This window comes from Bacillus lumedeiriae, assembly GCF_044891285.1.
Taxonomy (GTDB): domain Bacteria; phylum Bacillota; class Bacilli; order Bacillales; family Domibacillaceae; genus Pseudobacillus; species Pseudobacillus lumedeiriae.
The window spans coordinates 1-57,671 of sequence record NZ_JAUIYO010000011.1 but is presented as its reverse complement, the minus strand read 5'-3'; the positions used below and the strand labels follow the sequence as shown (position 1 = coordinate 57,671).

The following is a 57,671-nucleotide window of genomic DNA, read 5'->3' as shown; positions in this document are numbered from 1 at the left end:
AAGTAAATACATCCACAAGTGGTTTGTTGATCATGGCGTGGAAGTGATCAACAATGCCAACATTACAAAAGTAGAACCGCACACGATCTATAACCATGATGATGCGTATCCAATGGATGCGGTTGTGTGGACAGCCGGTATTCAGCCAAGTCCAGTCGTCCGTAATATGCCGGTCGAAAAGGACCGTTCTGGACGCGTCAAGCTCTCTCAATATCACAACCTGCCAAATGATGAGCACGTCTATGTCGTCGGCGACTGCGCCAGCCTGCCGCATGCACCAAGTGCTCAACTAGCGGAAGAACAAGCGGAACAAATTGTTCAAGTCCTTCTCAAGCGCTGGAAAGACGAACCGCTGCCAGCAGAATTGCCGGAAATCAAATTAAAGGGGATTCTAGGCTCCCTCGGTAAAAAACAAGGCTTTGGCTTTGTAGCTGACCGCGCGATTACAGGCCGGGTAGCACGTTTCTTAAAATCTGGCGTTCTTTGGATGTATCGCTATCATAACGGATAACTTAGGTGAATCATTCTCAATTTCGCTAGATTTTAATCCTGCGCACAAAACGAAAAGAAAACAGAATCATCTTTCTTTAGGAGCTGTTCTATAAGCCATCCGCTTATAGAACAGCTCCTTTTTCAATGTCCATAGTAAAGAACTTGATAGTTTTCTCAATTTTCATCTCATTAGCTTGGCTGAACCATCTTTTCTCCCTCATAAAATAAACCTTTTCTTTACAAACAGTTATATTTTTCTATGATCATGTTATAACCCTTTCTCCTCTTGTCCATAATAAAAGCTGACAGTCAAGTGAAGCAATAATGAAAGGAGGAAGAATCTTCAATGTGGAAAAAGTTCAATAAAGGCCGTTTACCCTTTCAAGCAAATGAACTGTCCGAACTACTAGCAGCATGTAGCGAATCATCAGACTTTCTCACATTTAAGCTTCATAAAAATTCCCCCTTTTTTATTGCCTATTTTAAAACATTAGTTAATTCGGAAACTGTTCATCACGATGTTCTTTCTATTCTTACAGAAAAAGAATGTTCTACGTTAGAAGAAATAAAAGAAAAGCTGCCCATCGAGGGGGTTACCATTACAGAGGCGATCCCGGACGTCCGAGAGAAGCTATTGACAGGGTCTCTGCTCATTTATACAGGGGAAAAGAATGCTTCTTGCCTTCTCGTTCCTGTACCAGATGTCCAGAAGAGACAAGTGTCCGTTCCGGAAACGGAATCTTCTGTACTCGGACCAAAAGTCGCATTTGTTGAATCGTTAGATACGAATCTAAACCTCATTCGCAATCGGCTGCATGTCCTGGAATTACAAACGAAAGAACTATCTGTGGGCAAGTTATCAAAAACCCGGGTGGCGGTCGTTTATGTCAAAGGCATCGCTGACGAGGAGAACGTTAATACCGTTATTCAACGGATTGGGGCAATCGATTACGATGAAGTCATCGACAGCTCGTTTCTTACACAAATGATGGCCGATAATGGACAGTCCCCCTTTCCGCAATTTATCGAGACAGAACGGCCTGACCGGGTGACAGGTATACTTTCTGAAGGCAAAGTGGCTATTCTTGTTGAGGGATCACCGATTGCCCTGACGGCACCAGCGACATTTTTTGAATTTTTTTCAGCATCTGAAGATTATTTTGCACTTTGGAATGTAGCTTCTTTTTTACGGCTGCTTCGTTTGTTTGCAATGATGCTCTCTATTTGGGGGACACCTGCTTATGTAGCCATTTTAACGTATCATTATGAGATGATCCCCCAAGATTTGTTGGGCACGCTTATTTCATCACGAGCCGGCATTCCTTTTCCTCCTATTTTAGAAGCGATTATTCTTGAACTGACGATTGAACTTCTGCGGGAAGCAGGGGCCAGGCTGCCGACAAAAGTCGGGCAGACGATCGGGATCGTGGGCGGGATTGTCATCGGAACAGCTGCCGTTCAAGCCGGGCTGACAAGCAACGTGCTGATCATTATCGTCGCGTTAAGTGCACTTGCCTCTTTCACCGCACCTGTCTATGGAATCACAAATGGAATCCGCCTGATCCGCTTTCCTTTTCTGCTGTTCGCCCAGCTGCTCGGTCTATTAGGTATGGCTGTTTGTGCTGCTTTTCTTTTAGCCCATTTGTTAAAGCTGACTTCTTTAGGACGTCCTTTTCTGGAACCATTATACCCGCTGCGTCTGCCGGATTTGAAAGATTCATTCATCCGTCTTCCTTTCAATAAACAGGAGAAACGGCCGTTGCTATCAAGACCCAAGGATGATTTTAGATTTCAGCCAAAGGCATTAAAGAAAAACAATTGGGACATTGACGATTAATTTAAACATGGAGGTGGCGGCATGCTGCCCTTACCATCAGACGACAAAAAAGTTTCCTCTTTCTTAGTTTTTTATATTATCATCTCTACGCAAATTGGTATAGGCATTCTAAGCTTCCAACGATATTTGGCGAAAGAAGCAGGCCAGGATGCCTGGATTTCCATTATTATCAGCGCCGTCTCTATCCATATTATTTTATGGATGCTTTACCAGATTTTAAATAAAGGAAACAACGATATTTTCGCTATTCACAAAGACTTGTTTGGCAAATGGATCGGCGGACTGCTTAGTTTAGCATTAGTTGCGTACATGGTTTTGGCAACAGTAACTGTCATCCGCCGGTATATCGAAGTCGTTCAAGTGTGGATGTTTTACCAGATGAGTACATGGTATATTACTTTCATCCTCGCTGTTCTCATCTATGTGTATGTGATCGGAGGATTTCGGGTCATTGTCGGGCTTTGTTTTTTCAGTTTCTTCATCCTGATTCCTTTACTATCGTTAAACATATTCGCTTTAGAACAGCCCCAATTTTCTTATCTGTTTCCTATTATGGAGCATTCAGCAAGTGATTTATTAGCTGGTTCTAAAGTAATGTCTTTATATTTTTCAGGATTTGAAACGATTTTGTTCTTTTATCCTTTTATAAAAAATGCCCCCAGCTCACAAAAATGGGCACAGCTCGGCATTGCAGTGAGTACCTTTTTTTATTTGTTCTCAGCCCTTATTTGTTTCGTGTACTTTAGCTTTAACCAATTAGAACAGACAATTTGGCCTCAAGTCACTTTATGGAAAATTGTTGATTTTCCTTTTCTTGAAAGGTTTGAGTATGCAGGGATTACTGCGTGGCTGTTTATTATTCTCCCTAATCTATGTATATATATGTGGGCTGCGACACGAGGAGTGAAACAACTATTTTCTATGAAACAAAAATATAGCCTAGTTCTCTTTCTTTCGATCGTTATTGTGGCAACTCCTTTCTTTAAAGAGCGGGCTCAGCTCTATTCATTAATTGACTTCATAGGAGTGGTGGCTATGTACGTCATTTATGCTTACATTCCTTTTCTCTTCTTCTACCAGCTGATTCGAAATAAATTGAGGGGAACATCATGAAATCTTTCGTATTGTGGAGCCTCTTCATTCTTATATTAATATTTAATTATTCCATTAAGCCGCAGACACTTGAAGATATCGAGCATATCTCTGCTGTTAGTTATGATTATGTGGACGAACATCAGATAAAGGGAACTGCTTCAGCTCCTTTTTATCCACCGGGACAAAATGTACAGCCCGTCCCCTCCTTCTTTACAGCCGTAGGTCGTACGATATTAGACATCCAGCAAAAGCAGCAAATGGAGGCTCAGAGGCCTCTTAGAGTAGGACGTCTGAATAACTTCTTGATCAGCAAAGAGCTTGCGCAACATGGAATTAAAAACCTTGCGGATCCGATTGGACGCTCCATCGCGATCGGCCGGGATGTGCATATGGCGGTCGTTGACGGAAGCGCGGAAGAGTTATTAACTTTTCCCTATCCTAATGCACAAAATACTGCCCAGTATCTTTCTCACTTCACGGCAGAAACGTTGAAAGACTTTATTCCTGAGCCGACTGTTCATGCTTTCTTATCTCAGTATAAAGCGTTCGGCCAAGACCCTTTCCTGCCTCTATTAGAGAAGAAACATGACCATATTCATTATAAAGGACTGGCTCTTTTCAAGGACGATCGGTATGTAGGATCCCTTTCTATACGAGACAGTACCTTATTTAGACTTCTTTACCAAAAGACAAAAGGGGGCTTATATGAAATCACGTTAAAAGATAACACATACGTGAATATTGAGGATATTCGATCAAAAGTAAAATATAAAGTATCAGGACCTGAAGACAATCCACGGATTACCATTCAAGTTTCTATGCTGGGACAGGTGAGGGAAGCCTCCAGCCTATTGGGACTGAACAAAAAATCTTCTATTCACAAGTTAGAGCAGGAGTGGAAGAAAGAAATGACGAATAGGGCAGAAAAGATGGTGAAAAAACTGCAATCCTTAGGCACAGATCCGCTGCGAATCGGTGAAAAAGTGCGAAGCCATTACAGAAATTTTGACAAGACAGGCTGGGATGAACGTTATCGCTCTCTCCCTATCGATTTTCAAATGAAAGTTGAAATTAGAAGCACAGGCATCGTGGAATAAGCTGACGATTGTTTAAGCAGAAATGATGAATAAAGAGGCCGTTCCAAAACCAGCAGATCTACCGATTTTCGGAACAGCCTCTTTTTTCTATTAAATTAAAGCCCTAAAGAAATGTATTTAATCTCTAAATACTCATCGATGCCGAAATGGCTTCCTTCGCGGCCAAGTCCGCTTTCTTTATAGCCGCCGAATGGAGCCTGCGCAACAGATGGAAGTCCATCATTTAAGCCGATAATGCCGTATTCAAGGCCTTCAGAAAGCTCAATTGCTTCCTTGATGTTTTCACTGAATACGTAAGCTGCTAAGCCGTATGGCGAGTTATTCGCACGCTCAAGCACCTCTTCAGTTGTTTTGTACGTCGCAATTGGTGCTAGCGGTCCAAATGTTTCTTCGTTCATGCAGAGCATGTCATCTGTTATATTTGTGATGACTGTTGGTTCGATGAAGAAACCATTCACTCCTTCGGCTTCTTTACCGCCGGCAATCACTTTTCCGCCTTTTTGCTTCGCATCTTCAATTTGGCTGATGACTTTCGCCACGGCCTGCTCATCGATTAACGGACCGATATCAATGCCTTCTTCGATTCCGTTTCCTAGTTTCAACTTAGCTACCTCTTGCTTGAATGCTTCCGCAAATTCCGCTTCGATTGATTCGTGTACGTACACTCTATTCGCGCATACACACGTTTGTCCAGCGTTACGATATTTAGAAGCAATCAAGTTCTTCGCTGCTTTTTCAATATCTGCATTCGCTGTTACGATAAATGGTGCATGTCCGCCAAGCTCAAGAGAAATTTTCTTCACTGTATCAGCTGCACCGCGCATAAGCGTCTTGCCGACCTCTGTAGAACCAGTGAAAGAAACCTTCCGTACGCGGCCATCTTTCATCCACGCTTCACTGATTTGGCGGGCGCTTCCTGTTACAATGTTAATAACCCCTTTTGGAATGCCTGCTTCTTCCGCTAATTCTACAAGACGAATCGCTGTTAAAGGTGTTTGTGTCGCTGGCTTAATCATTGCTGTACATCCAGCTGCCAAAGCAGGGCCGACTTTTCTCGTAATCATCGCTGCTGGGAAGTTCCATGGAGTAATGGCTGCGATGACACCTACTGGCTCTTTTTGAACGAATAAACGCTTATTTGGATGAGACGCAGGAATTGTTTCACCATAAATGCGTTTTCCTTCTTCTGCGTACCAAGAAATAAAGCTGTTCGCATAGCCCACTTCACCGATTGCCTCTTGTAGCGGCTTTCCTTGTTCTTGCGTCATGATCTTACCGATTTCTTCTTTATTTTCATCGATTAAGCGGTACCAATTCATTAAATGGTTCGCCCGATCATTTGCTGTCAGCTTCGACCATTGTTTTAACGCCCCATATGCCGCATCCGCTGCTTTTTCCGCTTCTTCTGTGCCGCCATCTGGAATAGTCGCGATCACTTCTTTTGTGGCTGGATTAATGACCTCAATTGTTCTTTCTGTTTCGATCCACTCACCGTTAATATAGATTTTCCAATTCTTCATCTCTTTCCCCTCTTTTCTCCCTATTTGTTCGTTACTCTTCTTCAATGTATTTCCTTACTTTTCTCGCAGCTGATGACTGGCTGATTCCGAGTGCTTTGGCAATTTTATACGTTGATTTATCTTTGTTGTATGCCTGAATGATCATTTTGCGTTCCACTTCTTCGATCATTTCTGGAAGAGTGGCTCCTGCCTCTGTTACTTCCTGTTCAAACATATCAGGCGGCAAGTCATTTAAAGTGACTACTTCATCTCCTGTAACGACGAGACGCTCCACCATATTTTCAAGCTCACGTATGTTCCCTTTCCATTCAAAACTGAGGAAGGCTTGTATCACTTTTGGGGAAAAACGGACAGTGCTTTGATAGAGTTGATTAAAATAGTCTAAAAAGTGATAGATTAATGGAACGATATCTTCTTTTCGTTCACGCAGCGGTGGAATTTGGATCGGTACCACGTTGAGCCGATAATATAAATCTCTGCGAAAACTGCCTCTGTCTACCATACTTTTTAAATCCTTGTTTGTAGCAGCAACGATTCGCAAATCTAAAGAAATGGGCTGCCGGCCGCCGACTGGGCGAATTTGTTTCTCCTGGAGGACGTGGAGCAATTTCCCCTGGGCAGCAAGCGGCAGTTCTCCCACTTCATCTAAAAATAACGTGCCGTGATTGGACAGTTCAATAAGTCCTTTCTTCCCTTCTCGGAAAGCGCCGGTAAAGGTACCGCCTTCATAGCCAAATAATTCTGATTCAATCAGCTGTTCAGGCAGCGCAGCGCAGTTAATGTCGTTAAGCGGCTGATCACGTCTATCACTTAACTGATGAATGAGACGGACAATTTTGCTTTTTCCTACACCTGTTTCTCCTAATAGAAGAACCGTTGAATTCACCTTAGCGATTTTACGGACGAGGAGTATGATTTTGTTCATTTGTTCACTTTTTGAGATAAGTCCGTCGAATTCAAGCGGTTCTTTTAATTCTTGCTTGTAGGTAGCCAGCTCATCTTCCATCTCTTCAATCTTGTTGCGCAGCTGCATGAGCTCTGTCAAATCACGTGAATAGCTGATGACGCTTTTTAATGAACCATCCGGATGAAAGATCGGTCTTGTACGCACATGAAAATAGCGGCCAGTATGAGACCTTTGAAATAATTCAATCGGATGCATACTTTCAATGACCTTCAATGTAGCCGATGGGTAAAAGATCCCCATCTTCTCCAAATCCTTCACATGCTTCCCGACTAGACTGCCGGCCTTTCGTTCGTAATGCTCCCGGCAAGTTGCATTAGCGAGAATCACGACACCCTTTGCATCCGTTACTAAAATTTCATCAAAAGATGATTCGAAAATATCAAATAATTCATCACGTGCAGGATCATGGAATGAATTCATGACACGCTTCCTCTCGAGTAGTATTGCTTTCATTATAGCAAAAATCATCCCGAGAGATAAGCATGTCTTTCCTCTTTCCTTGTTGAATGAAAAAGTTACGCTTGAACAGTCAATTGAGCGACAGCTGCTTCTAATGCTTCTGCCAAAATGTCTAATCCTTCTTCTGCCTGCTCATCTGTAATTACAAGCGGCATTAACAGACGAAGAACGTTGCCATAAGCACCAGCGCTTAACACAAGCAAGCCGCGGTTGTTTGCTTCTGTAATAATTAAGTTTGTTAGTTCTTTATTCGGTTCTTTCGTTTGGCGATCTTTCACAAGCTCCATTGCGCACATAGAACCAAGGCCGCGGACATCACCGATCACGTCATATTTTTCAGCAAGCTGACGGAAGCGGTCAAAAACAAGGTTTCCTAACTTTTCAGCACGCTCATTCAAGTTCTCTTCTTCGATAATATCAAGAACAGCTAGTCCGGCAGCACAAGCGAGCGGGCTTCCAGAATATGTTCCGCCAAGCTCTCCAGGTGTAGAAACACCCATGATTTCTTTACGGCCGATGACACCACTAAGCGGAAGTCCAGCAGCCATTGATTTAGAAACTGTAATAAGATCTGGAACAACATCAAAGTGCTCAATAGAGAAGTAACGGCCTGTACGCGCAAAGCCTGCTTGAATTTCATCAGCGATGAAGATAATGCCATGTTTTTGACACTCTTCATATACAGCTTGGACAAAGCGTTTAGATGGAACGATGAAACCGCCTTCTCCTTGTACTGGCTCCATAACAACTGCTGCAATGCTCTCTGGCGCTGCATCGTTAACAAAGAAGTCACGGAACTGCTCAATTACTAAATCTTCATACTGTTCTTCTGTTAAACCTTCCGGACGGCGGTACATGTACGGATAAGGCGCTTTGTACACTTCTGGAGCAAATGGCCCAAATTCATATTTATAAGGTTTTACTTTACTTGTCATTGTCATTGTTAATAATGTACGGCCATGGTAACCGCGTGAGAATGAAATAACGCCTTGACGTTTCGTATATTTACGGGCAATTTTCACAGCGTTCTCAACCGCTTCTGCTCCACTGTTGAAGAAGATAACTTCTTTCTCATGATTTCCAGGAGCAATAGCTGCTAATTTTTCAGCTAATTCAATATATGGCTCATACATCATAACGTTAAAGCCTGGATGAATATATTGATCCACTTGCTTATGAACAGCTTCTGTTACTTTCGGATGGCCATGACCAACGTTCATTACACCGATCGCACCAACGAAATCGATAAATGTATTACCGTCCACGTCGTGGATTAATGCGCCTTCAGCTTTTTCAGCAAAAGTCGGTACGCCATTTGAAACACCGCGTGGAACAGCTTTTCCTCTTCTCTCTAATAATGCTTTCGCCTTTTCACCTGGGAGGCTTCCGTTAACTTTTGCAAATTTTCTTGTCATGATGTTTTCTTACCCCTTTTCTTAAAAAGTTAGTTTCGCTTTATATATGCAACAATCGTGCCAACTTTAAAAAAGGCGCAAATACTTACATTGTTGGGAATAGGCAGACTTCTTTTAAGTCAATAATGACTCAAAAAAAGTCATTATTGACTTAAAAAGCACCAGATAATTCTTCACTCGCCGCCAGGGGTATAACCGTACTTCTCCATTTCGCGATAGATTGTCTTTAGCTTCGGATTTCCTTCGCCTACGATCGTGTCCTCCAACAGAACTACTGGATAAAACATATCCTCTTCAATGACTCTTGCTGCAAACGCTCTTTTCTTCTCTTCTTCCGGCGGTGCTTGAATATCTACATAACTGATCGTAAAAGGCTGGTTCGGATATTTTCTTGAAATAGCTGCTTCAAGCCACTCATACGTTTCTTTGGAAGACGGCAAATTTACACAGCTCGGACAAAGCTGCTCCGTACCGTAAACAGTAATTTCTACCTTTTTCTCCATGCTCATTTCCCCCTTTTGTATACTATCCTTATTTTAACGAAAGGCTACGTTAATGACTATTGTTGATTTTGTTACTTTATTGATTGGAGCAGGAGGAGCGATAGCGATGAGGCGGCTCCCGGATCGCCCGCGAAAATCAATAAAAAATTGAACCAACTCTAACAAAAAGATCCTAACATTGAAAATGTGAAATCGATCCATGGATTTTTTTTATAATAATTATTATAATAGATGAGAGTATAGGAAAGGAGTCGATGAAAATGGCAGAACAACAAATGGTAGCACAAGTACAAGAAGTTTTAGATAAATTACGCCCGTTTTTACTTCGTGATGGCGGTGACTGTGAACTAGTAGATATAGAGGATGGCATTGTAAAACTTCGCCTTCTTGGTGCATGCGGATCATGCCCAAGCTCTACAATCACACTTAAAGCAGGAATCGAGCGCGCTCTATTAGAAGAAGTACCAGGTGTCGTTGAAGTAGAACAAGTATTTTAATACAAAAAGACTGACCTTAAAAACGACTTTTTAAGGTCAGTCTTTTTCTTTAGATTTTTTTACAAAGATTTTCCACTGAGTTGATTGTAGTAAAAGGCGCGAAGACTCCTGCGGAGAAAGCGAAGCTCCTGAAACGGAAATCAACAGACAAGTGTAAAGAATTATAGAAGATGTCCCTAAAAGTTATACTTTTGGGACACCCTCTTCATTTATAATCAATAACTCCTTATTAATCTTCTGCTATACCTAAACTTCCAGTTGACCACTCCTGCTTTCTCCAATTCAAAAAGTCTTTGTTGACGAGTGTCTGCGGTGCACGGTCAGCAAAAATGGTATCAAGATTATCGCAGCATGTATCCATCATAGCCAGACGCGTTTCTTTCGTCGCGCTGCCGATATGAGGCAGAGCGACCACATTGGGCAGCGGAAGCAGCGGATGATCGGCTCCGATCGGCTCCAGCTCAAACACATCGAGGCCGGCAGCAGCTATTTCTCCGGATTGAAGAGCATCGTAAAGCGCTGCTTCATCAACGACCGGTCCCCGGCTGGCATTAATAAAGATCGCTTCTTTTTTCATTTTTCGAAATTGATCGGCTCCGAACATTCCTTTCGTTTCCTCTGTCAATGGTGCGAGACATACAACAAAGTCAGCTTCAGCGAGCAGTTCATCCATCTCACAGTAGCGGGCACCGAGCATTTCCTCAGCCACTTCATGGCGGCGGCGGTTATGATAAATAATTTCCATATCAAATCCAGCAGCTCGTTTGGCGACCACTGTACCGATTTTTCCCATGCCAACGATGCCAATCGTTTTATGATGAACATCCGTACCAGCTAGCAACAGCGGTGACCAGCTTTTCCACTCGCCATTTTTCACAAATTCTGCTGCTTCTATCATCCTGCGAGCCGTCGCTAAGAGCAAAGCGAACGTCAAATCCGCTGTCGTGTCTGTTAATACATCTGGTGTATTGCAAACAGCAACACCGCGTCTGCTCGCTGCATCAAGATCAATATTGTCGTAACCGACCGCCATATTGGCGACTACTTTCAAATGATTTGCTGCTGAAAACAACTCTTCATCTAATTGATCTGTGATAACCGTTAATAAAGCATCCGCCTTTTTCACTTTCTCTACTAACACTTCACGCGGCACTTGTACCTCTTCTTCCGGCCACATGTCAACCTCATAATTTTCTTTTAGCCTCGATATAATTTCTTCGGGCAGCTTTCTAGTTACATATACGAGCGGCTTCAATCCTCCACCTGCTTTCTTCATTTTATTTACTTTCTCATTTTAACATAATTCAAAAAAACCCTCTTTTTTCAGCAGACTTTGTTAAATCCATGAACCTATTCTTTTCATTAGGCTATATTCATGACGATTGAAGCGGACTCCTTCCTGTGGGAAAGCATGTCTAAGAGAGAGCTCACAGGAACGATAGCGTCAGACGTTCCTCATCCAAAATCAAGAGGTACATTTAACAAAGCCTTTCATGAAATAGTGGACCCCAGCCAAGGAATTTTAGGTAGATTGAACTGCCGAACCGGCACACCTGCCTGCTCATAAAAGAAAGCTAAAAACTTTTCATGTTCATGTGAATAAGTCATATATTTTTTTAATTTCTCCTCATTTTCTTTTTTCAAATGAAAAGAGGCAGCAGAAAAGTAACTTTCCGCACAATCAAAATAATGTGCTGGAAATAGCAGGCGCCCATAAATAAGCCGCCAGGCAAACGGGGAAAGCGGACGCATTTGTTCATATTGCCTAATAAACACAGCCAAATTAGAACGATACAATAAAGACCCCTGCCAATAACGTAAACGAATCCACTCTGCTACGTCGCGCGCTGCATGATCAAATATCCAATTGAACGGATGGTGAATAGCCGGTTCTTGCGTCCATGCTGTTTCTCTGAAGGGCATTTGACAAATGACTCCGACATCCCACTCTCCCGGCGATTCATCCATTTCTGTATCAGCGACGTATTGAATAGCGTTTTCAGCAAGCCCCATATAGTAAGGAAAAGATTCAATAATGAGGCGGGCAAATGAATCATTTCGTTCCTTTACTAGCTTTCCGACTGCTTTTTCCATGTTTTCCAGACGCTGCTCCCACTTGTCTTTCCAGCTTCCAAATTCACTGGCGTGTTGTACACGAAGCGGAAGCGATTGACCTCTTAAATGAAATTTCGCTAATTCTCCGCCCGTAAAAGTTGTTAAAGGAGACATGCGCCGACTCGCGAGAACAACGAATTCCTTTTTCTCTTCCGTCAATAAAAAGTGACCGCTTTGATCGGGCAGAAATGTTGCGACCCCCTTCTCTCCTTGTCCGATCATATGACGGGACATTTGATGAAGTTCATATAAATATTTTTGTTCCTTCTTTGTTACATCAATAATAAGATAAAGTATCCCGTTACTTTCATAACACATGGCTTCCGAGTCAAATGGTACCCGTTCAGCTTTGACTTGGAAGTGCTTCATTAGCAATTGTTTTCCATCCATTCGCTTTCCTCCTCTTCTTCCATGGCTCCATATTGAATAGTTCGTTTCGCTTAAGGGGATATAGGTAACAGAAAGCTTTTCTAAAAAAAAGGAGATTTACTACGTTGTCTGGAATTCTTATTATTAAGGAACTGTCCAGTACTAACATATTAGAGAAAAAGGTGATTGTATGACTATCGAAGACAAACCGGTAATGAGCATGTCCGAAAAAACAGCACGCCGCTGGCTGGCTGAGAGAGGCGTCACTGTGGATGATATTGCCGAACTAGTGATGTTTTTGCAAAAAAAGTATCATCCAAACCTTGAAATTGAAGAATGCAAAGAAAATATAAACAAAGTGTTAAAAAAACGGGAAGTGCAAAATGCAATTTTGACGGGGATCGAGCTTGACAGACTAGCTGAAAATGGCAAGCTGGAAGAACCGCTGCAATCCATTATCGCCAGCGATGAAAGCTTATATGGTGTGGATGAAATCTTGGCATTTGCGATCGTAAACGTATATGGATCCATCGGTTTTACCAACTATGGATACATCGACAAAGAGAAACCAGGCATCTTGAAACATTTGAACGATAAGTCAACAGGCAAAGTGCATACGTTCCTCGATGATATTGTCGGGGCCATTGCAGCCGCTGCTTCCAGCCGGCTTGCTCATAAAGCGGCGAATACGGAATAACAGAATGAAGCTGTCTCCTAAAGGTTCTAATCCTTTGATTGAGACAGCTCTACTTTTATGTTTATTTAAATTCTAAACCAATGTTACTTTCACACAATCTCCCATTCATCAAGATTGTTCCTCGTATAGACTGGCTGCTGTTCCACTTCCGCTAAGTGTTCCACTCGTGTGATTCCTGTATGAACGAGCAGCGTATCGATCCCTGCCCGGATACCTGCCAGGATATCGGTTTGATAATTATCACCAACCATCAGCGTATCTTCTTTTTTTGTGCCAAGTACTCTAAGAGCCTGTTCCATAATGATCGCTTCTGGCTTGCCGATAAAGATTGGCTTTCTTCCAGTTGAGACGGCAACAGCTGACGTTAAAGCACCGTTTCCTGGCATCAATCCCCTTTCTGTTGGGATCGCAATATCTCCATTTGTAGAAATAAACACCGCCCCATTTCTCACGGCCAGACAGGCAGCCGACAATTTTTCATAACTGATCTCACGGTCGATCCCCATGACGACAAAATCAGGATGATCGTGTTGAACGAGATGAAATCCTTTTTCTTTGAGTGCGGAATGAAGTCCTTCCTCACCAATGATATAAATAGAGGCCTGTTTGTCACGTTCAAAAATATAATTAGCTGCTGCCATTGATGCTGTAAATACCTGCTCAGGCGCTGCCGGAATATGAAACCTTGTTAATTTCTCTGCTACTTGGATGGGCGTACGTGATGAATTATTCGTCACAAATAAGTAAGGTATACCTTTCTCATGTAAACGCTGAATAAAATATCGTGCTTCTTTAATTTCTTCTTTCCCCCGATACATAGTGCCGTCTAAATCAATGAGATATCCTTTATACGACTTCATTTTTCACCTCTATGGTTATTCATAAGACTTTATTCTTTCCGCTGCCAGCGACTTCAATCAACAAAGCAGCAAACTCAACAATCATCATTAACATGGCCATTCATTAAAACCTGACAATAAAAAAACGCCTTCAACTACGAAAGCGTCGCCTATTACGGCTTAAATGCCGAAACCGGCCCTAATTCATTTGTTAAGTACTCTCTTACTTTTCCAGGAAACTGCTCGAGTGCATGCCTATTGTCTTTTAAAACCTGTTCGACTTCCTTATGATGAACACTCGTATATTGCTGAACAAGCACTTTTCTTAAAGTGATGACACGTTTTAAGAAAACAGCAGATTCTTTTTCAACGACTTGTTCATCTTCCAGAATATCGATAATGTCTTCGTAACTGCCGGGATCTCTCATAATAAATCCATCGATCATCGCATTGCCGACATCAAGCACCGACTCAATAACTGTATGAGCAATACGCTCCAATGCCGCTCGTTCGATCGCCGTCTCCCACTGTGGCTGTTCAGCAAATGAAGACAATTGAACTTCCATAAACTTCAACGTTTCTTCAATTTTTTCACGATCCACGAAATACATAGCGAACACCTCTTTCGTATACTTTCTGTTGTTCCTTTGTTATTCTACCATGAATTCGCAGACAACACACATTTTCACCTTTAGAGTCATTGAACGAGTAAAAAAGCGGATAATGGGCATGTTAAAACAAAAGCGCCTCCGTTGTAATCTTAACCGCAGAACAACAATAATACAGCCTTCGGATCTTCTAGAAGGCTGTACGTTAGGAAAGGAAGGCACTAAAGCTGAACAATAAAAACATTCCGGGGTGATGACATTGTTATTTGATGAGGAAAAAGAGGAGTATACAGATTTCTCAAACGTAGAAAAGAGCAGAAATTATATTATCCCTGAACAAACACCAGAAGGTCCCTATGGAGCGCCGCGTGGAAAATATGAACCCGTAGAAAACAAATCAACACCGTGGAGAAAAGGACAGCGCTCTTACAGTGCATTCACATACGAAAATAAATCGCTTCACCAAAACCTGCCACGTCAATATGATGGCGCGCATCCTACCCATGATGATCCAGAAAAAGACCAGGAAACAGAATACCAGGATATTCCGCCTAATATATAAGAAACGAGCTGTCTCAAAACAATCGTGTCAGCCCCTTCTATATCTATACCGTGCCCTTTGCATAAAAGAAGGGCTGCACACGTATAGATGAAGAGGTTAGGCCCCGATGAGACAGCTTTTTTCTATTTTTGAATTTTTCTCGCAACAAAATAAGCACAGCCAAAATTACAGTATTCGTATAAATACTCTTTTAACGTGCTGATTTTTGAATCGAATGTAGCTTTTTGATTCTTATCTTCATAAAAGCCTTTTAACCGCAGCTGACCGTACCCCCAATCTCCTACGATGTAATCATATTTCGTTAAAATATCGCTGTACCGTTCTCTAAATACTTCTTCATTAAAACCGCTGCTCCGCTCGTCAATGATTTCATAGCAATGATTTTGAATACAAATCATTTTTCATCATTCCTTTCCTTCTTCTTTTCATTATAGCTTATCCGCCATTAATTACTAAGAAAAAAGTAACTGAAAACGGGCAATCTATATAGCAAGGGGGAATGATTATGAAAAAGCCACTATTAATCGCAGGATTTTCTAGTTTTTTAATGCTCGCTGCCTGTAATGCCAATGATACGAACCAATTCGCGGACAATACTTACGATCGGAACGGTGCTACAACAAACGTCAGCGATCGAGGCGGAATGGACGGAAATACAGTAAACGTCAATGACCGCTATGGCCGAGACCGCTATGACATGTATAATGGAGACAACCGTTTAGGCAGCAATGAACTAATGACAAAGAAGAGACAGGATAACTTCGGTTATGTCCGTCAACAAAAAAGCCCAATCCAGGGAGAAACCGTATCCTATAGGGAGATTCATACGATGGACCGGGAAAGAATGGCAGACTCCATCAGCAAATTAAGCGTATCACTCCCAGCGGTTAATGATAGCTCCGTGCTCGTAACGGACGAAGAAGTATTAATCGCTTACGACACGGATACGCGCACGAATAAAGATCGTAAAGAAGTAGCAGACCAAGTAAAGAAAACTGCATTAAGTGTCGTGCCGCGCTGGTACAATGTATATGTGACAGACGATACCGGTTTGCGCCGCGATATTGAAAATATCGCTCAAACGAATGGCGGAATGACTGTAGCACAGGATGACATTAACCGGACCATTAAACTTATGAAACAAAACTCACCGCAAGGTTATACTGAGTCAAAAACAGACAATACACGGAACAATGAAATGCGTGGAACGAACAAAACACCTGGAACAACAGGGACACCTACTGGAACACCAGGAACGATTGGAACACCGGGGACGAACTGGACAACTGGACCAACCGATCAAGGCATGAATAGAATGCCTTAACAATCATTCGTTAGACTGAATACCTCATACAAGTTAACGTTCAGCCCTGCGCTTTTAAAATGATTTTACTGCTAAAAAACGCCCGGTTTCTTTTGTCCATCGTATTTTCGATAGATAAAAGAACCGAGCGTTTTTATTTTAACGAACTATATGTTTAAAATTTGAGCGGCCGACAAAACAACAGTGCGGCTGGCTTATATTCATTTTCCAGATTAACCTATTTTATCTTTCTTCATTTATGCTTCGAGAGATTCTTTTTCGCCGAGGTCCTGTTTCGCTTTAGCCGCTGCGTTTACTTGTTCATCGGCATGGTAAGATGAACGGACAAGCGGACCTGCTTCACAATGACTGAAGCCCTTAGTCATAGCGATGTCACGAAGTTCAGCAAATTCATCCGGATGATAATATTTTTGAACTTTTAAATGTTTTTTAGACGGCTGCAAATATTGACCAAGCGTAACGATATCCACATTATGTGCACGAAGATCATCCATTGCTTGGATCAGCTCTTCTTTCGTTTCCCCAAGGCCGACCATAATACTTGATTTTGTCGGAATATCAGGCTGCATCTCTTTGGCTCTTTTTAAAAATTCAAGTGAACGGTCATATTGAGCACGTGCACGGACTCTCGGTGTTAAACGGCGCACAGTTTCGATATTATGATTGAGAATATCAGGACGCGCATCCATCAGCGTTTTCAAATTTTCTTCTATGCCTCCCATATCAGATGGAAGCACTTCGATGGATGTAAACGGATTTTTCCGGCGAATTGCCCGTACTGTTTCTGCAAAAACAGCTGCCCCGCCGTCCTTTAAATCATCTCGTGCAACAGCTGTCACAACCACATGTTTTAAATTCATCAGCTGTACAGAATCAGCTACCCGTTCCGGTTCAGCCCAATCAAGTTCAGTTGGAAGACCTGTTTTTACTGCACAAAAACGGCAGGCACGCGTACAGACATCACCAAGAATCATAAATGTAGCTGTTCGTCTAACAGCCCAGCACTCATGAATATTCGGGCATTTCGCTTCTTCACAAACAGTATGAAGATTCTTCTCCCTCATCATTTTCTTTAAGCCTGTATAGTTTTCATTCGTGTTTAATTTTATTTTTAACCAATCTGGTTTACGCAAATGTTCTTCTTTCTTGCTCATTTCTTCATCTCCCATCATTCTGCTTCAGCAAAAACAAAGTCCTCTAATAAAAACATTATTCTGTAGCCAATGTATCACAGTCAATATTTTAACACAACTTTTGTTCTTTTCATGATTTTCAACTGTTTTTCTGCATGAAACCAGCGTAATTCCACACAATAAGCAAAGAATCAAAAAAGGGAGAGAAACCTATTGCAAAAGTTGATTTGGCTTCTATTTATCATTTTCTTTTTCATGGTTTCACCTGTTCAAGCGGCAGATCCGAAAAAAGACGAGCAAATGTATAAAGAACGGATGGAATTGTTCAAAAAAATGGAAACAGTCACATCTATTCCCTGGTACTACTTTGCCGGCATAGATCAATATGAAAGAAACCTGCGTTTCGTCCGGAAAGACTTGCCTGAACCTGAGAACATTTCCATTTATATTTCTGAAAATAAATGGGCCGGTCTATTAAACCCTAATCAGGAGGATACGAATCCAGTTACCATTGCAGCCTTTCATGGCGTCGGCACTGACGGCGATGGAGACGGTAAAGCGGATCGGCTGAGCAGTGAAGATGTTCTCGCTGCGATCGGTAATTACCTTCTTACTTACGGGACAGATCACGATAACATTAAAATCGGTCTTTGGCGTTACTACGGCCGCGACAAAGCGGTCAGCATCATCATTGGAAATGCAAAGATGTATAAAGCATTCGGAAAACTCGATCTTCAGAAAAAAGTATTTCCCCTTCCCCATAATTTTAATTATTCCTTTAACAACACATGGGGAGATGCACGCGGCTGGGGCGGACGCCGAATTCATGAAGGAACAGACATTTTCGCCAATTACAGTGTGCCTGTGCGCTCGACCTCTTACGGCATTGTAGAAATGAAAGGATGGAATCGATATGGCGGCTGGCGGGTTGGCATTCGCGACATCAACAACACATATCACTATTACGCACATTTAAACGGATTCGCAAAAGATTTAATACTTGGCCAGACTGTGGAACCAGGTACAGTCATCGGCGGAGTAGGAAGCACTGGATACGGTCCACCCGGCACATCCGGAAAATTCCCTCCCCACCTGCACTACGGTATGTACAAAGACAACGGACGCACTGAATGGTCATTTGACCCTTATCCGCATTTAAAGCAATGGGAAAGAAACGAAAGAATGGAAAGAAACAAGCGTTCACCTTAGTTGAAAGGACAATTCAAGGGAGCAGACCGCCATCTGGCTGCTCCCGACTGTAATTTGAAAAATTGTTGATCGTATGCTAATCAATCTCGACCGTAAATTAAGGTAGTGCAACTGCATTTTAGTTGATTCCGATCGTATATCCAACAATCATGACCGTAAGTACAGATTGGCAGCCGCAACAAAAAGAAGTGTCCTAAAAGCTAAGCTTTTAGGACACTTCTTTCTTTAACTTTGTTTTGCTTCTTTGGCTTTTTTCACCGCATGAGCGATACTTGCAGCTAGGCCGCCCCAAATAATTACTATTCCTGTAATCATCATTGTAATTGCGCTGCCGTCCATTATCGCACCTCCTTTTTAGTAGAAGGCCCATCAAGCATGCCTGCTTTCCATCGTTTCATATACATAAAAATGATGCCTATGACCATTGCGCCTACTGCGACTGTCCACCCGTACGTATTTACAAAGCTTTGTGGATAGCCACTGTAAGGTGCTGCAAGATTTTGACGAATATTATCAAACATCATGTAGCCGAGGACAAGCGGTGTGACAATACTTAAACAAATTTTCCACCATACACCGAGCCGAATATCAGATACGGAATCCGCGTAGCTTTTTAACGGGTCCAATTGCTTGAATACCCATGCAATGAGAATGACCTCTACGAGTCCAGCGAAAGCAACACCGAAGTTGTTAATGAAATAATCGACTGTATCAAGAAGGTTCAATCCGCCCCTTGTAGCGTAAATAATAGAAATCAACGCCGCAAGTCCGCCGCCGATTAAGACAGACTTTGTACGGGACACATTAAATTTCTCTTGTACACCCGCTACGAATGTCTCGACAATGGAAATAAGGGACGTGAATCCTGCTAGTACTAGAGAACCGAAGAACAGGATACCGAATAATTCCCTTGCAAACGGAAACTCATTAATAATCTGTGGAAAAACAGAAAAGGCTAATATGACTCCGCTGCTGACCACTTCATCTACGCTTACCCCTTGCTGCATAGCCATAAAGCCAAGAGCGGAGAAGACACCGAAACCAGCAAGCAATTCGAAAGCTGAGTTACTGAATCCTGTAATAAATGCATTGTTCGTAATATCGGATTTTTTTGGAAGATAACTAGAATACGTAACCATAATAGCAAAACCAATCGACAAGCTGAAGAAAATTTGACCGTAAGCCGCAATCCAAACCTTTCCATTCATTAACTGCGACCATTCCGGTTTAAAGAATGCATTTAATCCGTTCACAGCTCCTTCAAGCGTCAGAGCACGGATCACGATAATTAAGAATAAGAACACGAGCAATGGAATCATAACTTTTGTCGCTTTTTCGATCCCTCTTTTAACACCGGCAACTAATACACCGAGAGTCACAATCCACACGACGGCAAGTGAAACGAGTATTTGCGGAACGACTCCACCGAATACCCCCGCATCTGCCAGCTGCAAATAATCAGACAATAAGAACGTTTGCGGGTCTTTGCCCCAAGATAATTTAAAAGAAAAAACCGTATACGATAAGGCCCAGCCAATAATAACTGAATAATAAGTAGCGATCACGAATGAAATAGCAATTTGCCACCACCCGAGCCATTCCGCATTTTTGTTCATACGGGCAAAAGATAACGGGCTCGATCCGCGGTATTTGTGGCCAATCGTAAACTCTAAGATAAGCAATGGAATCCCAGCTGTAAGCAAGGCGAATAAGTATGGCAGGAAAAAGGCGCCTCCTCCATTTTCATAGGCAACTGCCGGAAAACGCCAAATGTTGCCCAAGCCAATAGCAGAGCCGACAGCTGCAAAAATAAAACCAGCTCTGGAACCAAACATAGGACGCTGCTGATCCACATAAATCCCTCCTGTTTCGCCTCTTAAAGAGACAGTATTTTCAAAAAATTCTTAATGCGTCTTACTCATTATAAATGGGAGAAGTTAATTAGTAAACTATTTTTTATTTTATGAAAATAACTTTTTATTCCAAAATTCCGACCGATTCTCTTTGTTTCTTCATCCTCTCCCACAATAAACTTTATATGCATATCATTTATATATTATTCATAGAAAGAGTTTTTCCCTTTTAAAAAAGAACGCCGGCAATAGCCGGCGTTTAACGTTTATGACTCCATTGTCGATTTTAGTGAATGATTCCGCTTCATGATTAAAGTGACAGCGGCTAACAATCCAAGCGTCACAGCAAGTGAGAGCCACGTATTGTGAAGAAAACCTAACATTAAAAAGCCGATCCCTGCAACCCCAGCTGATAGCAGAGCATACGGAATTTGCGTCACAACGTGATCGATATGATGGCTTCCTGCTCCCGTAGATGACAAAATGGTCGTATCCGAAATTGGTGAACAGTGATCACCAAATACGGCGCCGGCTAACACAGCCGCCATGGCCGGCAGGATAAGCGATACATCCGAAACAGCCGCAATTTCCCCGGCAATCGGAAGCAAAATTCCGAAAGATCCCCATGAAGTACCGGTAGAAAAAGCCATGATCCCCGCTACGATAAATAAAATAAATGGAAGCAAACCAACATTCATATTCGATTGTTGAACAAGACCAGCTAAATACGTGCCTGTTCCAAGGTCACCAATGAGAGTAACGATCGTCCAGGCAAAAAATAAAATATAGACAGCTGGAAGCATGGATTTGATCCCTTCCCATACACCGATGCCGAATACATTTTTATTGACGCCATGTAAAACGAAACTCTGCCTCAGGAACATAGCAATCGCAACAGCAAGACCGATTAAACCACCATACAACAATGACTTAGAGACGTCGGTATTTTCAAAGATTTTTAAAATCGTTACATGGCCTTCCGTCGCCTTTCCCCCCGTCCACATCATTGCAGATATAGTTCCGATAATCAATGCAATGATCGGCCAGACAAGATCACCAACTGTTCCCGTCGTGCTCACAGGCAAATCTTCCTTTAATTCTCCCGGTGCTTCACGATCAGGAGGCATCACTTCTCCCAATACAACCGCCCGCTCTTCATGTGTTTTCATCGGTCCGAAATCAAACTGCATCCAAGCAGTCAAAAACACGAGACCAAGCGCCGCCCACACGTAGAAATTCATTGGAATCATTTGAATAAATGCAGAAAAAGCGCTGTATTCAGTCACTTCATGAGCAGCAAGAACGGTACCGAGAATACCGATAATGTATGCTCCCCAACTCGAAACTGGCGACACGACACAAACAGGTGCTGATGTCGAATCGATAATATAGGCAAGCTTTGCACGAGAGACACGCTGACGGTCGGTAATCGGCCGAGAAATCTGCCCCACTGCTAAAGCATTAAAATAGTCATCAATAAATATAAGAATCCCAAGAAGGGCAGACATGATTTGAGCGCCAGCACGTGTTTTTACCCGCTGGACAGCCCATTCACCAAACGCACGGCTTCCACCGGAAATGTTAATAAAGGCTGTAATGACCCCTAAGAGCAGCAAGAAAATAATAATATATATATTCCACGTACTCCATTCTCCATCTGCGTAAATATTACCTGAAAACGCTCCCCACATAATACGGAACGTTTCGCCAACTTGGAAGTTTGCCAGCAGCAATGCTGAAGCAAAGACCCCAGCCCCTAACGAAAGAAGGACGCGCTTCGTTAAGATGACCATAACAATGGCTAAAACTGGCGGAATTAATGAAAAAATTGTGTTTTCCATGATGTTCTCCTCCCCCGATGCTGCATAAGAATGAGCTTTAAACAGATGCTGAAAATAAAAAAAGTAATGATAGAGAAAACTATCATTACTTTTTGTAACGCAAGTCAATTCTCCATCGCGATCTGTAGCTCCCTATTGCAAACGAGTTCTTTACAATAAGAGTGTTATCCTTATTCAAGATAACCCCAATCCCAAAAAGGATGACACCTTTTTGGCACTTCGGCAAAATCACCTTTCAACCGCGGTCTTTGTTGTCATCCTCACGCTGTTTACTCATCAATTTTGCAGCCTCTACCCCACCGGATTTTGATAAGGTTTATTTAATTTACTACTCAAATACTATCAATTATTCCTCCCTTTGCCAAGCCCTATTTCTTTGAAGGCCATTCGATAGAAGGCGACATTCCTCCGCCGCTGTTATAAAAATCCGGAACATCGCCATGAATCATTCCCATCGCTACTGGAATATCCTGCGTAACTGTCGTCATTTCAGTGGCGAACGGCACAATAATCTGCACATTCACTTTTACTTCAATAAATACTTCTACATACGCATTATTAATGCCATATGGCTTAATGTTTGATTTTATATTAGATGTGACCTCACCGATTGCATGAAAGCGAACCGGAATTTTTGGACCCAAGTTTCCAAGTAAAGCATTGTTCGTTACTTGCCCAAGCGGAACATAGTAGACAATGCCTTCCGCTTTCTCTTCTTCCTCTGTTTCAATCTCTACATCAGACCATAGTTCCAATGCTTGTAGATTTCCCTTCTCTGCCTCTTTTAAGTTTAGCTGAACAAGGTTAGTCGTTTCAGCCATCACCCGGTTAATAATTTTTGCATTTAGCTTCGTTGTAGAAGGGTTGTTTGGATCAGCTTCAATAATATCGTTAATATCCATCACACTGGCGACTTTTTTATTAATTGCCTTGTTAATCACCATCGCAGCAATTTTCTTCGTTTCAGCATGAGCATAGCCAATCAATGTTGGCTTAACATTTTTATTGATGATAAATAGGCTCGCAGCAGTTGAAAAAGTAAATAAGACAAGAGTAATTAAAAACACGTAGCGCAGAGGGAGCGGCCCTCTCTTAGATCTCCACCTTTTTTGTGCAGCCAAAAAAATCCCTCCTTCTTTAGCTAATGTATGCTAAAAAAAGAAAGGATCATGCAATAAAGTTTATTCTTCCAGGTGAAAGTCAAGGTGAAGAAGCTTCCACTCCATCACATCACGCAAAAATTCCGGCATAAAATGGTTTTTTACCGGTGCGCGATAAATTTGCGGAAAAAACTGTCCATACGCAAACATATCAACCGTAGCCAGCTTGTACAGTTTATCATTTTCAATCTCTATTCCATCAATTGTAAATAAGTAGCGGTCCATGTCGATACCTAACCGATCATACACAAAGCGACCCATCACTTGTCCCCTAAAACCAAGCCCTTTGATCACCATATGAGGCCATTTATCATCTGTCGTCTGCTTTAATATTTCCCTCAGCTCCGTCCCTGAAAGTTCAATGAGACATGGGTTAATCGGATGAGGAAGCACCTTGTGAATATCATATTTCGTCACGGTGCCGCTCTCCAATCCTCCTAAGAGAAGACCAGCATTTAAAAAGGCGCCGTCCGCTCCACACCATTCTCTTAGTCCTTCACAAAGAATCCCTGGAAGCTGTGAAGGGGCGAACCAATCGCTCGAAAGCGGAGCAGGCAAAGAGATGACCGGCTGACTAAGCGACTGCTTTCCTTCTTTTATGTACTTATCAATTTCCATTTGTTCGTCCACTGGTGCCGATAACTCTTCCGCTGTTTTATAGACACGTGCTTTTTTAGCTATGATTTGCTTCGTTTCTGTATCTACTTCAATCATGACGTGACCGACGTAATAGCCGAACCGGCCAGCAGCGGCCAGCAGTGTTCCATCGACTTCTTTGCCTTCGTGAAGCAGATGGTGGGTATGAGCCCCAAGCACAACGTCTGCTTCGGGAATTTCATGCGCAATACGTTCATCTTCATGAATGCCTAGATGAGAAAGAATCACAATAATATCCGCTTCTTTGCTTAATTCCTTTACTTGTGCATTTAACTCTTCAACAGGCGGAGACAATTTCCAGCCAAGCTGTTCATATGCTCCTGAAAAAAAAGCTGTAGCCCCAGTGATCCCCATTTTCATTCCATTAGGCAAATCAAATAAACAAGAAGGAGCAGCCCACTTTGGACGCTCACCGCTATCGTAGAAAAGATTGGCCAATGCGACCGGAAACAGAGCATTCTCATATAAAATATCGAGTCCTTCTCTCGGCAAAGTGATTCCCTCATTATTTCCAATGGTCACGGCATCATAGCCTGCTTCATTTAACAATGCAATGTTTCCTTTACCAAGTGTACCCTCGGTCATTGGATGCGAGCGGTCAACATAATCACCAATATCAAAGATGAATACACTTTCTCCTGCTTCCTCATGCCATCTTTTCCGTTTTTTCAAAAAACCGCGGATCCGCGGCCAATTTTCAAAATGGCTGTGCAAGTCATTTGTATGATAAATGTGAATGGTTTCCTTTAGGCTTTCTCTTCGTTCCATCCACAGCCCTCCTTAAAATAAATCAAGCTGTCGTGAGGCTAGATTTTCGTATTCCAAGCCAGCTAATTCAATAAACTGCTTAGCATTATCAGCGGCATCTCCGCCTGAGTTGTTATTAAACAGCATATAGACTTGCTTACTTTGCTTTTGAAGCTCTTTAGTAAAGTCGATCCATTGATTTAATTCATTTTTATTGTAGCGGTATAGATAACGCACGTCCCGCCAGTTTTTATTCCCCTGCTTGCGCCAGCCCTGTCTGTTGCGGCCATGCAGGCGCACAAGTGTTTTTTCCGGATCTGTCGCTTGTAAAATAATGGGGACAGAGCCTTCTCCAGCCTGCGGTTCATCGCAAACGGTATGAATCCATTTTTCCTTTTCCAAAAACGTCATCGTTTTTTCTAAAAAGGCGGCCGAATACCATGACTGATGACGGAATTCAACAGCAAGCGGCAGATTCCCCATCCGCTCCTTGCAATAACGCAAATACTCGACATTCTTGCGCTGGCAGTCGAACCACGGCGGAAACTGAAACAATACCATGGCTAGCTTGCCCGCTTCCTTCATCGGGGCCAGCGATTCAATAAAGGCTTGAAACATTTCTTCTTTTGACTGGAAGGGGATCTCTCCCCGTTCATGTCCTGTCATCCCCTGATACGCTTTCACGATAAATTGAAAAGTCTCTGGTGTCTCATCGGCCCACTTTTGCATATTCCGCAGCGGCTGCACCGCATAAAAACTCGAATCCACTTCCACCGTCGGAAAATGGGCGCCATATTCTTTTAATTTATCACGGGAAGCAATGCCACCTTTGTAAAGCGAATCATGATCTCCCCATCCAGTCACACCGACGTACAACATCCGTATTCACCTCACCTTTATTCTATCATATAACAGCCTTTCCTTACTTCCTATTCATTCAAACAGGAAACGAATAGATTCAGTTTAACTGGACAAAACATTTAAAGTTTGCTGGGTACTTGGAATGGATTGTTCGCTTTTTTCCTACATAAAAAAAGACTGACCCCAAAAGGTCGTTAACAACAACTTTTTGGGATCAGTCTTTCTTTAGATTTTTTTGATAAAGTTCAAACGATTATTTTTCACTGAGTTGATTGTAGTGGAAGGCGCAAAGACTCCTGCGGGGAAAGCGAACAGGTGAGACCCCGCAGGAGCTTTATCGACGAGGAGGCTCACCGTTTGCCCCGCGGAAAGCGAAGCGCCTGGAACGGAAATCAACGGACAAGTTTAAAGAACCATACAAAAAGGGATGCCCCTAAAAGTTATACTCTTGGGGACACCCTCTTCTAATTTAAAAGATTAACCGATCGAACCTTCCATTTCGAACTTGATCAAGCGGTTCATTTCAACCGCGTATTCCATTGGAAGTTCTTTCGTGAATGGCTCGATAAAGCCCATAACGATCATTTCTGTTGCTTCTTCTTCAGAAACACCGCGGCTCATCAAGTAGAATAGTTGTTCTTCGGACACCTTCGACACTTTCGCTTCGTGCTCAAGTGAAATATTGTCATTTAAGATCTCATTATATGGAATCGTATCTGATGTAGATTGATTGTCCATAATGAGTGTATCACACTCAATGTTCGAGCGCGCCCCCTCTGCTTTACGCCCAAAATGGACGATTCCGCGATAGGTTACTTTCCCGCCATGCTTGGCAATCGATTTCGATACAATCGTTGAAGATGTGTTTGGCGCCAGATGGATCATTTTAGCTCCTGCATCCTGATGCTGTCCTTTGCCTGCAATAGCGATAGATAGCGTTAAACCGCGGGCTCCTTCACCCTTCAAAATAACGGCTGGATATTTCATTGTTAATTTTGAACCGATGTTGCCGTCAATCCATTCCATTGTTGCATTCGCTTCACATACTGCCCGCTTCGTTACAAGATTGAAAACGTTGTTTGCCCAGTTTTGAATCGTTGTATAACGGCAATAAGCATCTTTACGGATGACGATTTCAACGACGGCGCTGTGCAAGGAGTTCGTTGTATAAACCGGCGCTGTACAGCCTTCGACATAGTGTACCGAAGAGCCTTCGTCCACGATGATCAGCGTACGTTCGAATTGACCCATATTTTCCGAGTTAATTCGGAAATAAGCTTGCAGAGGCGTATCTACTTTGACGCCAGGTGGTACGTAAATAAATGATCCGCCTGACCAAACGGCTGAATTCAATGCCGCAAACTTATTGTCTGTCGGCGGAATCACTGTTGCCCAATATTTACGGAAAATGTCTTCATTTTCTTTCAACGCAGAGTCTGTGTCTTTAAATACAATTCCAAGTTCTTCTAAATCTTCTTTCATGTTATGATACACGACTTCAGATTCGTACTGAGCGGATACACCAGCCAAGTATTTTTGCTCGGCTTCTGGGATACCAAGCTTGTCAAACGTCTGCTTAATTTCTTCAGGCACTTCATCCCATGAACGCTCCGCGCGTTCTGACGGCTTCACATAGTAATTAATTTCGTCAAAGTTTAACGCAGACAAATCTCCGCCCCATTGCGGCATCGGCATATTGTAAAAGTGTTGGAGTGATTTTAAACGGAAGTCGAGCATCCATTCGGGTTCACCTTTTAACTTAGAGATTTCCTCAACGATTTCACGAGTCAGCCCGCGCTCTGAACGATAAACGGATACGTCTTTATCTCTAAAACCGTATTTGTAATCCCCGATTTCTGGCATTTTTTTAGCCATGATCGATTCCTCCTGTTATTTTTATTTTTCGTCTTCAGACAAGCCCTTTTCCATAGCCTTCCATGCGAGCGTCGCACATTTAATGCGTGCAGGAAACTTTGCTACTCCCTGCAGCGCCTCAATATCGCCAAGGTCCAGGTCATCCGGATAGTCATTGCCTTGTATCATTTCGGAAAAAATTTTGGAAAGCTTGAATGCCGTTTCCACATCTTTTCCTTTGATTGCCTGTGTCATCATTGAAGCGGAAGCCATAGAGATAGAACATCCCTCTCCATCGAACTTTGCTCCTGTTACTTTCCCATCTTCCACATTCATAGTGAGATGAATGCGGTCTCCGCACGTCGGATTGTTCATATCAACGGTTAGGCTGCCATCTTCCATCTGCCCTTTATTGCGCGGATTTTTATAGTGGTCCATAATCACTTGCCGGTAAAGCTGATCTAAATTATTAAAAGACATCGCTGAAATACTCCTTTGTTTGAACGAGTGCCTGAACAAGCCTGTCAACATCTTCTTCCGTATTGTATAAATAGAAGCTCGCTCTTGCCGTCGCTGAACAGCTTAACCGCTTCATGAGCGGCTGCGCACAGTGATGGCCGGCGCGAATAGCAATTCCTTCTGCATCAAGTACAGTGGCCACATCGTGAGGATGGACATCGCCGATATTAAATGTAATGAGTCCGGCCCGTTTTTCACCAGCGCGCGGTCCATAGATAGCCATGCCTTCGATTGTGCTCATTCGATCCATTGCATAATTGGCTAAACGATGCTCGTGCTGCTCAATTTCATTAAGCCCGATCTCTTCAAGAAAATCGATTGCTGCACCAAGACCGATCGCTCCTGCAATAATCGGTGTCCCTCCTTCAAATTTCCAAGGGAGCTCTTTCCACGTTGAGTCATAGAGCCCGACAAAATCAATCATTTCGCCGCCGAATTCGACCGGCTCCATCTTTTCAAGAAGCTCCTTTTTGCCATACAGCACACCAATGCCTGTCGGTCCGCACATTTTATGTCCTGAAAAAGCAAGGAAGTCGCAGTTAAGATCCTGTACGTCTACTTTCATGTGCGGAACGGCCTGCGCCCCGTCCACGATCATGACCGCTCCTCTTTCATGAGCAATCGCTGCGATTTCTTTAATAGGATTCACCGTACCAAGTACATTAGATACCATCATAATAGAAACGATCTTTGTCTTCTCTGTGATCATTTCTCTTGCATCTTCAAGCAGCACTGATCCATTATCCTGCAACGGCAAATACTTCAGCACAGCTCCAGTAGCTTTTGCCAGTTGCTGCCAAGGAATAATGTTACTGTGATGCTCCATATACGTAATGACGATTTCATCGCCTTCTTGGACGTTTGCACGGCCGTAGCTTTGTGCAATCGTATTAAGTGATGTTGTCGTGCCGCGGGTGAATATAATTTCTTCACGAGCTTTTGCATTAATGAATTTACGCACTTTGTCCCGTGCCCCTTCATATGCATCTGTCGCCCGGTTGCCGAGTGTATGTACCCCTCGGTGAACGTTCGAATTATCTTCCCGATAATACTTATTAATCGCCTCAATCACCTGTATAGGCTTTTGGGCCGTTGCTGCATTATCTAAATAAACAAGCGGATGGCCATTCACTTCTTGGTCAAGAATAGGAAAATACTGTCTAATCGCCTTTGCGTTCATTATCGTACTTTCCTTTCAATCACTTCAGTCAGCTGTGTCTTCACGCCTTGGATCGGCATTTTTTCAACGACTGGTGCTAGGAATCCGTGAATAATTAAGCGCTCTGCTTCTTTTTGACTGATGCCGCGGCTCATTAAATAGTAAAGCTGAAGCGGATCGACCCGGCCGACAGAAGCTGCGTGTCCAGCTGTTACGTCATCTTCATCAATAAGAAGAATCGGGTTGGCATCGCCGCGTGCTTTTTCGCTGAGCATGAGAACGCGTGATTCTTGTTCCGCATTCGATTTAGAAGCGCCATGTTCAATTTTTCCGATACCATTAAAGATAGATTTCGCACTATCTTTCATGACACCGTGCTTCAAAATGTAGCCTTCTGTGTTTTTACCGAAATGAACGACTTTCGTTGTAAAGTTCTGAGATTGGCTGCCGCGGCCGACAACGACTTGCTTCGTATCAGCAAATGAGCCGTCTCCCATTAAGTTTGTGACGTTTTCAGAAACCGTGTCTCCATCGTTCATCATGCCAAGTGCCCATTCAATGCGGGCATCGCGGCCAGTGACTCCACGTCGGTTTACATATGTTGTTACTCCGCTCGCTAACGTATCAACCGCTCCGTACACAACCTTCGCATTTGTACCGGCATTTACTTCCGTAATGATATTGGCAACACCCTTTTCCGGTGCTACCGTCGATACATAGTTTTCTACGTAAGTGACCGAACTATTATCTTCTGCTACAACGAGCACATGATTGAATAAAGCTGCTTCTTCGTTGTCATGAATGTATACCGCTTGGATCGGCTCTTTTACTTCAATATTTTTCGGTACATATAAGAAAACGCCGCCGTTCATTAAAGCTGCATGCAAAGCCGTTAACTTGTGCTCATCCGGCCGTACGACATCCGTCATAAAATATTTTTGAACGAGGCTGCTGTGATCACGCACTGCAGTAGCGATATCAGTGAAAATAACGCCCTGCTCTGTTAAGCTCTTCGAAATAGAAAGGAAAGCTGATGTTTGATTGCGTTGAATATAAAGATTTTTATCTGCTTCTTCAAGGTTGATTAATGACTTCACTTCTTCTGGAAGCTCGTCCAGGGAAGCAAATGGCTCGCTTTCTACAGCATGCGACGTGAATTGCGTGAAATTCCAATTGGTAATTTTTGTTTTTTCCGCTTTCGGCAGCGGCAGCTCTTCTACTTTATCAAGAGCAGCAAGACGCAGATCCGTCAACCACTGTCCCTCGCCTTTTTCCGTTGAAAAAGAGCGGATATACTCCTGATCTACTGGTAGGTTTGTTTCTACAGTCATGTTAATCCTCCTAAACATTATCACGCTTTCGTAAAAACGATGAACAGGCGCTTTCGCTTTTCTTGTCCAGCGGCAGGCGCCATCAGCTCGAGGTCACAAAGCCAATCCGTCCGGAAGGTCAAGGAACAACCTTCCAGCCGGCTCGTCTTGTGCTTGTTGCTGATAAACGGGCGCCTTCCGCTTTTCTATTGTCCAGCGGCAGGCGCCATCAGCTCGAGGCCACAAAGCCAATCCGTCCGGAAGGTCAAGGAACAACCTTCCAGCCGGCTCGTCTTGTGCTTGTCGCTGCTCAACAGGCGTTTTTGCTTTTCTACATTACTGACTTACTGTTTCGTCTTCGATGCCGAGTTCTTGTTTGATCCAGTCGTATCCTTCTGCTTCTAGACGCTGTGCAAGTTCTTCTCCACCTGATTTAACGATGCGCCCCTGCATCATAACATGGACATAATCCGGAGTGATGTAGTTTAGAAGACGCTGATAGTGTGTAATCATTAGGCATCCGAAATCCTCGCCGCGCATTTCGTTGATTCCTTTTGCTACAACTTTTAAAGCGTCGATGTCAAGACCAGAGTCGATCTCGTCAAGAATTGCAAATTTCGGCTGCAGCATCATTAGTTGTAAAATTTCGTTACGTTTTTTCTCTCCGCCTGAGAAACCTTCATTTAAGTAACGCTGTGCCATATCCTGATCCATTTCAAGAAGATCCATTTTTGCATCCATTTCGCGGATAAATTTCATTAAAGAAATTTCGTTGCCTTCTTCGCGGCGGCTGTTAATAGCAGAGCGAAGGAAGTCAGCATTTGTGACACCAGTAATTTCGCTCGGATATTGCATAGCAAGAAAAAGTCCGGCGCGCGCACGCTCGTCCACTTCCATGTCAAGAACATTTTCACCATCAAGCTCAACACTTCCGCTCGTTACTTCGTATTTAGGATGGCCCATAATCGCTGCAGATAAAGTAGATTTACCTGTTCCATTTGGTCCCATGATTGCGTGGAACTCCCCGCCTTTTATCTCCAGATTTACACCTTTTAAAATTTCTTTTCCATCAATCGATACGTGTAAATCTTTAATTACTAATGTTGAAGATGCCATGTTCTATACCTCCGTCATTTATCGAAAATAATCGATCGTTATCATCATTCTCAATTTATTCTCATTACAATCTTATAACAAATTAAAACTATATTCAACCGGTCTACGTGAATTATCTCGGATATTGATGATAGTGCATTCTTTCCATGAAATCAAGAATACTGACCGTCGTTTTCCTTACCTTTCCCTTGTCGCTTCCATCTTATTTACTATCTATCCACTATTTCCAAAATATAATAGAAGAAAGCGGAAGAAACACCGCTGATATTCTAAACTGGATGAAACAAAAACACTCCATAAGAAAAACCAGTGCTCCTGCTGGCCACTGGTTTTTTTCATTTGGCTTTGTGAAACTTCTCTGTTGATGTCCGCCGAGGGCGCTCTAATCAACAATAGTCATTAACATAGCTTTTCATTTCATTCATTTTTATCACATTGATTGGTTCATAAGCTTGCGGCTATAGTCCGCAACGATCCGGCTGCTTTCCACATATTCCTCTTGACGTTGGCGTTCAACATTCATTCTCACTGCATGATTATGGCGGTACACTTCATACCCAACTCCGTGGGATCCATGCATAGCCTTTTCCATACTGTCCGTGTACTGCATATTCAGTGAGTTTAACGAGTTAATGGGGAATCAATCCTTTCGGTTTTTAGAGTTTAATTTTTCTCACAGTGTTTATACTAGCAGGCTTTCCTTTTTTTCACAAAATCCATATAACTTCCTCTCACCTGCTCACACATGATTTTACGTGCTTCTACTCATATATATTACCTCTTTCTTAAGATTTAAACCTTATTCTCTTTCATTCTTAAGATTAAGTGATGTTTAGCCATCCTGCTGCTAAAAGAATTTTATCTTATTCTTTCCATACAAAAAAACCTGCAGAGGACATCCTTCTGCAGGTTTCGACTTATTTACTAACTGGTACGACCGCGCCGTTCCATTCTTTCAACATAAAATCTTGAATTTCTTTAGAGTGTAAAACTTCTACAAGTGCTTTAATTTTCTCTTTCTTTTCGTCACCGCTGCGAACGGCAACAATGTTGATATATGGAATATCTTCTTTGTCTTCAATAGCGATGGCATCTTTTAATGGTTTTAAGCCAGCATCAATCGCGTAGTTTGAGTTAATTAACACTGCATCGCCTTCCCCATTGTTATAAGCTTGTGGAAGAAGAGCAGCTTCATAGTTATAATCAAACTTCAGCTCTTTTTTATTCTCAGCAATATCTTCGATCATTGCTTCTTCCTTCTTCACACCTTCTTTTAACTTAATCAGCCCTTCTTTTTCAAGCATCTTTAAAACCCGGCCGTGATCCGCTACAGAACTGCTCATTAAAATCGTTGCACCTTTTGGAAGCTCGTTCAAGCTTTTATACTTCTTGGAATATACGCCGATTGGCTCAACATGAATGCCGCCGGCGTTTGTAAATTTATAACCATGCTCTTTCTTTTGAGTTTCAAAGTAGGGAATATGTTGGAAGTAGTTAGCATCCAAGTCCCCTTCCTGTAACGACTTATTTGGCAGCACATAGTCCTGGAATGTTTCAATCTTCAAATCATACCCTTTTTCTTTAAGCAGCGGCTTAGCTTCTTCTAGAATAACGGCATGTGGAACATTTGATGCGCCGACAACGATCTCCTTATCGTCTTTACCGCCGTCCCCGCCTGCTTGTTCATCTTTCTTCTCAGTTGAACTGCCGCATGCAGCAAGTGCAAATACAGCGAACGCTGTCAATAATGCGAGTAACCACTTTTTCATTCTTTCTTTCCCTCCTACAATTTATCTTTTATCTAATTTGCTGGTGATGAAGTCACCAATCAATTGGATCACAAACACGATAATTAAGATGATAATAGTTGCTACGAGAGTCACATCACTCCGGCTGCGCTGGAATCCATCAAGATAAGCAAGATTCCCAAGTCCTCCGGCACCGATCACACCGGCCATCGCTGTATAGCCGACGAGTGCGATCGCTGTAACTGTAATACCAGATATAAGGGCCGGCATAGATTCAGGCAGAAGCACTTTCAAAACGATCGTACTCGTTTTCGCTCCCATCGCTTTCGCTGCCTCAATGACCCCTTTATCGATTTCGCGCAGGCCGATTTCAACCATTCGTGCATAAAAAGGCGCTGCCCCGATAATCAGAGCCGGCAAGGCCGCATTTTCACCAATCATTGTTCCTACAACAAATTTCGTAAATGGAATTAATAAAACAATTAGTATAATGAAAGGAATCGATCGGAAGATATTAACGAATGCAGCAACTACGCTATAAATCGCTTTATTTTCCCATATGTTCCCCTTTGCCGTTAAAAATAATAGCAAGCCAAGTATTATGCCAAAAATAAATGTAGCTAGAACAGAAACACCTGTCATATAAAGCGTTTCAATGGCTGCCTCCCACATCTTTATCCAATCCACATTCGGAAACCATTGTTTAAGCATGGCTGATCACCTCCGAGCTGACTTTTTGCTTTTCGAGATAAGCCACTGCCTTTTCTACCTCTTCCTGAGTACCTGTTAAATGAACAAACAGCGAGCCGTATGCGCCATTTTGCGTTTGTGACACTTTCCCTTGAACGATATTTACTTCTATATTAAATTGACGGATCAGGTTCGTAATGATCGGCTGTTCTGCACTTTCCCCAATAAAGGTAAGTTTAATCACTTTTCCATTCGGGAACTGCTCAAGTAAATGCTCGATCGTTTCTTTCGATTCTTCCGGCTCTGTTACCTGCTGAACGAAACGCTTCGTAATAGGCTGATCCGGCGATCTGAAAACATCGAGCACTGGTCCTAATTCAACGACACGTCCTGCCTCCATCACAGCGACCCGGTGGCAAATCTTTCGAATAACGTGCATTTCGTGAGTAATGAGTACAATCGTTAATCCAAGACGCTCATTAATGTCAACGAGCAGTTCTAAAATGGCATCTGTCGTTTGCGGGTCAAGTGCGGAGGTCGCTTCATCACACAAAAGAACTTTCGGATCATTAGCAAGCGCCCGGGCAATACCGACGCGCTGCTTTTGCCCGCCGCTCAATTGAGACGGATAAGCATCCTCTCTTCCTTCAAGACCGACTAATTTAATAAGCTCGGCTACTTTCTTGTTCCGTTCCTCTTTAGGAACGCGGGCAATTTCTAATGGAAACGCAATATTCTCCCGCACCGTTCTTGACCAAAGAAGATTAAAGTGCTGAAAAATCATGCCGATTTCCTGACGTGCCTTACGCAGCTCACTTCCGCGGATTTTTGATACTTCACGGCCTGCAACAACAACGGAACCAGAAGACGGTGTTTCCAGCCCGTTCAGCATCCGGATCAGTGTACTTTTTCCAGCTCCACTGTATCCAATTACTCCAAAAATTTCTCCTTGATCTATCGTTAAATCAATCTCATCGACTGCTGTGACGGTACCGTTTTTCGTGGAAAAAACTTTCTTCACGTTAGCTATTGAAATCATGCTGAGACTTTCCTCCAATCAGTCTTTCCTGACAAAATAAAAACCCTTCCGCTCAATGAGCAGAAAGGCATACTTTTATCAGTTTCCTTTCTCTCATCTCCCAAAGCACAGCGCTTTGTGTGAATTGGCACCTTTTCAACAAACAGCTGCTGTTGATGGTTGCCGGGCTTCGCAGGGCACATCCCTCCACCTCTCTTGATAAGAGTCGTATATGTTATATATTTTCTCAGTGGCTTGATTCTATCATTATCCGTCGAATTTTGTCAATCACCCAACCGCTTAAAATCGATTTTAAGCGATGCCAAATGTTTCACTATATGGACGGCACAGCCAAAGCAATGATTCAAACCAAAGCTTCACCCGATAAAACCCTAATACTTCCACTGTTCCCATTCGTTCATAAAGACGCAGCTGTCCTTGTCCTGTCAATAGCGGCTCCACTTCTCCGCTAATCTTTAAGTGCCAGTGATCTGTACTTCCATTTGAGATCTGAACCCCTTGATCATTAATCGTCAGCACCCAGCTGCTGCCTCCGCTCTCAAGAAGGACGTAGATAGGTCTGAGCGGCAGCAGCGGCCATATATGTGTTTTGCTTTGACAGGCAGCCTGCATAGCCAACAATTTCTCTTCCATTTTTATTTCCTCCTCCGCTTTCCTTAAAGTATACATTCCAAGCGAAAGAGGAAATTCCCTTCATGAATTGCTCGACAAAGTACGCACCTTTTAGATGTATTTGTTCAGCTTTTCATACAAGTGAGGAACGGAATGAAACGCGTACATCTTTTCCACTAATTGTCCGTCTTTAAAAACGAGCAGGCATGGGACACTTTCAATCATCTGTTCAACTGCAAAACTTTCATAATAATTTAAATCAATATGAAGCCAGACAAATGCTGTCGTCACTTTTTCAACAACGCGAACCATTTTGCCAGCCAATTGGCACGTACCGCACATCGGCGTATACGCATATATGGCCGTCAAGCCATTCTCTTGCACGATTGTCCCTATATCTTTTTCCATTTGCATGCTATCCATCCTTTTGCAAAAACTCTCCATGCACATCAATATTCGCACTAAGCAGCACTGAAGCTAGATGTCGATATGGAGCGGTGGCGACTTCTTTATAAACACGGTCGATATATAGATGATGTGCTTCCGGAAATTCGCGGATAAATTGCTTGCGCAGCTTTTCTCCTGCCCGGTCAGCATCAACAAGAATATAAACATCCCGTCCGTATAAGCTCTCAATCAGCTCATCCAGCCGGCTTAGCCCGATCGTGCCATTTGTACAAATAATGTCGATCGGTTCCCTTACAATCTCTTGCACCTTCTTTCGATCCGAAACGCCTTCGACAATAATCGTTTTCTCTGTAAACATGATCATCATCCTCCACCATCGCGATATCTGGCTCCATCATTTCATTGTTCTTTATTGTATGAGAAATGGCAAAAGAACACCCCCTATATGGAAGTGTTCTTTTGAATCATTAATCTTCTTGTGTCATTGCATCGTACTGCTCAGCTGTCATTAAGTTGTCCAGCTGTGCAGGATCTGATAATTCGACAACGATCATCCACGCTTTCTCATACGGTGATTCGTTAACGAATTCAGGACTATCATCTAGTTCTTCGTTCACTGCAACGACTTTCCCGCTGACAGGCGCATACAATTCTGAAACGGTTTTCACAGATTCTACGCTGCCAAATGGCTCATCTGCTTTCACTTCATCTCCAACAGATGGAAGTTCAACGAACACGATGTCGCCAAGCTCTGATTGCGCGAAATGTGTAATTCCGATGCGCACGCTGCCATCTTCTGTTTTTACCCACTCATGTTCTTCTGAATAACGCAATTCTTTCGGTGTACTCATATGAATCCCTCCATTACCTGATTTCAACTAAAACTTTACTTATTATAAAGGCATAAAGCAAGAGAAACATGCTTCGTGCAACCTCTACAACCATTGTTGATTAAATTCTTCCTCTTTAAAACCAACAGTCACTTTCGTACCGTCTGTTGTCAGCGGACGCTTAATCAGCATGCCGTCTGACGCAAGCAAGTCGAGCAGTTCTTCTTCTGAAGCAGTCTTGACCTTGTCCTTCAACCCCAGCTCCCGATACCTTTGACCGCTCGTATTGAAAAACTTTTTTAACTCGAGGCCGCTCTTCTCGTATAAATCCTTTAATTCTTCTTTCGCAGGCGGGTGCTCCACAATATGTATATCTTGAAACTCAATGTTGTGTTCTTCCAGCCACTTTTTCGCTTTGCGGCATGTTCCGCATTTCGGATACCAGTAAAACGTTAATGCCATCTTGTAGTTGGCCTCCATTCTGCACAAATTCCCGGTTTCAAAAATATATTCGACACCTTTCTTAAATCTCCTTCTTCGCTCATTAAAATATGTCTATTCAAGGGAAAACTGGGGAAACGGCTCAAATTGAAAGCGCCAAAGAATGTCCGTTGATTTCCGTTCCAGATACTTCGCTTTCCGCGGGGCAAGCAGTGAAAATCCTCGTCGCTAAAGCTCCTGCGGGGTCTCATGTGTTTACTTCCCCGCGGGAGTCTTCGCGTCTTCCACCACAATCAACAAACGCTGAAAGAAGAAAAGGATTTTCTCTCATGTTCACTTAAACGACCCAAGCCTCTTCAAACGTTTAATCTAAAGAAAGGCTGACCCTAAAAGTCGTTTTTAACGATCTTTTCGGTAAGCCTCTGTCTCAAAACCAAAGTGTCAAACCCTTATGAGACACCTCTCTGTTTACACAATATATTTTTCCGCATCAATCAGACAGTCAGCTGCTTCACGTTTTTTAGCAATCACATTCACCGGAGTATGTCTCGTTAATTTCCGGAGGATAGACAGCATGATCCGAAGCGTATCCCCTTCTTCTACAGCAATCAGCGTTTCTTTCGCATGGGCTTCGATTTCGTTAAATGCTTCCTGACAATAGATTTGCGTGTATAAAAGCTTCTGCTTTGCTTTCTCCTTGCCGCTTTTGGCGATCGCTTTTTCTGTACGGAGGACAACCGACTCCATCGCATAAATATTGTTCACAATATCCGCAATGTTCGCCAGCACCTCCTGTTCTTTCTCCAATGCTTTTCCGTACTTCTGAACGGCGAGTCCAATAGCAAGAAGCCCGATTTTCTTCGCATGCTTTACTAAATATTTCTCCTGATCGAGCGCTTCTGTACCGGCTTCTTCCGGCATGAGCATCATGACTTCTTGCTGAAGCTCCTGCGCTTTTTCAAACAGCGGCAGCTCTCCTTTCAATGCTTTCCGGACATATGTGCCTGGCACGAGCAGACGGTTAATTTCATTCGTCCCTTCAAAAATGCGGTTAATGCGGGAGTCACGATACATTCTCGCAATTTCATACTCTTCCATAAAACCGTATCCGCCGTGGATTTGCACCCCCTCATCTACGACATAATCAAGCACTTCTGAACCAAAAAACTTACCCAGGGAACATTCAATGGCATATTCAGCAATAGAGGCAGCTATAGTTAATCCATCTTTCTGCTGTTGTTCTGACAGCTGGCTCATCCGTTTTTCAAAATAACCTACTGTGCGGTAGATGGCACTTTCGTTTGCATAAACTTTTGCAGCCATGCCCGCGAATTTTTCTTTTATTAAATGGAAGGAGGAAATAGGCCTGTTAAACTGCTGGCGCTCGTTCGCATATTTCAGCGAAATCCCAAGTGCCCGTTTAGCGCTGCCAACCGTTCCGACACCGAGCTTATAACGGCCGATATTTAAAATGTTAAAAGCAATGATGTGTCCCCTTCCAGCCTCACCAAGCAGATTTTCTTTCGGAACTTCAGCCTCTTGTAAAATCAGCGTGCGTGTTGATGAGCTTTTAATTCCCATTTTTTCTTCTTCCGCCCCAGTCGATACACCTGGAAAATCCCGTTCTACGATAAAAGCAGAGAACTTGTCGCCATCAATCTTAGCATAGACGATGAATACATGGGCAAAGGCAGAGTTCGTAATCCATTGCTTCTCTCCATTCAGTACGTAATGGGTGCCGGCATCGTTCAGCTTCGCTGTCGTTTTCGCTCCGAGTGCATCTGAACCTGATCCTGGTTCCGTCAATGCATACGCCGCAATTTTTTCACCGGCAGCCAAGGCCGGCAAATATTTCTTCTTTTGTTCCTCATTACCAAACAATACAATTGGAAGGGAACCGATGCCGACATGAGCACCATGGGTAATAGAAAAACCGCCGGCCGCTGCCATTTTTTCTGCAATTAAAGCTGAGCTGACTTTGTCAAGACTCAATCCGCCGTATTCTTCTGGAACATCGGCTGCTAACAGCCCCAATTCGCCTGCTTCATGAAGCAGCTTCACGGAACGGTCAAACTCATGATTCTCTAAGTAAGGTACTTGCGGCAGCACGCTTTTATGAATATAGTCTTCCGTCGTCTTAGCAATCATTCGCTGCTCGTCTGAAAAGTCTTCTGGAGTAAATATTTGATCATAAGTCAAGTCTTCAATTAAAAACGCCCCGCCCTTTACCATTCGTTCAGCCATTTGCAGCCCCCCGTTTGTTCATTTTCTTATTCATAACAATTCAAATACACCAGCAGCTCCCATGCCGCCGCCGATACACATCGTTACGATGCCGAACTTCTCTTGACGCCGCTTCATTTCATGAAGCAGCGTTAATGTCAGCTTAGCTCCTGAACAGCCGAGCGGATGACCGAGAGCAATGGCCCCGCCGTTTACGTTTACCTTTTCTTCATCCAGACCCAGTTCACGGATCACTTGAATAGACTGTGAGGCAAACGCTTCATTTAATTCGATTAAGCCGATATCAGAAAGCTCTAACCCTGCAAGCTTTAACGCTTTCGGAATAGCCACAACTGGACCAACCCCCATAATTTCTGGAGGGACACCGCCGACTGCAAATGAGCGGAATTTCGCCATCGGCTGAAGTCCGAGTGACTGTGCTTTTTCTCGTTCCATCACCATAACAGCAGCTGCACCGTCACTCGTTTGCGAAGAGTTCCCTGCTGTTACTGTCCCATGCACTGAAAAGGCGGGTCTTAGTTTAGCAAGTACATCCCTGCTCGTTTCAGGCCGGACCCCCTCATCCTGCGAAAAAGTGATCTTCTTTTCTATCAATTGATGATGCTGATCGATATGGCGGAGATTTATTTCCAGTGGCACAATTTCATCTATAAATTTATCTTCTGCGATCGCTTTCGCTGCCCGCTGATGGCTTCGAACCGCGAAAGCATCTTGTTCTTCTCTAGTAATGCCATATTTCTTCGCGACTTCTTCCGCTGTATGCCCCATGCTCATATAATATTCCGGCATCTCCTCAGCCATGCGAATGTTCGGCCGGACGACGTGACCCATCATCGGAATGAGGCTCATCGACTCCGCTCCGCCAGCAATAATCGTTTCTGCCTGCCCGGTCATAATTCGTTCAGCGGCATAAGCAATGGCCTGCAGTCCGGAAGAGCAATAGCGGTTAATCGTCACCCCGGGCACGCTATAGGATAAACCAGCCAATGCACCAATATTGCGCGCCATATTCAGTCCCTGTTCAGCTTCCGGCATGGAACAGCCAATGATCACATCATCAATTTCCCCTTCATAATTCCCTGCGCGCCTCACCGTTTCTTTCACCGCCGCTGCACCTAGATCATCCGGGCGAACCGTAGCAAGTGTCCCTTTTTTTGCACGCCCCACCGGTGTTCTGGCCCCTGACACAATGACCGCTTCTTTCATCCGTCTTCTCCCCCTTGCTTTGTCATCTATTGGAACAGCTCCATTAATTGCGCAGCGGCTTTCCTTTTACGAGCATATGCTGCATGCGCTGCTGTGATTTCGGCTCAGCAATCAGACTAAGAAATGCTTCTCGCTCAAGACGGAGTAAATATTCCTCCTCTACTTCCATACCAAATGGCACTCCCCCCCCAGCAATGACGTAGGCAAGCTTGGAGGCGATCTTGAAGTCATGTTCTGAAATAAAACCTGATTTCATCATAGCCCGTGCCCCTAATAGCAGAGCTGCATATCCTGTTTCGCCAACGACTGGCACTTTCTTTCTTTTCGGCGCCCGATAGCCGCTTTCATACAGATGAAGAGCTGCCTGTTTCGCATCATACAATAAATGATCACTATTCATACTGATGCCGTCCGCTTCTAACAAGAAGTTATTCTCTCTCGCTTCATCCGCTGACGTAGACGTTTTAGCGAGAGCAATCGTTTCAAATACTTTATTAGCAGCAGCCTGCAAATCAAAAGGCACCCCGTTCGCCATCTGTTCAATATGTCTCACGTAGAGCTCTTTATTTCCTCCTCCGCCCGGAATCAGTCCGACACCCGTTTCGACAAGGCCCATGTAGGTTTCCGCACTTGCTTGAATATGCGCGGCCGGCAGACAAACTTCTGCCCCGCCGCCGAGTGTCATCCCAAATGGAGCTGCAACAACCGGCTTTGTGCAGTATTTTATTCTCATCATCGCCTGCTGGAAGCCTTTCACTACCATATCTATTTCCCACAAATTATCGTCCTGTGCCTCCATTAAAATAAGCGCGAGGTTCGCACCGACGCAGAAGTTTTTCCCCTGGTTCCCAATGACGAGCCCTTTATATTCCTTTTCTGTTTCTTCTACTGCATAGTTGATCATCGTAATAATATCGATGCCAATGGCATTGTTCGGCGAATGAAATTCCAACAACACGATGCCGTCGCCGATATCAATAAGGCTTGCTCCGCTGTTTTTCTTCAACACGTTCCCTTGTTTCTTCAGCTTCTTCAAGTCAAGTACTTTCTCACTGACAGGTACCTTCTTATATTCATGACGATGATAAAAATATGTTTCTCCGTTTTCCTCTTTATAGAAAGAAGTACAGCCATTGGTGCTCAGCTCTTTCACCCATGCGGGAACCGTTAAACCTTCCTCTTCCATTTTTTGAATCGATGGTTCAAGACCGATTGCATCCCACACTTCAAACGGTCCTTGTTCCCAGCCGAAGCCCCATTTCATCGCTTGATCAATCGCCACAATGTTATCCGCAATCTCGCCTGTTAACTGAGCCGAATAGATCAAGACAGGAGCAATGATATTCCAAAGAAACGTTCCTGCTTTGTCATCTGAGTAGACGAGTGTTTTCCATTTCGCTTCTAGATCCTTTTGCTGTTTTGCCCTTTCGATCGATGCCGCTTTTAACTTTTTCCGTTCATTGTATTCCATCGTTTCTAAGTTCAGCTCTAAAATGATTTTGTCTTCTTTCTTAAAAAAGCCTTGGCCGCTTTTCGCACCAATCCACCCGTTATCACGCATTTTTTTCATAAAGTCTGGTACATCAAACACCCGTTTTTCTTCGCCCTCCACTTGCTCATACACGTTGTTCGCAACATGAATAAATGTGTCGAGTCCCACAACGTCAAGCGTGCGGAAGGTCGCGCTTTTGGGCCGTCTGATTAACGGCCCTGTGATTGAATCCACTTCACCGGCTGAAAGGCCCGAAGCTGTCATTTCCTGAATCGTTTTCAACAGACCGTATGTACCGATCCGGTTAGCGATAAAATTAGGTGTGTCTTTGGCAATGACAACACCTTTTCCGAGTATATCTTCACCAAACGTTTTCATATAATCGAGTACGTCAGGCGATGTATCTTTCGTTGGAATCACTTCAAGCAGCTTTAAATAACGGGGCGGATTAAAGAAGTGTGTGCCAAGAAAGTGCCTCCGAAATTCCTCAGAACGACCCTCTGCCATTGCCTCAATCGATATTCCAGATGTATTCGAGCTGATGATGCTGCCCGGCTTCCTGTATTTCTCTACTTTTTCAAATAACTGCTTTTTCACAGCTAAATTCTCAACAACGGCCTCAACAATCCAATCGACATCTGTTAATTGATCTAGGTCATCCTCTAAGTTTCCTGCAGTAATCATTGACACGTTTTTTTTCGTTGTCAGCGGAGCCGGTTTTTGTTTTAACAGCCTCTTCAAAGCTCCTGCGGCTATTTTATTTCGAACCTCTGCATCATTAAGTGTGAGTCCCTTCGCTTTCTCTTCTTCTGTAAGTTCGCGGGGCACAATATCTAACAATAAAGTTGGAATGCCGACGTTGGCTAAGTGGGCAGCAATTCCCGCTCCCATCACGCCTGAACCCAGCACAGCAGCCTTTTGAATGTGTCGAATCAACATCATTTCCTCCTCTGTACTTTTGTGAATGATCATTCATTCATTGATTCTATGAGTAGAGTAACTTAGCTATGGTATTGGCTCAAAAGAGTCCAAACTCTAATACATTGTATATAGTAGGGTTTGAGCTTTTACATATACTAGAGCCTGACACCTCATTGTTCAATCAATCCCATTTCTATATATATGTTGCACGCCCTCTTTTGTATGAGTGACAAACTAAACTTATTGGAGTGCATCCTTATTTCCTCTGTTCTCGTTCCTTTCTTTAGAGAAATATCGTTTTTGAAACAGCAAAAAAAGCAAGTGGACGCTTCCTCCCTTGCTTTTATCTTTTCTCTCTATTCACTGGCACACACACTTTTGGACATGTTTTGCAGTTTTTCGCTCCTGGTTTATCCAGTAAATAATTAAAACAGCATGTTTTCCGCACTTTTATTTTCTCGTCTCTTCCTTTTACTTGGATTTTCGTTCGGTCGTATCGAGCAAGCGGGTTCGCATGATAATCTCCGAAAGAAGAGGCCTGTTCGTCTGACAGCAGCCAATCAAAGTCTGCTTTGGCACGGACCCGTACACTCGAGAATGCTTCATCCTCTGCCACTGTTTCGTACAGCCAGAAAATATAGATAGCTACATTTTCCCAGGCAACCAAATTAGGCAATTTCGTCGTTTTTCTAAGTGCTTCCACCACTTTTCCCATATGACTTAGCCATTCTTTCGGATCGTTGTTTGCAGATAGCTCAGAACCAACCGCGAATTCTAACATCCAGTTTCCATTTTTCTCATGGGTCGTAAGACATACTTTTTCCGAACGAAGAGCCGGCAGCTTGCGAAAGAAAGACCACGAAGCTAGCGCACCGACAAGCAAAAAAGCGTAGCGCTTCATGAAAATAGAGGCAGCTACTTTTAGCTGGTCACTCCCGATTTGACTCGCTTCTTTTTTCAAAAAATCACCAAGTGCGTCTTCATCTATCATGTCGGTCAATTTGACCGCCTCTATATGAAGCGATTCATCCACTAAAAAGCGAAAGCGTTCTGCCAGCAGTTTTTTTTCTTCCTGTGTCCACATCTTTCTCCACCTCTTCATCATAAATAGCTTATGCTTACTTCGTTCGAAACAATAAATAAATAAAATAAGGAGCACCGATCCCTGCAGTAAACACACCTGCCGGTACTTCCAGGGGCAAAAACATCGTACGCCCAACTAAATCAGCGGCCATCACAAGAATGGCACCAATACAAGCAGAAGCGGGCAGCAAAGCACCAAAAGAGGAACCGACGAGCCGGCGGGCCATATGCGGCGCCATTAAGCCAACAAAACCAATGCCTCCAGCAAAAGCAACGGCTCCTCCAACGAGTCCAGTGGCCAAAATGATAAGTAAAAAACGCTGCCATTCAACACGGGCGCCGGCGTTTATAGCTAGTTCATCCCCAAGCTCCTGAATATTTACATGGCGCGCTGCTATTAATGCCGCTGCCAATAGAATAAGCGTCCACGGAGCAAGTATCGCTGCATCTTTCCAGCTTGCTCCATTTACCGTGCCGGTCAGCCAGATGTTTGCTTTAGCCGCCTGATGAATCGGTCCTAAAATCATCAGCACTGTCTTCACTGCCTGCATGAGAGCGGCAATCCCAATACCAATCAATACAAGCCGCACCGGAGATACCCCATGTTTCCACGCAAACAAATAAATCGACAACGCCGCAAGAGCTGCACCCAAAAAAGCAGCAAACGGCAGCCATTGAATGCTAACGGTCAGCGCATTGCTGTTATCACTGAATATCGCTAAAAAACCAACAACCGCGGCGCTGGCACCAGCTGTCAATCCAATAATATCTGGTGAAGCAAGCGGATTGCGCATGAGCCCCTGCAAAATGGCTCCAGCAGCAGCGAGCGCCATACCCGCCAGCAAGGCGATGACCATTCTTGGCATGCGAAAGCTGTATACGACTAACTGATCAAAATCAGTGCCCCCGCCAAAAAATGTACGAAAAACAGCCGATACACTTAGCTTTATATCTCCAATCGCGGCGCTCGCTGTAATACATGCAAGTAAGAGAAAAAATAAAACTATCATTTTTTTACCCGCATATTTATCAACTAAGAATGATAGACGGCTTTTAAACAGCCGCCTCGGCATATAGCGATTCATTTCATACTAATCTCCCTTCTTGCAATGTAAATAAAGAATGGAACACCGAGAACGGCTGTCATGACACCAACTGGCACTTCCTGTGGCATAATCACATACCGTGCGCTAATGTCAGCCCCAATTAACAAAATAGCTCCAAGCAGCCCGGAAAACGGCAAAAGCCAGCGATGATCCGTTCCAATCCACTTTTTCGCTAAATGGGGAATGATAATACCGATAAAACCAATCGGTCCTGCAATAGCAACAGACCCTCCTGCTAGCAGCACAACAGCTAAGGCGGACAACCATTTAATCAAACGCGTGTTCAATCCGAGCCCCCGGGCAACATCTTCTCCCATCGCCATCACATTCAGTTTTCCAGCGAGAAGCAGGGCGAGTATCCAGCCCCCCGCAAAATAAGGAAAGATCGCCTGCAATAGTTCTAGCTTTCTTCCTTGCACCGATCCAGCGAGCCAGAACAACACTTGATCAAGCGCTGCTTCATCTAGCACAAGCAACCCCTGGGTGAAAGAAGAAAACATCGCCGCAATCGCTGCCCCTGCAAGTGTCAGCTTCATTGGCGTTAATCCATCTCTTCCAGCTGAGCCGATAACAAACATGAGGGAAACAGCTACAGCTGATCCTAAAAAAGCCGCCCAGGCAAATCCATGAGCACTATTGATACCGACTAGTGTCAAAGTAAGAACAACGAAAAATCCAGCCCCTGAATTCACCCCTAAAATATCCGGTGAAGCGAGCCTATTTTTTGTCAATCCTTGTAAAATAACACCTGCCATGGCCAAACTGGCCCCAACAGCCGCCGCAATAAGCGCCCGTGGAAGACGCACAGTTTGAATCACTATATGTTCTGTTGAATGATCAAATGCTGTAAATGCATAATAAGCCATTGACCATGATGTGTTCGTATAACCATATACAATGCTTGCAGCCATCAGAAACGCGACGGAAACTGCGCCCCCAAGCAAAAGCCATAGTTTGTTTTCCTTTCGTTTCATCTAGTAAACCTTCCTAAATTCATCATTTTTTCTTTATTGTAAAAAAGAAAATGGCGATCGTCAATGAATTTGAAAATCATTATCATTAGTTATTGACTTTCATTATCAATTAAAATATGATTTTAAGGGAACAGCGCATTCTGCTGCTATTCTCTTAACTAGAAAGGATATTCATGTCGGCGGTGCGGCTGCTCACCTGCACAGCCTCCTTTCAACAAACCTTATGTATATAGGAGGAAACATACATATGAGTATGAAAAAAGTATCAGTGGCCTTTCTTTCTCTTTTATTGTTATTCTTGCTTGGTGCATGCGGCAACAAAGAAGAAGTGAAAGATCAGCCAGAAAAGAAAAAAGAAGCTGAAGGAAGTTACACAGTAGAACATGCTATGGGAACGACAGAAATAAAAAGCACACCTAAACGGGTAGTCATTTTAACAAACGAAGGAACAGAAGCACTTCTAGCTCTCGGTGTCACACCAGTCGGTGCTGTTGAATCATGGACAGGTAACCCTTGGTACGATCATATTAAAGATGAAATGAAAGATGTACAGGTCGTTGGGAAAGAAGATCCGGTGAACGTAGAAGCAATCGCTAAATTAAAGCCAGATTTAATCATTGGCAATAAACTGCGACAAGAGAAATTATATGACCAATTGAGCGCGATTGCTCCAACTGTTTTCTCTGAAACGCTTCGTGGCGATTGGCAAGAAAACTTCAAATTATATGCTAAAGCTGTTAATAAAGAAGAAAAAGGCGAAGAAGTGCTCGCTGCCTACAATGATCGCATCGCTTCTATGAAAGACGAGCTTGGCGATAAGCTAAATCAAGAAGTGTCGATCGTCCGCTTTATGGCAGGAGATGTCCGTATTTACCACAAAGACTCTTTCTCTGGTGTTATCCTTGAACAACTTGGCTTCGCCCGTCCGAAAGAGCAGGATAAGCCAGACTTCGCTGAAATGAATGCGACAAAAGAGCGCATGCCTGCTATGGATGGTGACATCCTTTTCTACTTCACGTATGAAACAGGCGACGGCAAAGCTGCTGAACTCGAAAAAGAATGGATTAATGATCCTCTCTTTAAAAACTTGAACGTTGCGAAAGCCGGCAACGTCCACAAAGTGAGCGATACTACTTGGAACACAGCTGGAGGTGTCATCGCGGCGAATCATATGCTTGATGACATTGAAAAAGTAATGCTGAGCAAATAAAAAAATGGGGATGTTCTGAAAGTCAGTGATTCATTGACTAAGAGCATCCCTGTTTTATTTTCTAAAAGTTATAATTCATCCCAAAAAGCATATGAGGAAGTTGCCTCTTAGTAGAAGAAGTCCACTCTTTTCTCTCTATTTAAAAATGAATTTGAAAATCATTATCATTTATCATTGACATTCATTCTCAATTGGATTATGATGGATATATGAACAGCCTACTTGTCCCGTGAGCTGTTCTCTCACTAGAAAAAAATATGCACGTTTGCTGTGCGGCTGCCCACCCGCACAGTCCCCTTTCGAATAAATATTCCCTTACATATACATATAGAAGCGGCTGGGAAAATTCCCAGCCGCCAAATGATAAACAAATTCTCTTTTAGACTGTTGTTAATAATACAACACGTTCACTTTCTTACACTTTATACAAGTTTCATAGTATTGATTCCCTTTGAATTGATGTTCGCAGTTTTCCTGGATCATTTTTAACCGTTTTTGTAAGAAACTAAGATCTGTCTTTAGTTGATTGATTTCCGCTTCGATTTTTTGGGCATTCATTCGAATAACCTCCTTAAAAAATCACTGATAGATCTGACTGCCGGCTTCTTTAAATTCTTTCGCCTTCTCTTCCATCCCCTTTTCGATGGCTTCATCCGTATCTAATTTGTTTTCCTTCGCGTAATTGCGAATGTCCTGTGAAATTCTCATACTGCAAAACTTCGGACCGCACATTGAGCAGAAATGGGCTGTTTTTGCTCCTTCAGCCGGGAGTGTTTCATCATGATATTCCAGCGCACGTTCAGGATCCAATGATAAATTAAACTGGTCTCTCCAGCGGAACTCAAAGCGGGCTTTCGATAACGCATCATCTCTTTTATGCGCGCCTGGATGGCCTTTCGCCAAATCAGCAGCATGGGCCGCAATTTTATATGTGACTACGCCTGTACGCACATCGTCTTTATTCGGAAGACCTAAATGCTCTTTCGGTGTTACGTAACAAAGCATCGCGGTTCCGTACCAGCCGATCATCGCTGCGCCGATCGCCGATGTAATATGATCATACCCAGGTGCAATATCGGTCGTCAGCGGTCCAAGTGTATAGAAGGGCGCTTCCTGACATACTTCTAATTGCTTGTCCATATTCTCTTTAATTAAATGCATCGGCACATGTCCTGGTCCTTCTACCATGACTTGAACATCGTGCTCCCAAGCAACTTTTGTCAGTTCGCCGAGTGTTTCTAATTCAGCAAACTGTGCTTCATCATTTGCATCAGCAATCGATCCCGGACGCAGCCCATCTCCCAATGAGAAGGAAATATCATACGTTTTCATAATTTCACAGATTTCTTCAAAGTGAGTATACAAAAAGTTTTCCTTATGATGATACAAACACCATTGAGCCATAATGGAGCCTCCACGGGAAACGATCCCTGTTACACGTTTAGCTGTTAGAGGAACATAACGCAGAAGAACGCCTGCATGAATAGTGAAATAATCGACTCCCTGCTCTGCTTGTTCAATCAATGTGTCGCGGTACACTTCCCATGTAAGATCTTCCGCTACACCATTTACTTTTTCAAGGGCCTGATAAATAGGAACAGTCCCTACTGGAACAGGCGAATTGCGGATGATCCATTCCCGAGTCGTATGAATGTTCTTACCTGTCGATAAATCCATAATGTTATCAGCACCCCAGCGCGTGGCCCACGTCATTTTTTCCACTTCTTCTTCAATAGAGGAAGATACCGCAGAATTACCGATATTGGCGTTAATTTTCACATGAAAATTGCGTCCGATAATCATCGGTTCGATTTCGGGATGGTTAATGTTAGCTGGGATAATTGCCCGGCCCCTTGCTACTTCGTCCCTTACAAATTCAGGCGACATATTTTCCCTAATTGCAATAAACTCCATCTCAGGTGTGATAATTCCTTTCTTTGCATAATGAAGCTGAGTAACATTTTTTCCTTTTTTCGCGCGCAGCGGCTGGCGCTTTAAGCTAGGGAACACTTGATGATTGGCACGCGGGTCATTTTGATCTTTGTAGCCGTTATCTTCAGGCTTGATCTCCCTGCCTTCATAGGTCTCTGTATCATTGCGTTCATGAATCCATGGACTCCGGATCGCCGGCAGGCCTTTCGTAATATCAATAGAATGATGAGGGTCAGTATATGGCCCGCTCGTATCATACACACGTACCGGCGGATTTTCTTCTTCTCCAAATGAACCGGTCGTTGGGCTTAACTCAATTTCACGCATCGGCACTTTTAAATCTGGACGTGAGCCCTCTACGTAGATTTTTTTGCTGCCGGAAAAACTGGACATAATGGAAATGTTTTTTTCGTTTAATGAAGATGTAGTAGACATTAAGAATCTCTCCCTTTAATAGATTAATCGTTTAAGGACGAGATATAGCACATAACAAATGGAAAAGTTGATAGAAGTACATAAAAAAGCCGGTGTCCAATCGTTCATTGGACCCGGCTCATATGTATGCAGAAGTAGTTATGCTTTCGTGATTGTTCTAACTTCCCCACGCTGGTATGAACCAGATCAGGTCCCAAGAGTCAAGAAACTTCATCGCGTTTCTTTCTCAGCCCAGCTCATTGGACTCCCCTAGTTATGACTATTCGATTTAACTTCATTATACCTTTATATCGACAAAAAGCAAGATATTATTTTCATAATTTTTAGAATATTATATTTTTAGTAATATTCTATCCGGATTTCTCTTTTCGTCTTCTTTCTACACTTGTAAGTACCGGGCATTGGCTCATGTAATCACCGCTGCCATCCTTCTTTTTTCACATCATAAACATATAAATTAAAATCAAGCCATTTTTATGAGGAAGGTGAATGTTTTATGTATTATCCAGCCCGTACAAACCGGTCTTATCGGAATCAGCCCACTTATATAATGACGGTAGATGGTCAAGGACATGTCACAGCAAAGCCAGATGAAGCCATCTTAACAATCGGGATCGTAACGAAAAATCCAGATGCCCAAACGGCTCAACAAGAAAACTCAATGATCTCCAGCCGGGTCATTGCAGCCTTACGACAAATTGGCATTGAGGAAAATGATATAAGGACGGCCGCTTATTCCATTCGTCCAGAATATGATTATATTGAGGGACAATCTGTGTTTAGAGGATATGAAGTGGAGCATTTACTCCAAATAACTGTTAAAGATCTTTCTAAGATTGGAAACGTATATGATGCTGCTGTCAAAAATGGGGCCAACATTGCGAGAAATATCGAATTACGCGTGTCAAACCCAAATATTTATTATCAGGAAGCATTGAAGCTCGCCATTTATAATGCAACAGAAAAAGCGGATACGATAGCCCGGACAATCGGTGTAACAGTGAACAACATTCCTTTAAGAATTGTAGAAGGGGGCCAGCCCGAAAATCCAAGACCGATGGTATTAGCTTTTTCACAATCTTCCTCTTCAGAAGCGGTCCCCCCTATCCAAACGGGAGAGCTTACAATCAATGCAGCTGTGAAAGCTATTTTTGGCTATCATACTAGGGTTTAATTTTTTGTTAAGCTCCCCTGTTGATTTCCGCTCCAATCAACAACAGTCATTAACATAGTCAAGTAGAATAAACAGGAGTGACTCCATGCCAAAGCACCAGCCTCTTTTGAGTCACTCCCTACTTCTTCATTCTCTTAATTTATAGCCTTGCATCTTTCCAAAAGTTTTGAACGACGTGGGCAGATGGATTGTAAGCCCGCATCTCATAGCCTTCTTTTTTCAAATATTGCAAGATGGCAGGCAGCATATCTGCCGTAATTTTTTTCTCGTGCAGCAAAATGACGACGTGCTGATCGCCGCTCTTTTTTTGCCGCTGGATACCAGCTTGAATGTTTTGGAGAATACGTGCTTTCGAGCTGGCATTGTACCGCCAGTCTTCACTATCTACATCCCAATCCCACAGGCGGTAGCCTTTTTTGACCATGGCATCACGAAACGGCTGCTTTAAATACGGTACACTGCCATACGGGGCCCGGACTAAGATTGAGGACTGGCCAGTCACTCGTTTCAATGTCTGATCTGTTTTTTCCATTTCATTGATAAAGTTTTGCGGTGAATTGTACAGAGGATTTACTTTATGCGTTACACTGTGCAAAGCAAGGTAATGCCCTTCTGCCGCAGCCTTCTTCGTTATTTCAGCATGATATCTAATATTCGGCTCTACATAAAAAAAGGTCGCTTTCACTTGATAATCGCCTAGTATCTTTAAGATACTTGCTGACTGGGCACTTGGACCGTCATCAAATGTTACATAGGCGATAGGTGTAGGTGGAGCATTGTTGATTTGATCAAAAAACGATTGATTTGCTGCTAAGAATTCTTCATTGGATAACTTGGAGCCTATTGCTGTATAAATCCTTACAGTGTGATGATGGCTGAGATAGTCAACCTTGAACCCAAATTGTTCCGCAAGCCAGCGGATACCGACATACAGTTTACCGTTTTCCGTATAAATGACCGCAGGAGAAACTGCTTTGCCGTTAAATAAAGCTTCCTTCGTTTTTATGTTAACTACTAACTGCTGGCCGTTTTTTTCAAATATGTATAGTCCATTATTCTTATTAATTGTTTGTTTCATGTATAAATAGTATGATAGCTTTTCTGCCGGAGCAACTGCCTGGCCGTTTACAATAAACGCTTCTTCTTTTGTAAATGGCAGCATTTTGTCATGAAGCCCAATATAAATGTTTTTCTTTCCTGACGCATAGGTCTCTGCTCCCCCTGCGCACAGAAAAAATAACAGTACGCTGCACATGATGGTCAGCTTTTTTCTCATCTCTCCTACTCCCTTTTCTTTATGTGAAATTTTTTCTATTTTCTCTTTCTATTATACTACATATTTTTACCTATTGTTACAGAATTATTAAAAATATTACACATTTAATCTTATGAATGAAGAGAACTTTTTACTACTGTTTTTTAGATGACTTTGTCAAACGTGCCTGTTGATTTCACCCGGGGACACTCGCTTTCCGCGGACAGTCCTGAAGTCTCTTCGCCGCTATCGCTGGAGCCATTAAAAAAGTGGTTAATAGCGAAGAACAGGTGAGATCAATCACTATATTTAATATCTTAACAACATTTAATAATCTATATATCATGTATGGCAGACTCCTTTTCATTAAACCTGGACTTTTTCGGCGGCCTCTCTATCGCTCCTCTAGGGTTTCTCCTAGACATACCTTTCTCATAGGAGTCTCATACCTTCCGCTCCAATCTACCAAGGCGCAAAATTAACACTCGTCATGAACATAGTCTTTTAAATTGAAAATAAAAAAGCCGAGCAAAATCTGCTCAGCCTGTTTGACCTTCCTCTTCTTTTTTCATCATGACTTGTTTCAGTTCATCTTTTTTATCTTTCTTGACCAACACGTAAAGCACATCTTCGGGTAAAAGGTCTGTTTCTCCTTTTGGAGTAATGAGCTGTTCACCACGGATCACAGCTGTAATCAGTGTTTTGGGCGGCAAAGCAATATGCTGAATTTGTTTATTGACGACAGGTGAGTCAGCAAGTATTCTCATTTCCACCATTTCACTGTTCGTTTTTCCGATAGAGATTAGTTCTAAACTATGAGGAGACTGCGCTTTCTTTCCTGCTCCTGCTACGCCGAACAATTCAGCTGCTTTAGAAATCGTTGTCCCTTGTATCACAGTTGATAAGAGAACAACGAAAAAGACAACGTTAAACATAAGCTGACCGTGTTCCAGCCCTTCTACGAGCGGGTACGTCCCAAGAATAATCGGCACCGCTCCTTTTAAACCGGCCCATGAAATAAATAGTTTTTCCTTTACGTTCATCTTTGAGAAAAGCAAGCTGACAAACACGCCAATCGGCCGCGCAACGACCATTAAGAACACAGCAAGCGCAATTCCCTGCCAAGCGACATCAAGCAAGTCCTCTGGAAAAACGAGTAAACCTAAAATCATGAACATGACGATCTGCATCATCCATGCCAAGCCTTCATTAAAGCCAAGGATCGAATGACGGTACGTTAAGTCAGCATTTCCAATAATGATGGCCATGACATACACGGCTAAAAATCCGCTCGCATTCATAATCGTAATCGTACTAAAAGCAAAAATAGATAACGCAATGGATAAAACCGGATAAAGACCGGAAGAATCGAGGTTGATTTTGTTAATCACCCAAACAGAGAGTTTACCGAACACAACCCCAAGGATGAGACCAAGCCCCATTTGCCAGAAAAAGTTTAAAATAAGATTGAGAGGTTCGAATGAAGGGGATTGAATCACTTGGATTAAACTAATCGTCAAGAAAATCGCCATCGGATCATTAGAAGCTGATTCTGCTTCAAGCACAGTTGTGAGTTTCGGTTTCACATTTTTACTCCCGAGTACACTAAACACAGCGGCAGCGTCCGTTGAGCCGACAATCGCCCCAACAAGAATGCCCTCTGCCCATGTCAAATCAAGGACAAATTTAGCAGCTACGCCAACTGTAATCGTTGTTGCAATGACTCCAAGCGTAGCCAGAGACAAGGAAGGCTTATAAACAGTTTTCACGCTTTCCCACTTCGTCTGCAGGCCGCCTTCGAATAAAATAATCACTAATGCCACTGTTGCAAGCAGCTGAGCGAGCCACGCATTGTCAAAGAAAACAAACTGGTTCATTACCATACCGACGACAATAAATAAGACAAGCGAAGGCAGACCAAGCCTTGTGGAGAATTTGGCGCTCACTACGCCGATTAATAATAAAATAGAAAAGGCCAAAACAATGTTTTCAATCGTAAAATTCATTACGTCCTCCTTTTTTCAGAAAATACTCTTTCTTCTTAATTCTATAGTATGTTTGTCACTTTTCCAAAGTAAATAGATTCAATATAAAGATTTTTTATGAGAAGACTATATTAATGATGTTTGTTGATATTGCTGCTCTGTTGATTGAAGCTATATAGACGAGGAAACTTCTGGACAAGCGAGCGCCTGCAGTAGAAATCAATAGGGGAGTTTAACAAAACCTATGAAAAAGACGATTAATGATTATGAACTATGCAAAAAGAATGAATTTGTATTGAATTGTTTGTCCACATGTTTTAAATCACCTAAGACGGATATATAAACAAGCGTACACCAAATTCAACGAAAAAGGAGATGGAGCACATGGCAAAAAACAATGACAACACTACTAACAAAATGACTTTAGAAGAAGCTGGACGCAAGGGTGGAGAAGCGACTGCCCGCAATCATGACAGAGAATTCTATCAGGAAATCGGGCGAAAAGGCGGAGAGGCGACTGCCGAAAACCATGATAAAGATTTCTATCAAGAGATCGGACAGAAAGGCGGAGAAGCGACTGCTGAAAATCATGACAAAGACTTTTATCAAGAAATCGGACGCAAAGGCGGAGAAGCACGCGCCCGCCAGCGTGACGATGATGCTGACAAGTAATCGATAAAGTATCTACCCATAAAAAAAACGGCCCAATGAATACGGGCCGTTTTTCTATTAACTGTTGTTCTTTCTATTAAACTACAATAGAATTATCCAATTCTTTCTTGACCCTGATTCTCTGTCTTTTCTGCTTCGCTCTTCGTAAGCAAACTCACAACAACAAAAACAATCGCCGAAAGCGGAAGGGCATAAAATAATGGATCAACGTGTGTCATTGGATAAGCAAGGAGTGTATTTTTTCCAAACAACGCCTTGGATAACCCAAGAACCGCTGCTTCTTTTTCATGCAAAAACATAAACCCTAAAATACTGATGGTAAAACCGACCATCATGCTCGCCTTGGCACCGGCTCTCGTAGATTTTTCCCAGAAGAAAGCTCCGATCATAACCGGCAAAAATCCAGCTGCACATATCCCAAACCAGAAAGCGGTTGCCTGGGCAATGACGCCGCCCGGCAAAATATAAGACAGGGCAACAGCCGCAGTGATACCGAACAGCACTCCAATCCGGGAGGCGTCCATTCCTAACAAGGAGTTGATGCCGAAACTTTTCAAAATATCTTGTCCGAAAGCAGATCCTTGAAGATGAATAAGAGAACTGATTGTTGAAATAGCAGCTGACAATAACGTCAGTGTAAACAAATAAACGAACCATTCCGGCATTAAATGATTGATCAGTGAAGGAATCACAAGGTCCACATTTCCTTTGGCGGCCTCTATAGCCAGCTTCCCTAAGTGATCATGGAAATACAGATTGCTGATCGGACCAAGCATAAAAGCGGCTCCGGTCATAAAAAAGATGAACACACCGCCGACGATAACAGAGCGGTACAGTGCCTGATTGTTTTTCACGGTCATAAACCGCATCACGAGCTGCGGCTGTGCAAGCACCCCGATGCCGACTCCCATCACGATCGTACTCACTAATGTCCACCAGATCGGCGAGCCGAGTTCCGGCATAGATGTCCAGCCGCGGTGTCCTTGATCGACTAATGCCTGAGGAACTAGATCTTTCATGGCCGTTAATCCGGCATGTCCATTTATCACGCCGCCAACTGCCTTGTACCCCATAAATAAAAAGATGGCCATACCGACAAACATCACAACAGCCGCAAAGGCATCCGTATACATAACCGCCTTAATCCCGCCGCTTAATACATAAAAACCGACGATAATAGCTAGTACGAGGAGAGCAATATTATAGTTCATAGAAAGGGTTTCCTGAAGAAAACGGCCTCCTCCGACGAGGACAATACTCGTATAGGCCGGCATTAAGACGAAAATAACGATGCCTGAAAATACTGTGATAAATTTTGAATTGTAGCGTTTACCGAGCAGCTCAGCAAATGTATACGCTTCCAAATTCTTTGATACTTTTCGAATACGTGTTCCAAAAAAGACGAAGGAAATAAAGACACCAAACACGATATTTAAAAAACAAAGCCATAATAATCCAAAACCATATAATGAAGCTACACCGCCAAACCCGATTAATGAAGACGTACTAATGAAAGTGGCTCCGTAAGAAAGCGCCATCACCGTGGGGTTAATATCCCGCCCGCCTACTAAGTAGTCGGCTTCGGATCTCGTCGTTTTATAACCGTAATACGCCAGTGCGGACATAATGCCTAAATAAAGCAAAAGTATCGGAATTAATATCGCCAGGTTCATTTACATCACTCCTCCTCTTCTCCCCGATTCCACATCATCAATCCAAAAACAACACAACCTGCCATCGACAAAATCGTGCCAATCCATGCCGCTGCAATGATTGGATCTTCCATACCGAACATAGTACATTCTCCCTTCTTTTACGTATCCAGAGAAACAGTTTGATAAAAATGCAAATGACTTATAACAAAAGCCTTCTTTCACAAATGGCTTCTGTTATAAGTTGACTTGTATTTATCCCATCTCATTTCCTATAAAAAATTCCGCATGTACCTTATTTTTCTTTTTTCATTACCTCTTATGCCTGTTCTATCGCTCAGAAGTCGTTTTTTTATAACGAGCATGGATATTATTATGCTTATACGTCCCCGCTTCGCTGAATTCAATCAATTCCATCGACAGTGCTAAATACCGTTTTTCAAAAAGTTCGGCGAAGTGCTCTTTGATCATCTCAAACAGCTCATCACACGCTGCTTTTTTATCAGCTTCTGATCGGCCAGCACCGATCTTCAGCACTGCGTGGACGAAGGCATCATCCTCTGTGCCGTCAGCCACGCAGTAATCATGCAGTTCAATCGCACGGGAGCGGATGCCTCCAGTCGGAAACACACCATCGTGAGAAATCAGCGATTGATTAATTTTTTTAAGAAGAGCCGGAATGTCCGCCTCCGCTTTAATGTTATCTGTATATTCGATAATAAAATGCGGCATGGAATCTTCCTCCCT

At 43.0% G+C, this 57,671-nt stretch carries 54 protein-coding genes, 2 pseudogenes and 3 riboswitches (1 of these 59 running past the window's edge); of the genes and pseudogenes, 13 read left to right on the top strand and 43 right to left on the bottom strand.

Translation table 11 applies throughout. The features are described from left to right. The 4 genes from QYG89_RS12770 to QYG89_RS12755 form a co-directional block, all read left to right on the top strand. Window positions 1-511 carry the end of an NAD(P)/FAD-dependent oxidoreductase gene (locus QYG89_RS12770; protein WP_404317902.1) on the top strand. It extends 557 nt beyond the left edge of the window, so 511 of the gene's 1,068 nt are visible here — the last part of the coding sequence; its start codon lies off the left edge, out of view; it ends in the stop codon at window positions 509-511. A 327-nt stretch (window positions 512-838) separates the two neighbouring features. After that, complete coding sequence (locus tag QYG89_RS12765) at window positions 839-2,329, top strand: spore germination protein (protein WP_404317900.1); 1,491 nt, start codon at window positions 839-841, stop codon at window positions 2,327-2,329. A gap of 21 nt (window positions 2,330-2,350) precedes the next feature. Further along, complete coding sequence (locus QYG89_RS12760) at window positions 2,351-3,442, top strand: GerAB/ArcD/ProY family transporter (RefSeq protein ID WP_404317898.1); 1,092 nt, start codon at window positions 2,351-2,353, stop codon at window positions 3,440-3,442. Then, window positions 3,439-4,521, top strand: a complete 1,083-nt coding sequence (locus QYG89_RS12755; protein WP_404317896.1) for a Ger(x)C family spore germination protein — start codon at window positions 3,439-3,441, stop codon at window positions 4,519-4,521. The genes QYG89_RS12760 and QYG89_RS12755 overlap by 4 nt, the downstream gene beginning before the upstream one ends. Window positions 4,522-4,616: 95 nt before the next feature. Here the strand turns inward: QYG89_RS12755 and QYG89_RS12750 are convergent, their stop codons facing one another. The 4 genes from QYG89_RS12750 to QYG89_RS12735 all read right to left on the bottom strand — a co-directional run bounded on the left by QYG89_RS12750 (window position 4,617) and on the right by QYG89_RS12735 (window position 9,385). Then, a complete protein-coding gene (locus QYG89_RS12750; RefSeq protein ID WP_404317977.1) occupies window positions 4,617-6,026 on the bottom strand; it encodes an NAD-dependent succinate-semialdehyde dehydrogenase in 1,410 nt (469 codons plus the stop codon). Between the two features lie 46 nt (window positions 6,027-6,072). Continuing rightward, the gene (locus QYG89_RS12745; protein WP_404317894.1) at window positions 6,073-7,428 is read right to left on the bottom strand and encodes a sigma-54 interaction domain-containing protein; all 1,356 of its coding nucleotides are present in this window, start codon (window positions 7,426-7,428) and stop codon (window positions 6,073-6,075) included. Between the two features lie 95 nt (window positions 7,429-7,523). Beyond that, window positions 7,524-8,885 (bottom strand): 4-aminobutyrate--2-oxoglutarate transaminase, encoded by a 1,362-nt coding sequence (gene gabT, locus QYG89_RS12740; RefSeq protein WP_404317975.1) that lies wholly within the window; start codon window positions 8,883-8,885, stop codon window positions 7,524-7,526. Window positions 8,886-9,055: 170 nt separating this feature from the next. Further along, a complete protein-coding gene (locus QYG89_RS12735; RefSeq protein ID WP_404317892.1) occupies window positions 9,056-9,385 on the bottom strand; it encodes a YuzD family protein in 330 nt (109 codons plus the stop codon). Window positions 9,386-9,660: 275 nt separating this feature from the next. Between QYG89_RS12735 and QYG89_RS12730 the strand changes: the two are divergent. Next, a pseudogene (locus QYG89_RS12730) lies at window positions 9,661-9,882 on the top strand (NifU family protein); the annotation flags it as partial. A 229-nt stretch (window positions 9,883-10,111) separates the two neighbouring features. On the opposite strand, the gene QYG89_RS12725 reads toward QYG89_RS12730, so the two are convergent. Then, entirely contained in the window at window positions 10,112-11,158 is a 1,047-nt protein-coding gene (locus tag QYG89_RS12725; protein WP_404317890.1) for a 2-hydroxyacid dehydrogenase, read from the bottom strand. 215 nt (window positions 11,159-11,373) lie between these two features. Further along, complete coding sequence (yutH, locus tag QYG89_RS12720) at window positions 11,374-12,387, bottom strand: spore coat putative kinase YutH (RefSeq protein WP_404317888.1); 1,014 nt, start codon at window positions 12,385-12,387, stop codon at window positions 11,374-11,376. A 193-nt stretch (window positions 12,388-12,580) separates the two neighbouring features. Between yutH and QYG89_RS12715 the strand changes: the two genes are divergently transcribed. Further along, window positions 12,581-13,063: a phosphatidylglycerophosphatase A family protein gene (locus QYG89_RS12715; protein WP_404317973.1), complete on the top strand. Its 483-nt coding sequence runs from the start codon at window positions 12,581-12,583 to the stop codon at window positions 13,061-13,063. A gap of 89 nt (window positions 13,064-13,152) precedes the next feature. On the opposite strand, the gene QYG89_RS12710 is transcribed toward QYG89_RS12715, so the two are convergent. Together QYG89_RS12710 and QYG89_RS12705 are read right to left on the bottom strand one after the other, a co-directional pair. Continuing rightward, window positions 13,153-13,923: a TIGR01457 family HAD-type hydrolase gene (locus QYG89_RS12710; protein WP_404317886.1), complete on the bottom strand. Its 771-nt coding sequence runs from the start codon at window positions 13,921-13,923 to the stop codon at window positions 13,153-13,155. A 152-nt stretch (window positions 13,924-14,075) separates the two neighbouring features. Continuing rightward, window positions 14,076-14,513 carry a DUF86 domain-containing protein gene (locus QYG89_RS12705; RefSeq protein ID WP_404317884.1) on the bottom strand — a complete coding sequence of 146 codons (438 nt, stop codon included), beginning with the start codon at window positions 14,511-14,513 and terminating at the stop codon, window positions 14,076-14,078. 256 nt (window positions 14,514-14,769) lie between these two features. Here QYG89_RS12705 and QYG89_RS12700 point away from each other — a divergent pair, with 256 nt between their 5' ends. After that, complete coding sequence (locus tag QYG89_RS12700; protein WP_404317882.1) at window positions 14,770-15,072, top strand: cytosolic protein; 303 nt, start codon at window positions 14,770-14,772, stop codon at window positions 15,070-15,072. Window positions 15,073-15,194: 122 nt separating this feature from the next. On the opposite strand, the gene QYG89_RS12695 is transcribed toward QYG89_RS12700, so the two are convergent. Next, complete coding sequence (locus QYG89_RS12695; RefSeq protein ID WP_404317880.1) at window positions 15,195-15,470, bottom strand: YutD family protein; 276 nt, start codon at window positions 15,468-15,470, stop codon at window positions 15,195-15,197. A gap of 107 nt (window positions 15,471-15,577) precedes the next feature. Between QYG89_RS12695 and QYG89_RS12690 the strand changes: the two genes are divergently transcribed. Further along, window positions 15,578-16,396 carry a YhcN/YlaJ family sporulation lipoprotein gene (locus QYG89_RS12690; protein ID WP_404317878.1) on the top strand — a complete coding sequence of 273 codons (819 nt, stop codon included), beginning with the start codon at window positions 15,578-15,580 and terminating at the stop codon, window positions 16,394-16,396. Window positions 16,397-16,632: 236 nt separating this feature from the next. On the opposite strand, the gene lipA is transcribed toward QYG89_RS12690, so the two are convergent. Continuing rightward, window positions 16,633-17,550 carry a lipoyl synthase gene (gene lipA / locus QYG89_RS12685; RefSeq protein WP_404317876.1) on the bottom strand — a complete coding sequence of 306 codons (918 nt, stop codon included), beginning with the start codon at window positions 17,548-17,550 and terminating at the stop codon, window positions 16,633-16,635. 234 nt (window positions 17,551-17,784) lie between these two features. Between lipA and QYG89_RS12680 the strand changes: the two genes are divergently transcribed. After that, entirely contained in the window at window positions 17,785-18,738 is a 954-nt protein-coding gene (locus tag QYG89_RS12680) for a M23 family metallopeptidase (protein WP_404317972.1), read from the top strand. Window positions 18,739-18,963: 225 nt separating this feature from the next. Here QYG89_RS12680 and QYG89_RS12675 read toward each other — a convergent pair whose 3' ends face one another. From QYG89_RS12675 to sufD, 10 genes are all read right to left on the bottom strand, one after another. Then, on the bottom strand, window positions 18,964-19,077 hold the full coding sequence (locus QYG89_RS12675) for a methionine/alanine import family NSS transporter small subunit (RefSeq protein ID WP_404317874.1): 114 nt from the start codon (window positions 19,075-19,077) through the stop codon (window positions 18,964-18,966). Then, a complete protein-coding gene (locus QYG89_RS12670) occupies window positions 19,077-20,573 on the bottom strand; it encodes a sodium-dependent transporter (RefSeq protein ID WP_404317970.1) in 1,497 nt (498 codons plus the stop codon). Before QYG89_RS12670 ends, QYG89_RS12675 begins: the two co-directional genes overlap by 1 nt. A 284-nt stretch (window positions 20,574-20,857) precedes the next feature. Further along, window positions 20,858-22,432 (bottom strand): Na+/H+ antiporter NhaC family protein, encoded by a 1,575-nt coding sequence (locus QYG89_RS12665; protein ID WP_404317872.1) that lies wholly within the window; start codon window positions 22,430-22,432, stop codon window positions 20,858-20,860. A gap of 117 nt (window positions 22,433-22,549) precedes the next feature. Next, a riboswitch (Lysine riboswitch) is annotated at window positions 22,550-22,734 on the bottom strand. A 66-nt stretch (window positions 22,735-22,800) separates the two neighbouring features. Then, window positions 22,801-23,553 (bottom strand): sporulation protein YunB, encoded by a 753-nt coding sequence (gene yunB, locus QYG89_RS12660; protein ID WP_404317871.1) that lies wholly within the window; start codon window positions 23,551-23,553, stop codon window positions 22,801-22,803. Between the two features lie 60 nt (window positions 23,554-23,613). Continuing rightward, window positions 23,614-25,017 (bottom strand): bifunctional metallophosphatase/5'-nucleotidase, encoded by a 1,404-nt coding sequence (locus QYG89_RS12655; protein WP_404317869.1) that lies wholly within the window; start codon window positions 25,015-25,017, stop codon window positions 23,614-23,616. A gap of 12 nt (window positions 25,018-25,029) precedes the next feature. After that, on the bottom strand, window positions 25,030-25,875 hold the full coding sequence (locus QYG89_RS12650; protein WP_404317867.1) for a DUF72 domain-containing protein: 846 nt from the start codon (window positions 25,873-25,875) through the stop codon (window positions 25,030-25,032). A gap of 459 nt (window positions 25,876-26,334) precedes the next feature. Then, window positions 26,335-27,732 (bottom strand): Fe-S cluster assembly protein SufB, encoded by a 1,398-nt coding sequence (gene sufB, locus QYG89_RS12645; RefSeq protein WP_404317865.1) that lies wholly within the window; start codon window positions 27,730-27,732, stop codon window positions 26,335-26,337. A gap of 21 nt (window positions 27,733-27,753) precedes the next feature. Beyond that, window positions 27,754-28,191 carry a Fe-S cluster assembly sulfur transfer protein SufU gene (sufU, locus tag QYG89_RS12640; protein ID WP_404317863.1) on the bottom strand — a complete coding sequence of 146 codons (438 nt, stop codon included), beginning with the start codon at window positions 28,189-28,191 and terminating at the stop codon, window positions 27,754-27,756. Beyond that, window positions 28,181-29,410, bottom strand: a complete 1,230-nt coding sequence (locus QYG89_RS12635) for a cysteine desulfurase (protein ID WP_404317861.1) — start codon at window positions 29,408-29,410, stop codon at window positions 28,181-28,183. The genes sufU and QYG89_RS12635 overlap by 11 nt, the downstream gene beginning before the upstream one ends. Further along, on the bottom strand, window positions 29,410-30,720 hold the full coding sequence (gene sufD / locus QYG89_RS12630; RefSeq protein ID WP_404317859.1) for a Fe-S cluster assembly protein SufD: 1,311 nt from the start codon (window positions 30,718-30,720) through the stop codon (window positions 29,410-29,412). Before sufD ends, QYG89_RS12635 begins: the two co-directional genes overlap by 1 nt. Window positions 30,721-30,782: 62 nt before the next feature. Between sufD and QYG89_RS12625 the strand changes: the two genes are divergently transcribed. Further along, window positions 30,783-31,079, top strand: coding sequence for a hypothetical protein (locus QYG89_RS12625; RefSeq protein ID WP_404317857.1), 297 nt, complete (start codon window positions 30,783-30,785; stop codon window positions 31,077-31,079). On the opposite strand, the gene sufC is transcribed toward QYG89_RS12625, so the two are convergent. The 16 genes from sufC to QYG89_RS12545 form a co-directional block, all read right to left on the bottom strand. Continuing rightward, window positions 31,036-31,815 carry a Fe-S cluster assembly ATPase SufC gene (sufC, locus tag QYG89_RS12620; protein WP_404317855.1) on the bottom strand — a complete coding sequence of 260 codons (780 nt, stop codon included), beginning with the start codon at window positions 31,813-31,815 and terminating at the stop codon, window positions 31,036-31,038. The genes QYG89_RS12625 and sufC overlap by 44 nt on opposite strands. A gap of 430 nt (window positions 31,816-32,245) precedes the next feature. After that, the gene (locus QYG89_RS12615; protein ID WP_404317853.1) at window positions 32,246-32,407 is read right to left on the bottom strand and encodes a hypothetical protein; all 162 of its coding nucleotides are present in this window, start codon (window positions 32,405-32,407) and stop codon (window positions 32,246-32,248) included. A gap of 325 nt (window positions 32,408-32,732) precedes the next feature. Next, window positions 32,733-33,584: a MetQ/NlpA family ABC transporter substrate-binding protein gene (locus QYG89_RS12610; RefSeq protein ID WP_404317851.1), complete on the bottom strand. Its 852-nt coding sequence runs from the start codon at window positions 33,582-33,584 to the stop codon at window positions 32,733-32,735. 21 nt (window positions 33,585-33,605) lie between these two features. Then, window positions 33,606-34,274, bottom strand: coding sequence for a methionine ABC transporter permease (locus QYG89_RS12605; protein WP_404317849.1), 669 nt, complete (start codon window positions 34,272-34,274; stop codon window positions 33,606-33,608). Next, the gene (locus QYG89_RS12600) at window positions 34,267-35,292 is read right to left on the bottom strand and encodes a methionine ABC transporter ATP-binding protein (RefSeq protein WP_404317847.1); all 1,026 of its coding nucleotides are present in this window, start codon (window positions 35,290-35,292) and stop codon (window positions 34,267-34,269) included. The genes QYG89_RS12605 and QYG89_RS12600 overlap by 8 nt, the downstream gene beginning before the upstream one ends. A gap of 90 nt (window positions 35,293-35,382) precedes the next feature. After that, window positions 35,383-35,497: riboswitch (SAM riboswitch) on the bottom strand. 86 nt (window positions 35,498-35,583) lie between these two features. Then, window positions 35,584-35,925, bottom strand: a complete 342-nt coding sequence (locus tag QYG89_RS12595; protein WP_404317845.1) for a hypothetical protein — start codon at window positions 35,923-35,925, stop codon at window positions 35,584-35,586. A 90-nt stretch (window positions 35,926-36,015) separates the two neighbouring features. After that, window positions 36,016-36,318 carry a thioredoxin family protein gene (locus QYG89_RS12590; protein WP_404317843.1) on the bottom strand — a complete coding sequence of 101 codons (303 nt, stop codon included), beginning with the start codon at window positions 36,316-36,318 and terminating at the stop codon, window positions 36,016-36,018. Between the two features lies 1 nt (window position 36,319). Further along, a complete protein-coding gene (locus QYG89_RS12585; RefSeq protein WP_404317841.1) occupies window positions 36,320-36,670 on the bottom strand; it encodes a toprim domain-containing protein in 351 nt (116 codons plus the stop codon). Between the two features lie 109 nt (window positions 36,671-36,779). Next, window positions 36,780-37,163, bottom strand: a complete 384-nt coding sequence (gcvH, locus tag QYG89_RS12580) for a glycine cleavage system protein GcvH (protein ID WP_404317839.1) — start codon at window positions 37,161-37,163, stop codon at window positions 36,780-36,782. 84 nt (window positions 37,164-37,247) lie between these two features. Next, window positions 37,248-37,604 carry an arsenate reductase family protein gene (locus tag QYG89_RS12575; protein ID WP_404317838.1) on the bottom strand — a complete coding sequence of 119 codons (357 nt, stop codon included), beginning with the start codon at window positions 37,602-37,604 and terminating at the stop codon, window positions 37,248-37,250. A gap of 447 nt (window positions 37,605-38,051) precedes the next feature. Beyond that, window positions 38,052-39,827, bottom strand: coding sequence for an acyl-CoA dehydrogenase family protein (locus tag QYG89_RS12570; RefSeq protein ID WP_404317836.1), 1,776 nt, complete (start codon window positions 39,825-39,827; stop codon window positions 38,052-38,054). A gap of 30 nt (window positions 39,828-39,857) precedes the next feature. Continuing rightward, window positions 39,858-41,033 (bottom strand): acetyl-CoA C-acetyltransferase, encoded by a 1,176-nt coding sequence (locus tag QYG89_RS12565; RefSeq protein ID WP_404317834.1) that lies wholly within the window; start codon window positions 41,031-41,033, stop codon window positions 39,858-39,860. Window positions 41,034-41,076: 43 nt separating this feature from the next. Continuing rightward, window positions 41,077-43,461, bottom strand: a complete 2,385-nt coding sequence (locus QYG89_RS12560; RefSeq protein WP_404317968.1) for a 3-hydroxyacyl-CoA dehydrogenase/enoyl-CoA hydratase family protein — start codon at window positions 43,459-43,461, stop codon at window positions 41,077-41,079. Window positions 43,462-43,789: 328 nt separating this feature from the next. After that, window positions 43,790-44,530 carry a (2Fe-2S)-binding protein gene (locus QYG89_RS12555; protein WP_404317832.1) on the bottom strand — a complete coding sequence of 247 codons (741 nt, stop codon included), beginning with the start codon at window positions 44,528-44,530 and terminating at the stop codon, window positions 43,790-43,792. Between the two features lie 34 nt (window positions 44,531-44,564). Further along, window positions 44,565-45,614, bottom strand: a complete 1,050-nt coding sequence (locus QYG89_RS12550) for a FecCD family ABC transporter permease (RefSeq protein WP_404317830.1) — start codon at window positions 45,612-45,614, stop codon at window positions 44,565-44,567. Then, window positions 45,611-46,609 (bottom strand): FecCD family ABC transporter permease, encoded by a 999-nt coding sequence (locus QYG89_RS12545; RefSeq protein ID WP_404317829.1) that lies wholly within the window; start codon window positions 46,607-46,609, stop codon window positions 45,611-45,613. Before QYG89_RS12545 ends, QYG89_RS12550 begins: the two co-directional genes overlap by 4 nt. A 253-nt stretch (window positions 46,610-46,862) precedes the next feature. On the opposite strand from QYG89_RS12545, the gene QYG89_RS12540 reads away from it, so the two are divergent. Continuing rightward, a complete protein-coding gene (locus tag QYG89_RS12540; RefSeq protein WP_404317967.1) occupies window positions 46,863-47,819 on the top strand; it encodes an ABC transporter substrate-binding protein in 957 nt (318 codons plus the stop codon). Between the two features lie 390 nt (window positions 47,820-48,209). Here QYG89_RS12540 and QYG89_RS12535 read toward each other — a convergent pair whose 3' ends face one another. After that, window positions 48,210-48,377 carry a serine protease gene (locus QYG89_RS12535; RefSeq protein ID WP_404317827.1) on the bottom strand — a complete coding sequence of 56 codons (168 nt, stop codon included), beginning with the start codon at window positions 48,375-48,377 and terminating at the stop codon, window positions 48,210-48,212. Window positions 48,378-48,398: 21 nt separating this feature from the next. Then, a complete protein-coding gene (gene thiC / locus QYG89_RS12530) occupies window positions 48,399-50,186 on the bottom strand; it encodes a phosphomethylpyrimidine synthase ThiC (protein WP_404317825.1) in 1,788 nt (595 codons plus the stop codon). Window positions 50,187-50,332: 146 nt separating this feature from the next. Continuing rightward, window positions 50,333-50,447, bottom strand: a riboswitch (TPP riboswitch). 235 nt (window positions 50,448-50,682) lie between these two features. Between thiC and QYG89_RS12525 the strand changes: the two genes are divergently transcribed. Beyond that, entirely contained in the window at window positions 50,683-51,360 is a 678-nt protein-coding gene (locus QYG89_RS12525; protein WP_404317824.1) for an SIMPL domain-containing protein, read from the top strand. 139 nt (window positions 51,361-51,499) lie between these two features. Here QYG89_RS12525 and QYG89_RS12520 read toward each other — a convergent pair whose 3' ends face one another. Then, window positions 51,500-52,636, bottom strand: a complete 1,137-nt coding sequence (locus QYG89_RS12520; protein WP_404317821.1) for a polysaccharide deacetylase — start codon at window positions 52,634-52,636, stop codon at window positions 51,500-51,502. A 518-nt stretch (window positions 52,637-53,154) separates the two neighbouring features. After that, window positions 53,155-54,621, bottom strand: coding sequence for a potassium/proton antiporter (locus QYG89_RS12515; protein WP_404317819.1), 1,467 nt, complete (start codon window positions 54,619-54,621; stop codon window positions 53,155-53,157). 363 nt (window positions 54,622-54,984) lie between these two features. On the opposite strand from QYG89_RS12515, the pseudogene QYG89_RS12510 reads away from it, so the two are divergent. Further along, window positions 54,985-55,260 (top strand): annotated as a pseudogene (locus tag QYG89_RS12510) (KGG domain-containing protein); the annotation flags it as partial. Between the two features lie 104 nt (window positions 55,261-55,364). On the opposite strand, the gene QYG89_RS12505 reads toward QYG89_RS12510, so the two are convergent. From QYG89_RS12505 to QYG89_RS12495, 3 genes are all read right to left on the bottom strand, one after another. Beyond that, the gene (locus QYG89_RS12505; protein WP_404317817.1) at window positions 55,365-56,945 is read right to left on the bottom strand and encodes a sodium:solute symporter family protein; all 1,581 of its coding nucleotides are present in this window, start codon (window positions 56,943-56,945) and stop codon (window positions 55,365-55,367) included. Window positions 56,946-56,950: 5 nt separating this feature from the next. Continuing rightward, entirely contained in the window at window positions 56,951-57,067 is a 117-nt protein-coding gene (locus tag QYG89_RS12500; protein WP_404317815.1) for a symporter small accessory protein, read from the bottom strand. A 187-nt stretch (window positions 57,068-57,254) separates the two neighbouring features. Next, window positions 57,255-57,656, bottom strand: a complete 402-nt coding sequence (locus QYG89_RS12495) for a 5-carboxymethyl-2-hydroxymuconate Delta-isomerase (protein WP_404317965.1) — start codon at window positions 57,654-57,656, stop codon at window positions 57,255-57,257. Window positions 57,657-57,671 lie beyond the last annotated feature (15 nt).

Excerpts from the sequence above, each read along its gene's own strand:
- QYG89_RS12670 (WP_404317970.1), bottom strand. The coding sequence starts at position 20,573 with ATGTTTGGTTCCAGAGCTGGTTTTATTTTTGCAGCTGTCGGCTCTGCT.
- QYG89_RS12535 (WP_404317827.1), bottom strand. The coding sequence starts at position 48,377 with ATGAATGCCCAAAAAATCGAAGCGGAAATCAATCAACTAAAGACAGAT.
- gcvH (WP_404317839.1), bottom strand. The coding sequence starts at position 37,163 with ATGAGTACACCGAAAGAATTGCGTTATTCAGAAGAACATGAGTGGGTA.
- QYG89_RS12760 (WP_404317898.1), top strand. The coding sequence starts at position 2,351 with ATGCTGCCCTTACCATCAGACGACAAAAAAGTTTCCTCTTTCTTAGTT.
- QYG89_RS12575 (WP_404317838.1), bottom strand. The coding sequence starts at position 37,604 with ATGGCATTAACGTTTTACTGGTATCCGAAATGCGGAACATGCCGCAAA.
- QYG89_RS12540 (WP_404317967.1), top strand. The coding sequence starts at position 46,863 with ATGAAAAAAGTATCAGTGGCCTTTCTTTCTCTTTTATTGTTATTCTTG.
- QYG89_RS12585 (WP_404317841.1), bottom strand. The coding sequence starts at position 36,670 with ATGTTTACAGAGAAAACGATTATTGTCGAAGGCGTTTCGGATCGAAAG.
- QYG89_RS12665 (WP_404317872.1), bottom strand. The coding sequence starts at position 22,432 with ATGGAAAACACAATTTTTTCATTAATTCCGCCAGTTTTAGCCATTGTT.
- QYG89_RS12680 (WP_404317972.1), top strand. The coding sequence starts at position 17,785 with ATGGTTTCACCTGTTCAAGCGGCAGATCCGAAAAAAGACGAGCAAATG.
- QYG89_RS12725 (WP_404317890.1), bottom strand. The coding sequence starts at position 11,158 with ATGAAGAAAGCAGGTGGAGGATTGAAGCCGCTCGTATATGTAACTAGA.
- QYG89_RS12610 (WP_404317851.1), bottom strand. The coding sequence starts at position 33,584 with ATGAAAAAGTGGTTACTCGCATTATTGACAGCGTTCGCTGTATTTGCA.
- thiC (WP_404317825.1), bottom strand. The coding sequence starts at position 50,186 with ATGTCTACTACATCTTCATTAAACGAAAAAAACATTTCCATTATGTCC.
- QYG89_RS12600 (WP_404317847.1), bottom strand. The coding sequence starts at position 35,292 with ATGATTTCAATAGCTAACGTGAAGAAAGTTTTTTCCACGAAAAACGGT.
- QYG89_RS12650 (WP_404317867.1), bottom strand. The coding sequence starts at position 25,875 with ATGTTGTACGTCGGTGTGACTGGATGGGGAGATCATGATTCGCTTTAC.
- QYG89_RS12595 (WP_404317845.1), bottom strand. The coding sequence starts at position 35,925 with ATGGAAGAGAAATTGTTGGCTATGCAGGCTGCCTGTCAAAGCAAAACA.
- QYG89_RS12690 (WP_404317878.1), top strand. The coding sequence starts at position 15,578 with ATGAAAAAGCCACTATTAATCGCAGGATTTTCTAGTTTTTTAATGCTC.
- QYG89_RS12710 (WP_404317886.1), bottom strand. The coding sequence starts at position 13,923 with ATGAAGTCGTATAAAGGATATCTCATTGATTTAGACGGCACTATGTAT.
- QYG89_RS12545 (WP_404317829.1), bottom strand. The coding sequence starts at position 46,609 with ATGAAACGAAAGGAAAACAAACTATGGCTTTTGCTTGGGGGCGCAGTT.
- QYG89_RS12675 (WP_404317874.1), bottom strand. The coding sequence starts at position 19,077 with ATGGACGGCAGCGCAATTACAATGATGATTACAGGAATAGTAATTATT.
- QYG89_RS12695 (WP_404317880.1), bottom strand. The coding sequence starts at position 15,470 with ATGATTTGTATTCAAAATCATTGCTATGAAATCATTGACGAGCGGAGC.
- lipA (WP_404317876.1), bottom strand. The coding sequence starts at position 17,550 with ATGAGCAAGAAAGAAGAACATTTGCGTAAACCAGATTGGTTAAAAATA.
- QYG89_RS12525 (WP_404317824.1), top strand. The coding sequence starts at position 50,683 with ATGTATTATCCAGCCCGTACAAACCGGTCTTATCGGAATCAGCCCACT.
- QYG89_RS12520 (WP_404317821.1), bottom strand. The coding sequence starts at position 52,636 with ATGAGAAAAAAGCTGACCATCATGTGCAGCGTACTGTTATTTTTTCTG.
- QYG89_RS12735 (WP_404317892.1), bottom strand. The coding sequence starts at position 9,385 with ATGGAGAAAAAGGTAGAAATTACTGTTTACGGTACGGAGCAGCTTTGT.
- QYG89_RS12755 (WP_404317896.1), top strand. The coding sequence starts at position 3,439 with ATGAAATCTTTCGTATTGTGGAGCCTCTTCATTCTTATATTAATATTT.
- QYG89_RS12715 (WP_404317973.1), top strand. The coding sequence starts at position 12,581 with ATGAGCATGTCCGAAAAAACAGCACGCCGCTGGCTGGCTGAGAGAGGC.
- QYG89_RS12765 (WP_404317900.1), top strand. The coding sequence starts at position 839 with ATGTGGAAAAAGTTCAATAAAGGCCGTTTACCCTTTCAAGCAAATGAA.
- QYG89_RS12550 (WP_404317830.1), bottom strand. The coding sequence starts at position 45,614 with ATGAATCGCTATATGCCGAGGCGGCTGTTTAAAAGCCGTCTATCATTC.
- QYG89_RS12745 (WP_404317894.1), bottom strand. The coding sequence starts at position 7,428 with ATGAATTCATTCCATGATCCTGCACGTGATGAATTATTTGATATTTTC.
- QYG89_RS12615 (WP_404317853.1), bottom strand. The coding sequence starts at position 32,407 with ATGGAAAAGGCTATGCATGGATCCCACGGAGTTGGGTATGAAGTGTAC.
- QYG89_RS12590 (WP_404317843.1), bottom strand. The coding sequence starts at position 36,318 with ATGCAAATGGAAAAAGATATAGGGACAATCGTGCAAGAGAATGGCTTG.
- QYG89_RS12500 (WP_404317815.1), bottom strand. The coding sequence starts at position 57,067 with ATGTTCGGTATGGAAGATCCAATCATTGCAGCGGCATGGATTGGCACG.
- sufC (WP_404317855.1), bottom strand. The coding sequence starts at position 31,815 with ATGGCATCTTCAACATTAGTAATTAAAGATTTACACGTATCGATTGAT.
- yutH (WP_404317888.1), bottom strand. The coding sequence starts at position 12,387 with ATGGATGGAAAACAATTGCTAATGAAGCACTTCCAAGTCAAAGCTGAA.
- sufB (WP_404317865.1), bottom strand. The coding sequence starts at position 27,732 with ATGGCTAAAAAAATGCCAGAAATCGGGGATTACAAATACGGTTTTAGA.
- sufD (WP_404317859.1), bottom strand. The coding sequence starts at position 30,720 with ATGACTGTAGAAACAAACCTACCAGTAGATCAGGAGTATATCCGCTCT.
- QYG89_RS12515 (WP_404317819.1), bottom strand. The coding sequence starts at position 54,621 with ATGAATTTTACGATTGAAAACATTGTTTTGGCCTTTTCTATTTTATTA.
- QYG89_RS12705 (WP_404317884.1), bottom strand. The coding sequence starts at position 14,513 with ATGTATTTCGTGGATCGTGAAAAAATTGAAGAAACGTTGAAGTTTATG.
- QYG89_RS12565 (WP_404317834.1), bottom strand. The coding sequence starts at position 41,033 with ATGAAAGAAGCGGTCATTGTGTCAGGGGCCAGAACACCGGTGGGGCGT.
- QYG89_RS12635 (WP_404317861.1), bottom strand. The coding sequence starts at position 29,410 with ATGAACGCAAAGGCGATTAGACAGTATTTTCCTATTCTTGACCAAGAA.
- QYG89_RS12505 (WP_404317817.1), bottom strand. The coding sequence starts at position 56,945 with ATGAACCTGGCGATATTAATTCCGATACTTTTGCTTTATTTAGGCATT.
- QYG89_RS12655 (WP_404317869.1), bottom strand. The coding sequence starts at position 25,017 with ATGGAACGAAGAGAAAGCCTAAAGGAAACCATTCACATTTATCATACA.
- sufU (WP_404317863.1), bottom strand. The coding sequence starts at position 28,191 with ATGTCTTTTAATAATTTAGATCAGCTTTACCGGCAAGTGATTATGGAC.
- QYG89_RS12495 (WP_404317965.1), bottom strand. The coding sequence starts at position 57,656 with ATGCCGCATTTTATTATCGAATATACAGATAACATTAAAGCGGAGGCG.
- QYG89_RS12605 (WP_404317849.1), bottom strand. The coding sequence starts at position 34,274 with ATGCTTAAACAATGGTTTCCGAATGTGGATTGGATAAAGATGTGGGAG.
- QYG89_RS12570 (WP_404317836.1), bottom strand. The coding sequence starts at position 39,827 with ATGGCTGAACGAATGGTAAAGGGCGGGGCGTTTTTAATTGAAGACTTG.
- QYG89_RS12555 (WP_404317832.1), bottom strand. The coding sequence starts at position 44,530 with ATGTGGACACAGGAAGAAAAAAAACTGCTGGCAGAACGCTTTCGCTTT.